The following is a 57671-nucleotide window of genomic DNA, read 5'->3' on the forward strand; positions in this document are numbered from 1 at the left end:
ACTGCGAATTATGATTCGCCACGGCAACGCTTTAATTGTAAACTAAAAAAGACCAAGAGAAATGTTTCCTCTTGATCTTCAAAAATTCTAAGATTTCTCTTCACCAACATTAGTTGACAAAGAGCCGAAATAACTGCTTTTTGTTCCAAGCGTCAAGATTTTTTTCAGTTTTATTCTGCCAGTTCAAACTGACATGAAATCCTTTAATCATTTCCAGTAAAATCAACAGCTATTTTTCCATTCGTTGTTTTTACTGCTAATTCTTTTTCACCAGAATTTCGATTGTTTAGGCTATTTTTTCCATTTGTAGTGCTTGAAGTAATCTTAAAGTCAGCTTCATTTCCGATGATCGAGCCCTTCACTGCTCCATTCGTTGTTCCCAGCTCCAACTTTCTAGAAACAGAAAAATCATCAAAATTAATCTTTCCATTGGTAGTGGTAAAAACTGCTTCTTTTCCTGTTAAATCATTTAAGTCAATTTTCCCATTTGTTGTCTGTCCATGAATTTTTCCTGACACAGCAATACTATCCAACTCAATTTTTCCGTTTGTTGTTTCAAAATCAGCACTCTTAAGATTTAAATCTTCCGCATCTATTTTGGCATTGGTTGTTTTGACTTTTACTTGATCAATTTGGTCTTTCGGAACCTCGACAACAACGTCCAGCTTATGAAAATTAAAATTAATGTAGGAGAATAAATTAAGTCCTCTTGATTTTTCTTTTTTCTCCATCACTAATTTGTTGCCTTTTTGCTCAATATCGTAAGTAGAATAATTGTTTTCATAGTAATTGATGGTTAAAGGTTGATTTTCTTCAACACCGACAACACTTACTGTCATGTTTTTATCAGTCAACTCGATTGTTCGAATTGAATCATCCCCTGTGTACTCTTTTTCATGGTAAGAGGTTTGGCCCCCTAATGCTTGACATCCGCTTAATAAAAAGCAGCTCGAAATCCCCAAAATCGTTAAACTTAACTTTTTCATATGATTGCTCTCCTTCGTGTACTCTTTTTCATAAGTTTATTATAACGAACTAACGAAGAGAATTCATAAGTCCAGCGATGTATCTTTCGTCATACAAATGACTGATATTCTGTCATTATTTCCGAAATTGTGTGTACAGCCTGTTGATGAAGCAGCAGCTGCTGATCGTGATAGGTGATGATAGCTTTCCACAAGGCCCAGCCCATCGCGCGTAAGCGAGTCCCCTCATCACAGGGCAATGTTTTCAGGAAAAGTTCTCTTGAAGGCTGGTCAAAGAAGCTCCAAGACATTGCATAGTCACAGGCAGGATCTCCTGTACCCAGAATACCAAAATCAATAACAGCCGTTAAATGTCCGGTATTCACAAGTAAATTTCCTGGGGCAATGTCTCCATGGACCCACACCGGCGAATGCTGCCATTGTGTACGTAATGCTGCTTCCCATAAAGCTGTCAGCTTATCTGGATCATACACCTCAGATAAGTACTGAATCCCTTCTATTACTTCGTTGTTGTAAATCTGCAATTCTCCTCCCCGGTAAAAATTATGCTGGCCCGCTGCTGGTCCAGAAGAAGCGTCAATTTCTTTCAGTTCATTTAAAAAGTTCCCCAGCTCCAGTGCTAAAACCTCTGAATCTACGTTTTCTTTAGTCAATATATCGCCTTCCAACCATTGATTCACTGACCAAGGATAGGGAAAGAGTGAATCCCGCTGACCCAAAGCTACTTGAGAGGTAATTGATAAAGACAATTCTTTGCCTAGATACGGCAGCCAAGCTGCTTCTTTCTCTATTTGTGGTGCGTAGGCCTCTCCACTGGGCAAGCGAACCGTTAACTAATCGCCTAAGTGAAAGGTTCGATTATCGTGGCCGCTAAAACGGACAGGTTTGACTGCAAGATTTTTCCACTTGGGAAATTGTTTTTCAATAAGTTTTTTTACTAAAGAAACATCTATATTTAATTGTTCCATGTTATCCTCCATCTAACTAGTACCAAGTATAGACAGTGTAACATATCTAGATTAGTCAATACCAAATCATAAAATCAGTACCTGTACTTCATTATTTTAACTCCCAAAAATCGCATCACTATTCGCCAGCTTTTTTTATTAAAAAGGAATTCCAGCAGCAAGCTGCAAGTCCTTTCCTGCTTAAATCCAACGGTCGTTTTTATTTTGCTGAGCAGATGATGTTATTTCACTTTATTTTAGATATAATAAAAGAAATCATCTCAATAGGAGGAAATCGATATGGTAATCTGTATTGCGAAGCTCCATGCAAAGTCTTTGGAACACACTGCATGGAGTAAATAAAATCTGTATAAATCTTGTAGAAGATTCTATATTCGGGAGACAGTCCTATCCTGTAGGATAGACAGAAAAAGTTGAAAGACTGTCGCTTCATTCTTTTACAAAATTTATCTAGTTGTTCCAACTGACTTTGCATTCCTTTGAAAATTACAATTATTAAGGAGCAAAGTCATGTTAAATCAACAAGTACAAGAATTAAAACAACTAAAAGCTTTTATCATTTTATGGGTCACACAAGCGTTATCTTCTTTAGGGAGTTCAATGACAAGCTTTGCATTGATTATATGGATTTATCAGCAGCAAGGTTCCGCATTGACAATGGGACTGCTCACGGTTTGTTCTTATGCGCCCTATGTTCTATTAAGCATGTTTGCTGGTGCGTTAAGCGATAAATGGGATAAAAAAAAGACTATCCTGTTTTGTGATAGTATAGCCGTTGTTGGGACGCTGACTGCTTCCTGGCTGCTAAAAACAAATCAGCTGGAAATCTGGCATCTGTATTTGATCAATATTATTAATGGTCTGATGGGTGCCTTTCAGTCACCGGCTTCAGATGTGGCGATTACATTGCTAACACCCCAAAAGTATTATCAGAAAACCAGCGGTCTGCGATCATTTTCCAACTCTTTAGTCACTATTCTGACTCCGGTTTTTGCTACAATGCTGCTTTCATTTTTTAACATTGAATTTGTTCTGATTTTCGATGGAATAACCTTTTCGGCAGCGTTTATCAGCTTATTATTTTTTATCCATTTACCTCTTCTAGATGCACTCAAAAAAGATGAAGAACAGACCTCTGTTTTCCAACTGCTTAAAGAAGGTATTTCCTTTTTAAAAGAGCATTTAGGAATTCTCCAGCTAATCTTATTCTTATCTGGAATCAACCTGATTGCTTCGATGTCGGACACAGCTCTGCCTGCATTAGTTCTAACCAAATACAAGGAGCAGGAAACGGTTCTAGGCATGTTTAATGCTTTTACAGGCATTGCAAGTCTTCTTGGCAGTATTATTGTGTCTTTTCAGCCTGCCCCGAAAAAGAGAATTCGAATAATCTGCATCGCTCTTTTTATTTCGATGAGTACAGAAAATTTTATTCTTGCTTTGACTGAATCAATTCCCTTCTGGTACGTAGGAGCTGTACTCGGTTGGCTTCCAATCCCTTTTATGAGCGCCAATATGGACGTGCTGCTGAGGGAAAGAATCCCTATTGAAATGCAGGGACGTGTTTTTTCTGTCCGCAACTCACTACAGTTTTTTACTATTCCTTTAGGCCACTTGCTGGCTGGAATACTAATTGATGATGTATTTGAACCGCTCATGCGCACCAATTCGCAGCGCTTTCCAATCTTTGGAACAGGTGCCGGAGCAGGCTCAGCCTTTTTGTTATTTTTGCTAGGAATTGCCGGAATGTTGATTTGTTTTTATTTTAGTTCATTGAAGTCTATGAGAGCGCTGGATCAGCCCCTGCTTTCAGAAACCTCTTTGGCTGATCCTTCATAAATAGTTACTAGATAGGACTGGGCATGCGTCAAGCTGACGATGCTCCAGTCCATTTTACCAGTCCATTTTAAAAGTACGTATCTTTCTTTTTTACACCCATTCATCATAAAATTCCTCTAAAAAAGACAGTAGAAAATCATGGCGTTTTTGTCCAAGCTTCTTACCATGAGCCGTATGCAGCCCTTCATTTATTTTCAATAATTTTTCGTAAAAATGGTTAATGACTGTACTTCCTTTGCGGTATTCTTCTTTAGAAATGAAAGACTGAACTGGAAGTTCAGGATCATGTATCTTGTGTCCTACTGTAGCACCATAGTAGGCCGTTCGCAAAATACCTATAGCTCCTAAGGCATCCAGTCGGTCGGCATCCTGAACAATCTTCGCCTCTAAGGATAGATTCGGATTCTTTCCGTTCAATTTTTCTTTGCTGTAAGATACATTTGCGAGTACATGGAAAATGTGTTGACGTTCTTCTTCAGAAACACAGATATCTTTAAGAAAAAAAGCCAGCTTCTCGTAGGCTTCTTGCTCATCATGAACCAGCTTGTCATCAACTACATCATGAAGATAGGCTCCTGCAATAACAATAAAATCGTTACAGTCTTCCCTCTCTGCAATTTGACCTGCAAGATGTACCACTCGTTGGATATGATCCATTCCATGCCCTGTTTGATCCTCAGCCAAAACGGCAGCTGTATACCTTTCGATTCTCTGGAGCTGTTCTATTTGTCTAGTGAGCAGCATTCCTTTTCCTCCTCGTCTTTTGTTATTTATAAGTAAGCAAAAGAATTTTATCACTTGATTCATTATGATAACATACTAATCTATTTATCTCCTCTGCTTTCATTGAAGTCACATTTTTTTCTAAAAAAACGCAAGTTATTTTTTTGTGAATGTGCTATACTATTTAGAAGAATCATTTGGAAAAAGGGGAGTTATTTATGGAAGAAAATCATACAAGCAGATCATCAAGAAGGAACAGCGAATCACCTGTGCTGCTTATCTTCTTGCTTATTTTAGTATTTATTAATTCTTTAGGACTTGGTTATCTTGTTTACCGCACGTATCAATCCGATACAGGTACATCAAACGTAGGAGAGAAAATTACGAAGCTTGAAGACCAGGTAAATAAGCTTAACTCCAGTTTATCTACCGGCTCAATTAAAACAGCTTCTGGAACTGAAACAACTACCAGCACTCCGCCGGCTGCCTCCGAAGCGCTGCCGCAAACAGGTGGAGCTACAACTGAATCCTCTGTTGCTGCCCCTGAACCAACAGAGGCACCTGCAGTTGAACCAGCAGCCGAACAGCCGGCAGCAGAGCCAGCTGTGGAAGAGGTTCAGCCTCAGCCAACAACTTATGTCGTTCAGGCTGGTGACGCTCTTTCATTGATTGCTGAGCAGCATGGTCTATCACTGGAAGAACTTATGATAAAGAATAATCTTTCAGATACAAATGTCCTTATTGGAACGGAATTACTTGTACGATGAGAATGTTAAAGCATCAAGTATCACTTTTTTTAATAAATATCCTATTTTCGGATTATGTATAGAAGAGTGATTAAATGAGCAATTATGACTATTTTACAGATATGTATCAAGATAGCTACTTTCCTGATTTTCTAGTTGATAAGATTAAAGAAATTTTAAAAGGCGTAGTGGCTAGTTTAGAAAACGGCGAAACGGATATTACTGCTATCCAAGCTTCTCTTTATTCTGTTAAGCATTCGTTCCTACTCTATAATTTATCTCAGTAACAAGAAGGAATATCTTAAAATGACAGAAAACACGAATCAGCGATTAGCGAAAGAAACGCTTGGGCCATTAGCTATGACTCAAACGCTATCGCTTCTAATTCAATCAAAGATTTTAGACATATAATATTCATCTAAGAAGCGGCCATCTTGATAGATGGCTTTTCTTTTTGTGCCTTCAATTTCAAACCCGCTTTTTTTATATAAAGCCACCGCTCCTTCATTCACTGTTACTACTGTTAATTCCAAACGAGTAACCCCCATTTTTTCGGCCCAGCGGTCTAATTCCTCAAACAGCATAGTACCAAGACCTTTCCCTTGAATCGAAGGTAGTAAACCGATAACAATATAAGCCGAATGCTGAATTTTATTAAAAGCAGCTCTTTCTGCTTGAAGATATCCACCAATAGCCCCTGTGTCATCTATTGCAACAAAAAGAAAATCCTTAGCTGTTAATATCTGATCGATTCTTCTGACAGTATCTTCAACCGTTGCTATTCTTTCACCTGGCTCAAGCAGCATATATGAACTGCTCTTATCCAGCCCATGCTGCATATTTAAGAACTCCAAGGCATCATTTTGAGTAATTGGTCTAATATTCATATGTTCCTCCTTTTTACCGCAGAAAAACCAACTGATGTTTTAACTAAAATAAACGTTCTTGTTCTATCTGATATGGTTTTTGGTAATTCGTGATAATCTCGCTCATTTCATAGACTATGCCCAATTTAGTACACAAATTTTTAAAATTGTAGCTTAACTGCTCATAGTTTTCAGCAGGAAAAAAATAAGTATTTTTATAGTTCTTTTCGTATTGATCGGCAATCGGTTTTGATATTTTTTGCAGGGCATTAAAGTAATGCTCCTTTTGCCGATCTCTTAAGGTCATGCCGAACATGGGATAAATATAGTCAGCCTGTACTTCGTGTGCTTTCATAATTAAATCAGCCATCAGCTTCCAGCTGTCAGTTATATATGGAAGTACCGGCATCAAAAGAATACCGCAGTACAGTCCGTTGTCTTTACATGCTTCGATTGCTTGGAAGCGTTCGCTTGGCAAGGAAACATGTCGTTCAATTTTAGCTGCTACACGATCAATAGAAGTACTAAAGGAAAAGCCAAGATTTACTGGAGAATGTACTTGTATTTGTTTGTACTCTGCAATATCCCGTGTGAGTATCGCACTTTTCGTTGCCAGAGATATACCGAAGCCATGCTGATCAAGAAGAGTTAGAACTTTCTTGGTCAAGCCTATTTTTTTATCTAAATGATTATAGGCATCAGATGCTGCACCGAATCCGACGATTCCTTTTTTACGCTTGGACTGAAGCTCTTGATTTAAAAGAACCAATCCGTTTTCCTTATAAACCACACTATCAAAATTTTCGATTTGATAGCATTCACTTCGTGAATCACAATAAATACAGCCATGATCACAGCCACGGTACATGTTCATTGTATATTCTGTACCAAACCAGTCTGTTGTTTTTGTTTTAATCAGCATTTGCCGAGCTTCAACTGTTTTTGAGTTCATCTCTTTCTCCTCTCCCACCTATATTATCTCTATTATACAGTCTGACCTAAGGAGAGAGTCCAGCTGCTAGTCAAAAAATAGTAGAAAACGCTGATTCCAGATAGTTTCATGATACTGAATAATCTCTTCTGCAGTCCAGTTATCATTATCAAGAGTCGTAGCTGTTCCTTTCTGCATAAAAATTTTATAGCCTAATCCGTGTGCAAAGCGAATCGTTGTATCTACACAAAACTCTGTCTGAGCACCACAGATTTCCAGTGTATCAACGGATAAACCCTCTAAAAGTTTAGACAACTCTGTGTGAAAAAAAGAATTAGCATGTTTTTTTGAGACATAATAGTCTTCTTTTTTTGCCTCAAGCTCTGGGAAAAGCTGCCAGCTGTCCGTACCATAAAGCAGCTCTTCATCCTCATGTTGGATAAAAATGATTGGCATATCCCTCTCTCTGTAGCTCTTTATCCGCAGATTCACTTTTTTAAGAACCTGCTGCAGCTGAAAAAGTTTTTTAGTTTTTGTTTCTAGGCCAACCTGCAAATCAATAATAACTAGTGCTTTTTCTGTCATAAAACAACCTGCTTTCTATTCTAAACATGATTTCAACTAAAGATTCCCTTGCCATTCGATTCCCTGTGTTGTGTAGCAAGCACACCTCTATCACAAACATTCAACTAGTTATAAGGAAAGAAATATTTCATAATACCCTTTTAGTTTACATAATATAATTATCGTTAATTAAATGCTCCATATTATTTTTTATCAATTATACACATAAATCTTTTGCTACACACTAAAAAAAGTGCGGGATTTTCTTCATCCACGCACTTATGCTTTTTAACTAAGTTCCCTTTTACTCCATATATTCCAGTATTCGCTGCAGACTGAAACCTCTCCCAAACACTTCGCTGGCATTCATGGAAATAATAAAGGCATTTTCGTCAATCTGCAAGAGAGATTCTTTCAGTTTAGGGAAATCTTTTTCTTTTATTACCGTCATTAAAAGCATTCCCTGTTTCTCATGATACCCGCCTTCAATCGGAATCATCGTTACACCCTTATCTAAAATCTTTAAGAGCTCTTGCTTCATTTCTGCATATTTTGGTGAAACAACAAAAACATTCTTTGATCGAACCACACCAACCTGAATAATATCAATGACTCGTCCAATTAAAAATAAACTCATTAATGAGTATAGAATTCGATCCACATCAAAAGCCAACAATCCTGAAAAAATAATAAAACCGTCGACAATCGAAACTGAAAGTCCTAAAGGTACTTTAAAATATTTATGAATAATTTGAGCTGGAATAGCCGTTCCACCTGTAGAAGCATTCCCTCTAAAAACTAATCCCAGGCCAATTCCTGTTGCAATACCGCCATAGACAGCAGCAAGTAGTAAATTGTCAGTTAGAGTAGGTATATTAGAAGTAATCGCCACAAAAAATGGAAAAATCAGGCTGCCGTATATTGTTTTTAAACCATTTTCTTTTCCTAAAAAAATAAAGCATAAAATTAATAAAGGAATATTGATTGCATATAAAACCAGTGCAGGGTCTAAGTTGAATAAATGATTCAGCACAATACTCAGACCAGTTACACCGCCGGAGACAATCGACATCGGCAGCATAATGCTATTAATCGCTGCAGCCAATAAAAAAGACCCCACGGTCACATATAACGTATCCTTAATTGAATTTTTTAAAATAATACTTTTCATCTATAAACCCCTTTCTGAAATGTCCTTCGCTATACTACCATGTATTTAACATTTTTGTGCTGAAAATGAGAAAATTTTTAATCAAAATTATGGCTTTTTCAAAGGGACAGAACAAAAAAACATCAAATGATAATGGAAAAAGCTATAGTCAGCTTTATTCCAGTCATTCGATGTTTTTTTAGAATGAAAATTCACATTCATTTTATTCTTGATTTACGTACTCATTTACCAGCTTTTCAGCAGCTTTATAATTTGGATCCTCAGAAAGCTTTGAAAAAGTATTCAGTTGTTCCTGCAAAAAGAGCTTTCTACTCTGCTGCACTTCGTGAATATTTGCTGAAAGCTCAATTTCTGAAAAGAGATAATGATTATGCCAGTCGGTCGGCTGCAGGATAGTTGCCTGAACAGCTTGGAGCAGCAACTTTCCTGCTTCTGCGCTGTTTCCCTTATCTACCTGTTCTTGAACACTTCTATACTTGGCTAAAGATGGTGCGATCGGCTGAAAAAGCTGCTCCAGCTGCCTGGACAAATCAAGATAGGTTTTGGCTAATTTTTCGTTGCCTAACCGTTCGTTCAGCCTAATTAGGATAGCTGCTAAAGAAATCACTTCATTTACTCGTTCAAATAATCTTCGAACCGTCAATGCTTCAGCTTGTGGATACTTTTTCTTATGCTCTAAAACGCGAAGTTTCATATAGAAAGTGTCATAAGACATTTGAGGAATTTCTTGAAGTTTTTCTTCCAGCTCATCATAGCGATCCAAGGCCATAAGGATAGTTGCTCCAACATAAAGCGCACTTAAGCGTAGCTGTTCATTTTCAGAAGTGAATAGTGGACGAAAGCGTTCATATGCTTGCTGTAGACGTTTGTCAACCTCTTCTTCACTTTCAAAGGGCGTTAAAAAGCTGTATGTCCAGATTAGTTTTGCTAATTGAAAGTTTAGAGCTTCTGAGTGTGGAAACTCACGACAATAATACTGAATTCGTTCAAGTCCGGCTTGAAATGTCTGTTTTTGAAAGAGTAATGCAACTTCGTCTATGATTTTTTTGATTTCAGCTTCTGACAAGCTTAACTGATAGTCAAATAACTCATCCAGACTAACATGAAGTTGTCTGGCAAGCGGTACTAACAATTCAGTATCTGGAAGACTGCTGTTCGTTTCCCATTTACTTACAGCTCCTGCGGAAACACCCAACGCTGCGGCCAGCTTCTCTTGTGTTAGCTCCTGTTTTCTCCTATATTTACGAATCATTTCACCTAGGTTCATCATAATCCCTCCTTCATCTAAACCTTATCATAGGATTATTTTTGAAACAATGGAGAGTAAAGACAAACACCGGAGAAAAACTTAACTGTCAGTTAAGTTTTTCTCCGGCTTCCGTCGTTTATTCCATTGATGAATCTATTATGAAAAATAATCATTCTGACATTAGTTTGGACTGTAGAGAAACACATGAGTATTCCATTATTTTTTAGAAGCTATCGATTAAGCTGCCCTTAGTTTGTTTGTTTTTTCACCTGAGCTTCAATGAGGGGTTCACTTACCTTTTTATTCCAGAATTCAATCAAAGGACCAGTAAAAAATGCATTGATGACTGTTCCTACACCAACGGGTCCCCCAAAAATAAACGCAAGAATCACAAAGAAAACATCCTGGCTCACCCGAATCAGTCGATAGCTTAGATTAGTCCTGTCAACAATAATCGGAGCGATTGCATCATAAGGAGCATTTCCCAGCTTTGCAGACATGTAGAAAGATGCGCCAAATGTAAAAATGACCACACCAATTATTAAAAGGGCTGCCTGAGTAATCAAATTTAGCTCAATCGAAAATAGATTTGTATACATCCATGTAAAGAAATCAATAAAAAAACCTGTTAATACCATATTAATCACTGTACCAATACCAATGTACTTTCTGCCGAAAATAAAGACTAAAATTAGTATAACTATATTAATGATTAACTGATAAACACCTAACGAAAGACCTAATGTCTCGCCAATCCCTATATTGGCAGCTGTGTAAGGGTCTAAACCTACTTGTCCTATTCTCAGTGTTGCAGCACCAAAAGCAAGTATAGCTACGCCCAACAGAGCAAATAGTGAACGGATAATTGTTTCCTTTATATTCATTTTCATCTTTTCACCTCAAATTTTCTATACTAAGCATCTCAAAATTTTCTGCAAAAGGCAAAACATATACCCTAAATAAAAACAAATACGGGACTTAAAAAAACAGTTCCATACCTGTTTTCTTATTATTAAAATGATATTTTTTTGTTGGCAGAATTACATTAAGAAAAATCTGCCAACACTTTTTAAGTACTCAAACACAACAAGGTAATAGCTGAGGGACAAACCGCTTTGAAGTGATTTAGAAGGTATATGATTTAAACTGCATTGCATCGAGTAATCGAATTGGCGGTTTTTACCAAATCGTTTCCGCTAGGCTGTTCAGGTCGTTACGTCAAGTTCTCTGATCCATATAAAAGGACTTGAAACAAACCAGAAATTTTCTGGTTGATATTCCAAGTCCACAATTTTATTCAGTTTCCGGCATTTAATTCAAAAAATGTTTACTTCCCATTGATATCTGCCAAGGCAGCTTGAGCCAGCAGATTCAGGTAGTTCCAAGGTCTATCAAAATGAGGCTGGAAGAAGAAATCTGAAAGAGCCAAGTCTTCAACAGTCATTTTATTTTGAACAGCTAGAGATAAGGTGTTTGCAGACTGTGTAATGTCATATTTAGACATTAATTGTCCTCCGACGATCCGGTTTGTATCCTTCTCATAGACCAGTTCCATCATAACATTTTCTGTGGTCGGCATGAATTCAGGACGATAATTATCCTCCATATAAGTTGCTTCAACTTCCAGTCCGTTCAATGCAGCACTTTCCATTGTTACACCTGTTGAACCAATTTTCCAGCCGAACAAATACAAACCAGAAGTACCTTGGGTTCCACGATAAGCTAGTCTGTTTTCAGTCAAATTATAGCCAACCAGCATCCCTTGGCGAACAGCATTCGTCGCTAAAGGAATGTAGTTTTTTGTATCACTAGGATTATAGTGTACTACTGCACTATCTCCTGCGGCAAAAATATCAGGATTGCTTGTGTGCATATATTCATCAACAACTAGTGCACCGTTTGGCAGCATCTCTACTTTACCATCTAGTAAAGAGGTATTAGGTTTGAAACCAACACACATAATCACCATATCCGCATCAAATTCTTGACTTGGTGTGATGACTTTTTCTACTTTACCATCAGCACCTGTTTTAAATTCCTGAACATTTTCTCCTAAAGCCAACTGAACACCACGGTCAACTAACTCTTGCTCTAAAACATCGGTAAAACGCTTGTCCAAGTATTTATTCAAAATACGGTCTAAACCATCAATCAATGTTACCTGCTTGCCGGACTCGACAAAGGCTTCTACCAATTCGATTCCGATATAACCGCCGCCGACAACTACGACTTTCTGCGCATCTTTTGCTTTCTCTATAATCACATTTGCCTGATTATAGTTTTTACATAATAGAATATTCTCAGAGTCAATTCCTGGAATTGGCGGTATAATCGGCCAAGAACCTGTTGTCATAACTAATTTATCATAAGAAATTGTTTCCACGCTGCCAGTTTTCAAATCCTTAGCAACGACTTCTTTTTTATCAACATCAATTGATTCCACTTCATGCTCCATGTTCACTTTAGCACCAAGTGAAGCCAGCTCCTCTGGATTGGAATAAAATAGTCCTGAAGCATCCTTCACAACGCCTCCAACATACAAAGCAATCCCGCATGATAAAAACGATACATTATCATTGCGTTCATAAACAGTTACTTCAGCCTCCGGATGATTTGCCAGAATGTTTTTTACTGCTGCGGTACCTGCGTGAGTACAGCCGACAACTACAACTTTCATTAAAAATTCCCCTTCTCTCAACAGTTTAGTTTTCTTGCAACCTATTAAAGGTTTACATTAAAACTATAGCAAACTGATAATTATTATTCGATATATGTGCTTGTGAATTCAAAATTATTTTTTCACAAACTAACAAAAAATTGTTCCTATTTTCATGTGATAAAGATTCACGATTTTTATAATAATGATTAAATCAACAAAAAAAGCTTAGAGAATCATTTCTCTAAGCTTGTGAAAGTCACGCCTAATCAGCAACTGCAGCGATAACTTCAATCTCAATTAGCACATCTTTTGGCAATCTAGCTACTTCAACAGCTGAACGTGCAGGTAATTTCGTTGAGAATGCCGCCGCATACACTTCATTAAATGCAGCAAAGTCATTCATATCTTTTAGAAAACAAGTCGTTTTCACGACCTGGTCAAAAGAACTGCCTGCTTCATCAAGAATTGCCTGAATATTTTTTATTACCTGTTTTGTCTGCGCTTCAATCGTTTCCCCTACGATTTCCCCTGTTGCAGGATCCAGCGGTACTTGACCGGAAGCAAACAACAAGCCGTTAACAATATTTCCCTGAACATAGGGTCCAATAGCTTTCGGAGCATTTTCGGTATGTATTTTTATAATCATCGCTTCTTTCTTACTCCTCTTCCTTTAGTTTTTGACAGTCTGGGCAGAGCCCATAGAGCTCTAAGCGGTGCTCGTTGATCTCAAAACCTGTTAAACGGCTTGCAGCCATCTCAACATCTTCTAGTCCGGGATAATGAAAATCTACGATTTTACCACAGTTTTGACAGATTGCATGATAATGTTTTTTTGAACCAAAGTCAAAACGGCTGGAAGCATCTCCATAGCTCATCTCCTGTACAAAACCAATTTCTGTAAAGAGTCTCAAATTATTATATACAGTAGCAACACTCATGTTGGGAAAACGACTTTCTAATGATCGGTAGATTTCGTCAGCAGTTGGATGCGTGTGATTTTCAATAAGATATTCCAAAATAGCATAGCGCTGTGGAGTGATACGAATATTGGCTTCTTTGAGTTCAGCCATTGCATTTTTAACTAAAATATTATCCATTGATAAACCCCTCCTTTTATTAAATAATACTATTTATAATCTAGCTTGACAAGAAATTATGCCGAAAATAGCGGAAAACCGCTAATAATTCATCGATTTCTTAGTAATCAAAAAATATATGTAATAAATAAAATACTAAATAGATAAAAAAACAAAGGTTAACCTTTTAATTTAGAAAGCGATATCAGTAATTTAGAAAAACTTTCTTTTCATCTCACTTCTTTTTACGTAATAACATAGGAATCAGGAAAAACTAAAATAAGCCGACAACGAAATAGCTGTCGGCCATATATTGTTTGTAAATCATTTAAAATAGTTTTTGCTGTTAATTATCTTTAGTATATAAAGCAGTTGAAAGATAGCGCTCGCCGTTATCTGGAATAACTGTCAACACTTTCTTGCCTTTTCCTAGTTTTTTAGCCGTTTCAATTGCTGCTTTAATGGCTGCTCCAGCTGAAATCCCTACAAGCAGCCCTTCTTTTTCAGCTGCTTGTCTAGCAGTTTCCATTGCATCATCACTGCTGATTGCCAAGATATCATCATAAACAGCTACATCAAGAACTTCAGGAATAAAGCCAGCGCCAATCCCTTGAATTTTGTGAGGTCCAGGAGCTCCCCCTTCTAAAACGGGTGATTCTGTTGGCTCAACAGCAATCACTTTAATATCTGAATAAATCTGTTTCAGTTCATGACCAACACCAGTAATCGTACCGCCTGTGCCAATTCCTGCCACAAAAGCATCCAGACCAATATCTGCGAAAGCATCACTTATTTCTTTACCAGTCGTTTTCTCATGAATTGCTGGATTGGCCGGATTCTCAAACTGCAAAGGCATAAAGTAGCCATTTTGTTCAGCAAGCTCTGTTGCTTTTGCAATAGCACCCTTCATCCCTTCTGCTCCAGGTGTTAGAATCAGTTCAGCACCATATGCCTGAATCAGCTGACGGCGTTCCACACTCATTGTATCTGGCATAACAATGATTACCTTATAACCTTTAGCAGCACCAACCATTGCTAATCCAACGCCGGTATTTCCACTTGTAGGCTCAACGATTGTTCCGCCTTCTGATAGCTTCCCATCTTTTTCGGCTTGTTCAATCATGCTCAAAGCAATCCGGTCTTTTACACTGCCGCCGGGATTAAAGAATTCCAGCTTTACATAAACCTCAGCAGCCTCTTCAGGTACAATTCTTTGAAGCTGAACAATTGGTGTTTTACCTATCAATTCAGTAACAGATTTAGCAATTTTTGTCATACGTACTTCCCCCATCTAAAATAGTAGCTTTAATCAATAATAGCCCATTTTTTGAAATCACGCCATTAGTTTGCTATAGTTAAGCAGATATACTTGAACTTTATTTATTTTTAATAATTATAGTGTATAGTTGAAAAAACAGCTGAAAAAAATGAACAAGGAGTAAATCTATGGAGATTGTAAATATTAGTCCCCGCGGCTACTGTTATGGTGTTGTGGATGCAATGGTAATTGCCAGAAACGTTTCATTAGATGAAACACTGCCACGCCCCATCTATATATTAGGAATGATTGTCCACAACCAGCATGTTACTGAGGCCTTTGAAAGCGTCGGCATTCAGACCTTGGACGGGCAAAACCGGGAAGAAATATTAGCTCAGGTTGACTCAGGCACGATTATTTTAACTGCACATGGTGTCTCACCAAAGATTAAGGAACTTGCTCAGGCAAAAGGACTTACCGTCATTGATGCGACTTGTCCGGATGTAACCATCACCCATGAACTGATTGAACAAAAAACTTCAGCAGGCTATGATGTGCTCTATATAGGGAAAAAAAATCATCCTGAGCCAGAAGGCGCGGTTGGTGTTGCTCCTGATCAGGTACATCTGATTGCAGCTGCGGAAGACATTACTGCATTAGACTTTCCTAAAGATAAAAAACTATTTTTGACGAATCAGACTACTATGAGTCAATGGGATGTATTGGATTTAATCGAGCTGGTTAAAGAAAAGTTTCCTTGGATAGAAATCCATCAGGATATCTGTAAAGCTACTCAAGTACGCCAAGAAGCTGTTGTTGAACAAGCACAAGGTTGTGATTTAACGATTGTTGTTGGAGACCCCAAAAGCAACAATAGCAACCGGCTAGCTCAAGTTTCTGAACAACAGGCGAATGTCAAAGCATACAGAGTATCTGATGTTACAGAGATTCAGCCTGAATGGCTTAAAAAGGTCAATAAGGTGGCTGTGACAGCTGGCGCTTCTACACCCACACCGATTGTTCGTGAAGTTCTTGATTACCTAACCCATTTTGATTTTGACGACGTTACTACTCATCGAAGAGAGAGTACAGTGACCGAAGCCGCCATCCTCCCTCGTCCGCGAAGGAAAGATATTACTAAAAACAGAGAGCGGCGCTTAGAAGAATTACGAAGCGGCAGCCGCTAAGCAAAAAGACAGAAAGTCCTTTGAACGCTTCATGAAATTTAGCGTTTAGTCTAAGTTTCATGAACAGTTACTTGGCTTTCTGTCTTTTTTTTCTTTTGTTAACGAACTTCAAGAACCTGTCCTACAGTAATCATATCACTTGATAAGCCATTTAAAGCCATCAACTGATCCACCGTTAACCCATAGCTCTCTGCAATTCCCCACAGGGTATCGCCGGAATTTACTGTATAATTGGAAATGCCTGATTCTGCGTAAATCACTGCCTGATTTTCAGCAGCAGTTGAATAATAGCTATAACCCGCCGTTCCTGTATCAAACCTTGTTAAAGCATATGCTTCAATCAGCCAATTTAACTTTTGCGCATAATCAGGATCTGTTGCATAAGTACCGGTCAATGCAGCAGTTGCATCCATATAGCTGCTTGTATTACTTTTCCATACACCTGCATAGTGATAATCCCCATAGCCTGAAACAGCCGACAAAATCACATTGGCATGATCCTGAAAGGATTCATAATAAGAAGAATAAACTCTAAAAGGTTCAGCGGCGATTAACCATTCATCATTAAGGTATTCTGAAGTGGTCATATAAACAGTTTGTCCCATGTAGCTTCCCTTCACACCAAAAAGATTGTAATTTGGTGCTGCTGCCAATTGAGAATTGCCATAGCTGCTTTCGAGCAATGCTTGAGCAATCATTACTGAAGCGTACAAATCATTGGCACTAGCCACAGATGAAGCAGAATAACCGATTGATTCAATGAAGCTTTCTGGAGAAACGGAAGATATTTGTTCATATTCAGTTGCTTCAACTTCTTCAGAACCAGCAAATACTCCGCCAATTAATGGAACAGATAATAAAGCAACTCCCATGCCGGAAGTAAAGCGGTGACGGTTCTTTTTCTTTTGAATCGTTCTTTTCACATGCCTGCTGCTTCGTGTTTCACATTTTTCCATTCACTTTTTTCCTCCTCAAACTGATAACGTAGTATTAGTTTAAAATGATTTGAAAAAAGAAACAACGATATAGAATCAGAAAAGAATAATTTAAAGGAATAGAAATTTTTTTGTAATATTTTTGTTTTCATATAAATAAATTCATTTTTTTATTTGAGTATTATATAGACGATGTTTTTACGAGTTTAAAATAAGCAAATAAAAATAATAACTAATGTTACTATTTCAATAAGATTACAAGTAAAACAAAGTCGAAAATCTCTACTTAAAACCAGTTGGCAGATATTTGGAGATTCAAATAAAAAAACCTGAAACAAAATCAGAGATTTTCTGCATTTTGTTCCAGGTTCTTGTGTTCTATTCTGTTTTTACGCTTACCATGACCATAGGGCTAAAATTAGTCATTCGTCTATTAGTTAATTTTAGAATTATAATGCTGTGTATTTTTCAACAACATTTTCAACAGTAAAGCCGAATTCTTTCAGTACAATGTCGCCTGGTGCTGACGCACCGAAATGGTCAATAGCGATTATCGCTCCATTACCAACATAACGCTCCCAGCCAAATGGCGAAGCAGCTTCGATAGCGACACGCTTTGTCACTTCTTTTGGTAAAACAGCTTCTTTGTATTCAGCTGATTGTTGTTCAAACAAATCAAAGCTTGGCATGGAGACAACAGAAACATCTTTTCCTTGTTCAGCTAAAGCTTTTTGTGCTTCAACAGCTAAATTCACTTCAGAGCCTGTAGCGATGAGAATACCTTCCGGCTTCGCTCCTTTTTGAGGAGAAATAACATAGGCACCCTTAGCAACTGTTTCAACTGCATTTTCCTTTGTTCCTTCAATCACCGGCAAATTTTGACGGCTCAATACAAGGATTGTTGGTTTGTCGGTTGTTGTCATCGCAATTTTCCAGGCCGCAACTGTTTCATTGCCGTCTGCTGGACGAATTACTTGGACACCTGGCATACAACGAACACTTGCCAGCTGTTCAATTGGTTCATGTGTTGGACCATCTTCCCCAACGGCAACTGAATCATGAGTTAGAACATAAGTTACTGGTGTGTGTTGAATTGCAGCAAGTCTGATAGCTGGACGCAGATAATCGGTAAATACAAAGAATGTACCACCGTAGACTTTTGTTCCGCCATGAAGCTGAATGCCGTTCATCGCAGCTGCCATCGCAAATTCACGAACACCAAACCAAATATTACGACCTTCGTATTGTCCAGGTTCAAAGTCTTTTTCTCCTGCAACCATCGTATTATTCGATGCTGAAAGATCGGCTGATCCACCCCAGAAGCTTGGTACAGCTTTAGAAATCGCATGAATTGTCTCTTTACTTGTCACTCGGCTTGCAGCACTGCTGCCTACTTCGTATATTGGTAACTCTTTATCCCAATTTTCAGGCAGCTTCCCAGAAAACGCTTCTTCATATTGTTTAGCAAGCTCCGGATGAGCATTACGATAGTTTTTAAACATTTCGTTCCATTTTGCTTCTGCCTTTTCTCCTTCAGCAATCATTGCTTCTTTAAAGCGTTCCGCAACTTCCTCTGGAACAGAAAAATCAGGAGCCTCCCAGCCATAGACAACTTTCGCTGCATCAATTCCTTCTTGACCAAGTGGAGCGCCGTGAACAGCCGATGTGCCTTCTTTAGGAGAGCCGTAGCCGATAACTGTCTTCACTTCAATCAATGTTGGTTTATCGGTTTCTGCCTTCGCTTCCTCAATTGCTTTCGAAATTGCTTCCAGATCATTACCGTCTTTTACTAGAATATGCTGCCAGTTATAAGCTTCAAAACGAGCGCCTACATTCTCAGTAAATGCTTTTGAAGTAGGGCCGTCTAGAGAGATATCATTCGAATCATACAACACAATTAACTTGCCCAGTTTCATATGACCAGCCATCGATGCAGCTTCTTGAGAAACGCCTTCCATCAAATCGCCGTCCCCGCATAATGCATAGGTGAAATGGTCTACAACCGGGAAACTGTCTCGGTTATAAACTGCTGACAAATGTGCTTCCGACATTGCCATCCCAACAGCCATAGCAATTCCTTGTCCAAGAGGACCAGTTGTCGCTTCCACGCCGTCTGTATGTCCGACCTCCGGATGTCCAGGTGTCTTGCTGTCCCATTGGCGGAACTGCTTCAAATCATCAATCGTAACCTGATAGCCAGATAAATGAAGCAAGCTGTATAACAATGCAGAGCCATGACCAGCTGATAACACAAATCTGTCGCGGTCAGACCAGTTTGTTGAGGTCTTTGGATTTACTTTTAGATGCTTCGTCCATAATGCGTACGCCATTGGCGCAGCTCCCATTGGTAGACCCGGATGTCCGGAATTCGCCTTTTGGATTGATTCGATGCTAAGCATACGCACCGTATTAACACCAAGTTGATCAGTTTTGTCGAACAAAAAAATCATCTCCTATTTAGGTTTTTTTTACCTTTATTAAATCCATTGTACCTTAAGTTATTTATGAAAGCAATTACTTTTGGTAAAAAGAACTATAATTAATCGCGATTATGCAGTCCTTTTTCCTTTTGAATTTGTTTCAGTTTTTCAGGAGTCACGTCGTTTCCTTTCGGATCAACAACTTTCATTCCCTCTATATGATGGCGCATTCCTTTACGAAAGGTCTGCAGGTATTCTTCTCTAAGCTGCTTTTGCTCCTTTATTTCCGCAGAGGTTAGTTCCCTCTCTTTCTTCTTACGGGCCAGCTCATTGATTCGAGCTAGTTTTTCTTTTGACAGCATGCTACGTTCCTCCTTTATCAATCATTCTTATCTTATAAGAAGCCGGCAAAAAAAACAACTATCTTTCTCTCTAAAAAAGACGAACGCTTGTTTGATTTAAAAAGACAAGTATGTTAGACTGTAACTATAAATTGGAAAGAAGGTGTGGATATTGGCTAAACGTACCGAAACAAGACAAGTCGAAGTATTAAAATATATATATGAACAAGTTGAACTCAAAGGATATCCTCCAACCGTTCGCGAGATTGGAAAAGCGGTGGATCTTTCCTCTACCTCCACTGTTCACGGTCATCTGGCAAGATTGGAAAAGAAAGGTCTAATTCTCAGAGACCCTACAAAACCGCGGGCTATTGAATTAACTGCAGAAGGTCTGGAAAAAATCGGCGTACAACCGACAACAATCCCAATGCTCGGTGTAGTTACTGCCGGCGAACCTATCCTCGCAGTTGAAGAAGCGTCAGATTTCTTCCCATTGCCGCCTGATTTAAAAACAGAACAGAATGCATTATTCATGCTGACTATTAGAGGAGAAAGTATGATTAACGCAGGAATTCTTGACGGTGATCAAGTAATCGTCCGTAAGCAGCAGGCTGCTACAAACGGGGATATTGTAATTGCCATGACTGATGAGGATGAAGCCACCTGTAAACGATTCTTTAAGGAATCTGATCATATCCGGCTACAACCTGAAAATGATCTGCTTGAGCCTATCCGTCTAAACAATGTTACCATTCTTGGTAAGGTTGTCGGCTTGTATAGAAATCATATGTAAAGTCGTTCATAAAAAAGAGCGTGGGAAAATTTTCCTACGCTCTTTTTTTATTCTTGTGTTGGTGGAATAGCTGTCAGCACTTTTTAAAGATTTGGATACCTTGAACCCTTTATCTTAAACGTTCATTAGCCAGTTTTTGACTGTTTGATTGAACATAGCAGGTTGTTCGATTTGAAGATTATGCCCTGCAGTATCTAAAATAACAAATATTGAGCGGGTAAAACCATCAATCAAACGATAAGCATCCTGATAGCCTACACAGTCATCCTGTCTGCCAGTTAAGAAAACACTTGGCTTATCAAAATGAATCTCCTCAAAGCGCTCTTCAAACGACAGTGCGTAGCCTGTTTGCTGGTAGCTTTCTACAAACTCCTCATTTGCCCTTGCTAAACCTGGATAGATTTCATTTTTGTATCTCTGCCAGGTTTCATCAGTAGCGACAACAGCCATCTCCATAAAATCAGAAAATAGTGTTTGTTCACCATTATCGAGTAGTATTTGTTTTTTTATTAGAACCTCACGCGGCGGCAGCTTTCGTTTCGAGCGCTCAGCGATTGTACATGGACAAAGAAAAAAAACGCCGTCAATCCTGTCAGCTGCTAAAAAGGTTAAGCCAAGAGATAAGTAGCCTCCATAAGACTGACTCACAAGAAGATAGGATTGTTCACCAAGAACTTTTTTAGTGAAGCTCTGAATTATTTCAATCATTTTATCTGCGTTGCTGACTAGTCCGTTCCCATTTGATTTTCCTAGACCAGGAAGATCAATGTAAATTCTTTGATAACCCTGCATCTCTGCAAATATTGGTTCCAGGCAGCCAACCATGACCTCATGATCCTCTGGAAATCCATGAAGGCATAAAACCGGCTTGCCTTCTCCAAAAATTTCATAGTGAATCAGGCAGCCTTTAATCATGATTTCCATTTTTATACTCACCTTTCACATCTATGAAGATTTACGCTGATAGGTTTCAAACTCATGAGCATAGACATTTCCTTCATCCAGCTCGCCTTCACTCGTATTAATCATCGTCCATTCATCCCAGTCAACAGAAGGAAAATAAGTATCTCCTTCAAATGCTCCATGAATAACTGTTCGGTAAAGAATATCACAATACGGAAGAAAATCCTGATAAATTTTGGCGCCGCCTGCAATAAAGGTAATTCCTGAGAATTCTTCAGCATAGCTTAGAACCTCTTGAATATTGTTCATGATCATCACATTTGCTGCCTGATAAGAAGTATCTCTTGTCAATACGATTGTTTTACGGTTAGGAAGAGCTTTTCCACCCATCCCCTCAAAGGTGGTTCTTCCCATTACAATTGTATTGTTTTCAGTCATTTTCTTGAAGAACTTTAAGTCGTTTGGCAAATGCCAAGGCAACACATTCTCCTTTCCAATAATCCCCTGCTCATCCTGAGCCCAGATAGCTGCTAACATATTTTTAACTCCTTTCAGACCTATACCGCAATTGGTGCTTTGATAGCCGGATGCGGGTCATACCCTTCCAGTTTAATATCTTCCATTTCAAAGTCAAAAACCGATTGTTTTTCTGTATTTAAAATCAGTTGAGGAGCTGAACGGACTTCCCTAGTCAGCTGTTCCTCCATCTGCTCAAAATGATTTACATACAAATGAGCGTCCCCTAATGTATGAACAAACTCCCCTACTTCCAAGCCTGTTTCATGGGCAATCAAATGTGTTAAAAGTGCGTAGCTGGCAATATTAAACGGTACGCCTAAGAACACATCTGCACTACGCTGATACAGCTGACAGCTCAATTTTCCGTCATTTACGTAAAACTGGAACATTGTATGACAAGGTGGAAGCGCCATAGAAGGAACATCTTCAGGATTCCACGCAGAGACAAGCAAGCGGCGGGAATCAGGATTTGTTTTTATCATACGAATAACATCTTGAAGCTGATCAATAAATTCGCCATTCTTTGTTTCCCAATGCCGCCATTGAGCGCCGTAAATATTACCCAATTCTCCATGCTTTGCTGCAAAATCAGAATCATTTAAAATGTTTTCACAGAATAAAGCATGCTGTTTTTCATACTCTTGTTTGAACCCTTCATCAGTTAAGACACGATGACCAAAACCGGTCATATCTGGTCCAGTATAGTCTGAACTATTAATATAGCGTTCAAATGCCCATTCATCCCAGATATGATTGTTATGCTGTAGAAGATATCGGATATTCGTATCCCCTTTAATAAACCAAAGCAGCTCACTTTTAATCAAACCAAATGGAACTCGTTTTGTTGTCAATAAAGGAAAACCTTTTGATAAATCAAAACGCATTTGATGGCCAAAAAGACTTTTTGTTCCTGTTCCAGTACGGTCGCCTTTCAAATGTCCTTCATCTAGTATTTTTCTACCTAAGTCAAGATACGCATTTTCCATATGATCTCCTCCTGCTATTCGTCAGCAAACTGGCTTAAATAATCCCAGCGCTCGATTTTTTCTTCCAGCTGTTCTTCGATTTGGTCCATTTCTTTCTGCAGCTCCTGAAGACGGGCAAAATCATTTCCCTGATGGTTCATGTCTTCTGAAACCTGTTCTTGTCTTTTTTCAAGGACAGCAATTTCGTCTTCAATTGTTTCCCATTCCTTTTGTTCCATATAAGTCAGCTTTGATTTTTCTTTTTTAACTTTTACTTCCACCGCTGAATTCTTCACTTTTTTTGTATCCTGCTGTTCTTCTGCTGTCTGTTGCGCTAAATAAGCGCTCATTGTACCGTAGTAGGATGAAATCTCAGCATTTCCTTTAAAAAGCAGAAGCTTATCCATCGTTTTATCAAGAAAATAGCGATCATGTGAAACAGCGATTACTGTTCCGCTGAACTGATGGATATAGTCTTCCAGTACAGTCAGCGTATCGATATCCAAGTCATTCGTTGGCTCATCCAGTAAAAGCACATTTGGTTGACTAATTAATAGCTTCAGAAGATACAATCTTCGTTTTTCACCGCCGGAAAGCTTTCCAACCATCGTTCCATGCATAAAGCGGGGAAATAAGAAACGTTCCAGCAGCTCTGCCACGCCAACTGTTTCGCCGTCCACTGTTTTAGCTTCCTCTGCAGCCTCCTGCAGGTAGGCAATCATCCGTTTCTCAGGATCTATTTCTTCGTTCTCCTGTGTATAATAAGCCAGACGAACTGTTTCACCGATTTCGTACAGACCGCTTTCAAGAGGAACTCTTCCTGCGAGAATATTTAGCAATGTCGATTTCCCGGCACCATTTTTACCAGTTATCCCTATTCTATCTTTTGCTTGTATTAGCAATGAAAAATCATTGAGAAGCTGTTTTTCTTCAATTTTGTAATAACCATGCTGAATCTCCAACACTTTTTTCCCTAAGCGCTGGGAAGATAGATTGAGATCAACGGTCTCTTTTGCATTCACCTGATGAAGATTTTCTTTTAAGTCATGAAAACGTTCCTGACGAGCCTGCTGCTTCGTTCCTCGTGCCTGCACGCCAGCACGCATCCATTCCAGCTCCTGTTTGAACAGCTGCTTTCTTTTATTTTCCTGTTCAAGCTCTACCCGTTCTCGCTCAGCCTTCGCAGCAATATACGCTTCGTAATTTCCTTTATACTCATAAAGCTTCCCAAAAGAAAGTTCAAAAATTCGATTAGTCACCCGATCAAGAAAATAACGGTCATGGGTAACCATAAGCAGTGCTCCTGAATAGCTTTTCAGGTATTTTTCCAACCAGCTGATTGCTTCATAATCCAAATGGTTCGTTGGTTCATCCAGCAGCAGCAGGTCTGGTGCTTCAATCAGAGTCTGTGCCAGACTAACCCGTTTCTTCTGTCCCCCGGAAAGCTCGCCGACTTTTTTATTTAGTGTATCAATACCTAGCTTCTGCAGGATAATCTTGGCACTGGTATCTGCGGACCAGGCATCTTCTTTATTCATTTTTTCTTCCGCCCGCGTATATTGCTTTTGAACAGCCTCATTCATTCCATCCTGATCTAAAGCGATTAACGCCTGTTCATACTCTTTTACAGCCTGAATAATCGGTGTATTTCCTTGAAAGACAGCATCAATTACACTTAACTCATCGTCCAGCTCATGGGTTTGAGAGAGATAACCAATGCGGTAATCCTTTGCCTGTTTTACAGGAGAGATATCGCCATCTGCAGCATCCAGCCCTGCCAGAATATTTAGTAAACTTGTTTTACCTGTACCGTTAATACCAATCAGACCAATCCGATCTTTCTCATGTATCATAAAAGACAGGTTATCAAATAAAGTCTTCTCCCCAAATGTTTTGGTTAACTGCTCAACTCTTAGTTCTTTCACAAGCTCACTTCCTTTTCATCTTGACTATTGTAACAAAAAAAGCAAAAAAAAAGAAGCTGGTTTTCTTTTTCATAGATAAACGAGCTATTGAATTATTTTTTTACCAAAGTATGAACAATAAAAAAGTAAATTTCTATTGTATTCCCTGAGATAATTCTTTGTCGCAACAGTACACTATTCTGAAAACCAATGCGACTCTTCATTTGTCTTACAGTATCATTATTTTTTCAAATATTGGCAAAAATAAAGAGTGGAACATATAGAATCCCACTCTCTTGTCTAATCTTCAATTATAATATCGATATCCAAGTCCTTTGCCACCCGATCTGATAAAAAAGCCAGCATCGTTTCCAGAGGCATTTTGAAAATGAGCAGCGGACCTCGCCGGCCATTTCTAAAATAGTTCATTCGGATTTCCTGATTCTTAACAGAAAGAACAACTTTTTCCAGCTCAGAATAATACACACCACGATTGTCAAAGGAATTATTAATAATTTTTCCATCTGCTAATCCCCGACAGTCCAGCATGAAACTAAAAAGCAGACAAGATGTCATAATATCCTGCAGTTTGTCATTCAATGTTTGCGGTGCTGTCAGTCCAAAAAATAAGAAGACTGCTCCAAGACAAAGCCCGATAGCACTTGGTATTATCGAACGTTTAGCAAAAACAACAATACTTCTGCGAACCATAATTAAATAGATATATAACACAATGACAAACAACGTTAATACGATAGTGAACAAATCAATAATCAGAAAGACCTCCTTATTTTTGTAACAGCCCTCAAAGGCTATTCTTTAGATGCACTTTTTTGCTGATCAATTTCTGTCAGCTGCTGGTTTATTTTTTTTATCTTATCTTTACATACCAGTATATCCCGAATCATCTGATCGCGTTTATCCCCTTTAGGCAAACGATTGACCACTTGATAATAAGCAGCAAGTAGTTGGACATTCTTCATTTTTTCTTTCTGCAATCTATCTTCTTTTAATTTCATCGACATGTCTCCTTCAATGAACAATTCCCCTAAAATTCAATATACTGTACTAGTTTAACATACATCAGTCAGTCTGTTGAAATATTTCTTTTTATGGAAGATAACGGTTTGTTCTGAGTGAAATAAAACCAGGGAAAGCCTGCAACTGCTTGCCCCGGTCAATAATGTTAAATAAATGCTCAATTATTATTGTGCAGAAAGTGCAATCCCAATCGCTTTTTCACCAAGGTGGGTGCCAATAACCGGACCAAAATGTCCGATTTCAATCTCAGCCTCCGGATATTGTTCCTGCAGTTTTTTCTTCTCTTCCTCTGCAACTGCAAGATTATTGGCATGAATAACATAAAGCTTTACAGGATATTGTATTTCCTGATTTCTCTCACCGATAATTTGCTCCGCGCGTGTAAATGCCCGTTTAGTTGAACGGATTTTTTCAAATAAGACGATTTTCCCATCTTCAAACGTAAGAATCGGCTTGATTTTCAATAAACCGGCAATCAGTGCCGCACCATTCGTTAAACGTCCGCCCCGCACAAGATTATTCAGGTCTTCCACAATTAGATAGGCATACGTATTGTCTCTAATAATATCCATCTTTGCGAGAATAGCTTCAATGTTTTCGCCATTGTCTGAAGCAGCCAGCGCTGCCTCTACCATATGCCCCATTGGCATACTGGTAATTTTCGAATCATAGGGGTGTAAATCAATTCCTTCGATTGTTCCTTTCAAGGAGAACAGCGTGCCGACAAAGCCTGAAATTCCTGCTGACAAATGGATACTCAAAATTGTATCATATCCTTTTGCTGCAATAGATTCATAGAGCTCGATGACTTCTCCTAAAGCAGGCTGAGAAGTTGTTGGAAATTCTGAACTGCTGTTTAGCAATGCATAATACTCATCCGCCTCAATATCAATTCCTTCATTATAAATTTTGCCGTCTAAAATGACTGGTATAGGAATAATAAACAAGTCATTATGTTTTTTTATTCTGTCTGGTAAATAAGCTGTACTATCTGTTACCACAGCAAGTTTCATATTAAAAACCCTCGTTTCATATTTCTAAACTTAAATAAATATAACATACTCTGAATTAGATGAAAACTGTCTTTTTCATGCTAATTGGCTAAAAAACTCTGAACCGCCTGCTGATTCATCGGTAAATCTATTTCAAGAACACTACCGGCATAGTCATAGTAGCCGCTTGCCCAGGAATCTTCAACAGGAACTGTTAGGCGGTCAATCCCGCCAGCCCCCTTCAATGCTAGAGAAGGACCGTTTTTCAATAAGAAGGTTAAAGGAATATCATTTGCCATATATCCAACCAGTTTACCTGCTGATTCTGGTGTTCGCAGCAATACCATCGGTGATTTCAGTTGCGAAATGACGGCAGACATCACTTGCTGCTGTCTTCTTACCCGACCAAAATCCCCTTCTTCATCCATCCGGAATCGTGCATATTGGAGCAGAACATGCCCATCCATCTTTTGATTTCCCTGGTTAATGTCAACACCATCTAAATTCAGCGTTTTTTCTGCATCGATTTCTACACCCGAAGGGAATAAAGAATCGATTACTTTTTCGAAGCTTTGGAAATCAACCTTTGCATAGTATTTACAATCAATACCAAAGTTATTGGCTAATGTTTGACGAACTAGTTCTGCTCCGCCATATGCATAGGCTGAATTGATTTTATTTGCACCCACCTCAGGAATATCAACAAATGTATCCCGCATAAAGGAAATTAGTTTAGGCTTGCCGGAAGGTCCATCCAGTTGAAGAACCATGATGGTATCCGCACGTCCAGCATCTTCTCCTCTAGTATCACTACCCAATAAGAGAATATTGTTGGCACCGTCTGCACTGGTGACGCCATTAAATACTTCTGTTTCTTCTTTGGGAAGGGAGTCGTCATTTTCAGCCGCGTGCTTTCCCTTAAAGAAAAATACAACCGGCAGCACAATTAATAAAACCAGTACCAACAGAGCCCACTTAATCCATCTACGCTTGCCTTTCTTTTTTAGCTTTTTCGGCTTTTCAGGTTTATATTTTTTTGAACTTCTTGGTGGTTCCACAGGTATTTGCTCTTGTTGACGGCTATATGACTGGTTTTCCTGAGAATATTGTTCATCAGGCTGAACTTGTTTTTCGTACCGTTCATCCCTGTCTTTTTCTTTTCTAGGATTAAAGCTGCTTCTTTTTTCCGCAGCATCTGATTTTTTATGTATATCTTTATATCGGTCCATACGACTCATTGTTTGTACACCTCTTTTTCACTCTTATGGATAAGGATAACCCATTTTACAAAAAAAGTCTTTTCAGATTGTGCATTTTAAAAAAAATAAAAGGAATTTTTTTCCAGTATGTATCCGCTAGCCTTTCCAGCTATGTTATTCTATGTTTAATAAACACTTTTTTACTTTATTTAAGGAGGAACACTATTATGGCTTTTTTTGATATTGATTATTATTCGGCTGTACTTGGAATGAACACGAAGGTTTCCTGTATTTTGCCCAATAATGGAAGAACAAATATTCCTGTACTTTATCTGCTTCACGGAGTCGGGGGTGATTACACCTCCTGGTCACGCTTTACAGCTCTTGAGTCTTATGTAGATAAAATGAACCTTGCTGTGATTATGCCGCAAACATCTGCAGGTGCTTATACGAACACTACCTACCATATGAACTACTGGACGTATCTTTCGGACGAGCTGCCCAAAACAGTGCAAAATTTTTTCCCTCAGCTATCAAAGGAAAAAGAAAAAAACTATGCCGGAGGACAGTCTTTGGGCGGCTACGGTGCATTTAAACTGGGATTTGGCACAGATAATTATGGAGCAATTATCAGTTTGTCTGGAGCAGTTCATTCTATGGATCAGCTTGGTGAAGAAATCTTTCAGTTTGCACCAAAGGCATTCTGGACAGGGATTTTTGGAAATCTTGATGAGCTGCCAGGCTCGGAGAATGATATTTATGCTTTAGCTGAAAAGAAACTCACAGCTGGATTCGACTTTCCTGATATCTATTTGGCTTGCGGAACGGAGGATCCATTTTTCCCTGCAAATCAAAAAGCCGTAGAGCTTTTGAAACCCTACGGCATAAATGTACAATTACGCGCGACCAGCGGCGGTCATGACTGGCTTTATTGGAATCAGGAAATCAAACAAGCACTAGCTTGGCTCTCAGAAAGATAACCGGAGTAGTTTTGCTTACGCTAGTTTGCTGTCTCTCCCGTTTAGACACCGTGAATAGGATGGACAGCATAATTTCCAAAAACCTTAACTTCCCCGCCCATTAAACGGAGTTCCTCTAAGGCAAAATCTATCAATTCCTGAGGTTTATCCAAATGAATATCAATCAAAAAGAAATACTCTCCCAGAGTAGTTTTTAATGGCCGAGATTCAATTTTACTCAGTCCTATTTCCCGCCAGCTGAAAACAGAAAGTGCTTTGTGGAGTGCCCCCGGCATATTATTCGGCATAGTTACAGCCAAAGTCAGCTTTCGATTTTCAACTGGTATTTCTTCTAAATCAATCTTTTCTGAGCCGAGAACCCAGAATCTCGTACGATTGATGGCCACGTCCTGAATGTCTTCTTTTACAATAGTCAGACCATATTTTTCGGCCGATAACTTTGGTGCAATCGCCGCAATAGTCAGCTCTGGATGGGCAGCTACGAAATTCGCTGCATAGGCGGTGGATGGTGTCGCCTCCAAAACAGCATTAGGAAAATAGCGGCTTATGAACTCCTGTGACTGTGCCAGCGCCTGAGGATGAGAGAGAATTCGGGTAACCTGGTGCCAATTATTCTGATGATTTGTATTCACCATCAACTGCTGAAAAATCGGCAGTACTAGCTCTGCGCCTACAGGAATTTGTCCCTTTCCTTGATGAAATAGATAATCCACTGTTGTGTTGACTGATCCTTCAAGAGTATTCTCAATAGGCACCACACCTAAATCTACTTCATGAAATTCAACTCCCTTAATACATGCCGGTATTGAATGAAACGGTATTAACTCGGCATTGGGAAATGCCGTCTTAGTCGCTGTATGTGTGAAAGAGCTTTCCGGCCCTAAATAACCAACCTTCATTTATTTCACCTACCCTATACTATCGAGGATTTCAGCTGTAATCTCTTCCGGCGTACGCTGATCTGTATCCACAATCATGCTTGATGCTTCTTCATAAAACAAAATACGCGGTTCAAAAACCTGCTTTATTTCTTCCGGAGACTTTGAAACCACTAACGGACGAACTGTTGTATGGTCATTTTTTAACCGGGGAATAAAAACCTCTGGTGTTGTCTGTAAATAAATAACTGGTGCCATCTTTTTTAACAGCTCACGATTTTCCGGACGCATCACAATCCCGCCTCCAGTTGAAATCACATAATCGTGGTCTATATATTTTTTCAGTACAGCTGTTTCCTTTTCCCGAAAAGCAGCTTCTCCATATAAATCAAAGTATTCCTGAATGCTCATGCCGATTTCTTCAATGATTTTATCGTCAAAATCTATATGCTTCATTCCCGTCTTCTGAGAAAGCAGCTTTCCAACTGTTGTCTTACCAGCCCCCATGAAGCCGATTAACGTGATTCCCTGCATCTGTTTCCCTCCTAGTTGTATAGTCTTTGTAAATCATTAAAAAAATCTGGATAAGAAACAGCTATCGCTTCAGGACGTTCAAGAACCACAGTTCCTTTTTTCACCAGCAAAGCAGCAATCTGTAGCATCATGCCAATTCGGTGGTCTCCATAGCTAGTCACGTTTCCGCCATTAAGGACTGTTCCGCCAGTAATAATCATTCCGTCCTCAGTTGGTGTGATATCTGCGCCCAGCTTGTTCAGCTCATTTGCTACTGCATCAATTCGATTCGTTTCCTTAACCTTGAGTTCCTCCGCATCACGAATCACAGTTGTTCCTTTTGCCTGAGTGGCCATCAAAGCAATAATCGGCAGCTCATCAATCAGTCTTGGGATAATTTCTCCTGAAATGTCAATCCCATGCAGCTCACTTGTTTCTACAGTTATTGTTCCAGATTTATTGCTTTCACTCTTATTTTCTTCAATCGTGAGTTTTCCGCCCATTTGTTGAATAACATCAATAATTCCTGTTCGTGTTGGATTTAAGCCGACATTCTCCAATGTTATCTTACTATCTGGAATAATCAGTCCTGCAGCAAGAAAGAAAGCTGCTGAAGAAATATCTCCAGGCACTACAACCGTTTGCCCAGTCAGCTTTTGAGGTCCTGTTAAATGGATTTCTTTATCGTCCACTTCGATTTCCCCGCCAAATTGTACAATCATATCTTCTGTGTGATCTCTAGTCTTTTCTTTTTCAACAACAATCGTTTTGCCTTTCGCCTGCAAACCGGCAAATAAAATTGCTGATTTGACCTGAGCACTTGCTACAGGCATTTCATAGTGAAGCGGCTGCAAAGAAGATGTTCCTCTGATTGTAATCGGAGGATACTCTGTTCCGTCGTGTCCTGTACAGGAGGCGCCCATTTGGTTCAACGGAGACAATACACGAGCCATTGGTCGCTTAGCAATTGAGGCATCCCCATAGAGCTCTGTTGAAAAATCACTGCCAGCCAAGATACCGCTAATTAAGCGAATCGTCGTGCCTGAGTTGCCGATATCAATTGCCGAAACAGATGGGCTAAGACCTTCAAAGCCTTGACCATGAATAATAATTGTTTCACCATCATCTTCAATTTTGACGCCTAATTTCTTAAAAGCTTTTATTGTACTGAGACAATCTTCTCCTCTTAAAAAGTTTTTTACTGTTGTTTTCCCATGAGCTATCGAGCCAAACATGATGCTGCGATGAGAAATTGATTTATCACTAGGAACTTGTATCGTCCCCACAAGTCTTTTTTTATTGATTGCTAACTCCAAATGATCATCCCTCCTTACTTTTCATACCATAAATAATCTGTTTCTTTCTCAATACACTCTTTGGCACGTTCCAAATCTTCTTTTCTTTTAAAGGTCAGTTGAAGAATACCAAAAATATCTTCTCGTGTTTCCAATATTTTCAAATTTATTAATGACAGATTTGCTTTGCCGATAATCCCTGTCACCTCTGCAATAACTCCAGGAACATCCGGTACATCTATAAATAAATCATGAAAGGCTGGAATAACTCCTTCTTTATGAATGGGCATCTGATTACGGGTTTCTTTTGCTTCGTAAAAAAATTGGAAAATTGCTTCCCTGTTTTCTGCAGCAATCCATTCTGAAACCTGATCCATCTCACCACGCCAGTTATCTAAAAGTCCTAACAGGGTTTCTTTATTGCTTAATAAAATATCTGTCCACATCACAGGATCAGAAGAAGCAATTCTGGTAATGTCCCGGAATCCGCCGGCAGCCAGTCTCCCAGCACCTGGATGTTCTTTATTAAAAGCTTTGCTTTGATTCACTAGTCCAGCAGCAATTACGTGAGGAAGATGACTTAACAGACCAGTAATTTTATCATGCTCTTCTGTAGACATAACAACAAATTTTGCCTGTGTACCAGCTAGTAAGCTCTGAAGCGCTTTGATTCTTTTTTGATCTTTTGGTTTGCCTGGTGTAAAAATGTAGTATGCATTTTCAAATAACCGTTCATCTCCTGCTGTTACACCGGATTTATGAGAACCGGCCATTGGATGACCACCAATGAAGTTCTCTAAGCCTAACGTCTCTGCCAAGTCGACGATTTCACTTTTAGTGCTCCCGGCATCTGACAGAATAACACTCTCTTTCAGAGGAATCCTGCTGATTATCTGCAGCTGTTTCTTTACCGCCTCAACAGGGGAGCAGAGTAAAATCACATCAGCTTCTGGAGCTGCCAGATCCAAACTTTCAGCTATTTCATCAATCATCCCGCGTTTTAGAGCAAATGCCTCAGACTCTTTTTGCACATCCAATCCAATAATTCGTGTATTAGGATGTTCTTTTTTTATCGCCAGTGCTAAAGAAGCACCGATTAATCCCAATCCTACAATTAATACTTGTTTTTCCTTCATCTTCTACACTCCATTCATCTGATTTTAGAATTGTTGAGTATAGCGACGATAGGCTGTAACCTCTTCTTTCATCTGCTCAAAGGAATCACTGTCAAATTTTTCTAAGAGCGCTTGTGCCACCTCTGTAGCGACGACAGCTTCGCAGACCACACTTGCAGCTGGAACTGCTGTACTATCCGAGCGTTCAACACTTGCCTTATAAGGCTCTTTTGTATCGATATTTACGCTTTGCAGCGGCTTATATAAAGTAGGAATAGGCTTCATCACGCCCCGAACAACAATCGGCATTCCGTTGGTCATGCCGCCTTCAAAACCGCCAAGGTTATTGGAGGTTCGCGTATAGCCGGTTTGTTCATTCCAAACAATTTCATCCATAACTTGACTGCCGGGCCTGTTGCCCATTTCAAAGCCTATCCCAAACTCAACACCCTTGAATGCATTGATACTCATAACAGCTTGTGCGATTTTCCCGTCCAGTTTTCGATCCCATTGAACATAACTTCCTAAACCAACGGGTACTCCACCGACGAGAACTTCAACAACACCGCCGATTGTATCGCCATTTTTCTTTGTTTCATCAATGAGTGTCTTTATTTTTTCTTCCACCGATGAATCGACTACTCGAACCTCAGAGCTTTCTGATTTTTCTTTTATTTCTTGTACAGTCATGTTTTCCGGGATAGAGGCCTTGATCCCTCCTAAAAGAACCACATGGCCGGCAACTTCAATGGACAGTTCACTTAACAGCTTTTTAGCCACAGCACCAATTGCAACTCTCATTGTTGTCTCTCTAGCTGAAGAACGCTCCAACACATTTCTCAAGTCTTCATGCTTGTATTTTATTCCACCAACCAAATCGGCATGTCCCGGCCGGGGTTTGTTGACCCGACGAATATTTTTTTCTTTTTCCGGCACCTCTGCAGCCGACATGACCGACTGCCAGTTTTTCCAGTCTTTATTTTCCACAACCAGAGTCACCGGCGACCCTAATGTTTTCCCATGACGAATGCCTGAAGTAATTCGGACGGCATCCTTTTCAATTTTCATTCTTCCCCCTCGTCCGTAGCCTGTCTGACGGCGGGCAAGTTCCAAATTAATATCTTCAGCGGTAAGCGGCAAACCAGCCGGCAAACCCTCAATAATTGCTGTTAGTTCTGGTCCATGTGATTCTCCAGCTGTAATAAAACGCATAAGGCTCAACTCCTTCGTATATACTCTTTCATTTCTTCAATGCTTATTGGAACAATTTTTGCCTGCCCAATAGCTGCCAGTAAGATAATCTTGATTGAGCTTCCTCTGGTCTTTTTGTCATGTGTCAAGGCTTGATAGAGACGGTCTTCATCCCAGTCATCATAAGCAACCGGCAGACCGAATTTTTTCAGCATATTGATTAGCTGTATTGTCGTACCATGGGGTGTTTCACCTTTTTCTTCTGCAATCTGATTTATTTGAACCATTCCAATTGCTACAGCCTCACCATGGCTGACTACGCCATAACCTGCTGTGTTCTCAATCGCATGCCCAATCGTATGTCCAAAATTAAGAATCAGCCGAATCCCATTATCCAGTTCATCTTCTTCAACAACTTTCCTCTTCACCTCAAGACAGGAAATAATAATTTCCGGTGCCTGCTTCAGCAGATCTTGTTCATCCTCTAGCTGCTCCAGCAGCTGCCACAATTTCTTATCTGCAATGGCTGCTGATTTAACAATTTCAGCGATTCCTTCCCGCAGTCTTCTCGGCTCCAAAGTCTCTAAAGTCAACGGATCAATCAGCACACCATCTGGCTGCCAGAATGCACCAACAATATTTTTGGCATTTTTTGTATTTACGCCTGTTTTTCCGCCGATGCTGCTGTCTACCTGAGCAAGCAAGGTTGTTGGGACTTGTAAAAAGTGAATCCCCCTCATATAAGTTGCTGCCACAAATCCTGCTAAATCACCAATAACACCGCCGCCCAGTGCTAATAACCCATCACTACGGGTAAACTGATTTTGTGCGAGATGTTCAAAAATATTCTCTGCATTGGCTAGAGATTTACTTGTTTCACCTGCCGGAACTACGAACTTACTTACTTCGAATCCCTGCTCCAAAAGCTGCTTTATCACGGATTCACTGTACAGCTTATCCACCGTTGAATCAGTGATAACAGCTACTTTTTGCAGTTTCCACAGTTGGCTAGCCCATTTCCCCACTTGGGAAAGACTTCCTTTTTCAATAATAATCTGATATTCATGGTCTGGTAAACGAACTGTCAGCATTTATTCAACCTCTTTTCTTAAAAAGATACTATCCATATTTGGCTGAATCGACTCTATCTGCCCAGTGGGCTTATAACCCAGGCTGAGGTAGAAATGTACCAGCTTCTCTTCCTGTTTTATCGTATCAAGCAGCCAAACCTTGACCGATGTTAGCTCCTGTTCAATTAGAAACATGCTTTGCTTACCAATTCCCTGATTTTGAAATTCTGGTAAAATCCCTATGGGTCCGATTTTGACCTTCTTGCCTTGGCGAACTATCCGCATGCTTCCGATAATCTTATTATCTAAGAGAATAAAATACAACTTATTGGATGGATCACAAGCTATGTCCTGTAGTCGCTCCATTGTTACATTAGCTGGATTCGTCTCTTGGTCTCCATATTTGCTCAGCAATTCCTGAAAAGCGCTATTGAATAGCTGCTGAACACTTTCCAACTCATCATAGTGGACACTTCTTAAAGATACCCCATGTCATTTACCTTCTAATGCCTTGATTTCTTTCATTGCTTTTTCCATTACTTGAACTTCCCGCATCATTTTCAGGTATGTTTTTTCATTTAATGACTGCGGTCCGTCTGACCAAGCATTTGCAGGATCCGGATGGATTTCTACAATCATGCCGTCTGCGCCTGCAGCTACTCCAGCACGAGCCATTGGGGGAACTAAATCCCAGATTCCTGTTCCGTGACTTGGGTCAACAATGATTGGAAAATGGCTCAGCTTTTTAATCAGCGGAACTGCACTTAAATCGAAGGTATTCCGTGTAGCTGTTTCGTAGGTCCGAATTCCCCGTTCAATAAAGATAACGTTGTTGTTGTTTTGAACAGCAATGTATTCGGCTGCATTAAGCCATTCATCAATCGTTCCGGAAATTCCCCGCTTCAACCCAATTGGTTTTCCTGTTTTACCAACTGAGGCCAGCAATTTAAAGTTCTGCATGTTTCTAGCACCAATTTGAAGAATATCGCTGTATTCTGCCACCATATCGATGTGTCCTTCATCCATAACTTCAGTGATAACCTTCATGCCGAATTCATCAGCAGCCTGACGAATAAATTTCAACCCTTCTTCTTCCAACCCTTGGAAGGCGTATGGAGAAGTCCGCGGCTTAAATGCTCCTCCTCGAAGAATCGTTGCGCCCCCTTCTTTTGCTATACGAGCACATTCTCTGATTTGATCAAGACCTTCAATAGAACAAGGACCTGCCATTGTAACAAAATTACCGTCTCCAATTTTAACACCATCAACATCAACGACTGTATCTTGCGGATGAAATTCTCTTGATGTTAATTTGTAGGTATTTGAAATACGAACTGTATTTTCTACCCCTTCGTAGCTATTGAAAGCAACGTCCTGCATTTTTCTTGTATCCCCCAGCAGGCCAATCACAACATGATCCTTCCCCTGGTTTATTTGTACATCCAAGCCTTCTTTTTTCACTCGTTTAATCACTGAATCCACTTGTTCCTTCGTTGCGCTTGCTTTCATAATAACGATCATAATAATTTCCCCCTGAGTAGTTTATTCTTAACTATTTTCTATAATTGGTTTTACTTTGTTAATTGGCATTTCTTTACCTGTCCAGAGCTCAAAAGCTGCAGCTCCTTGATATAGCAGCATACCTAAGCCGTTTGCTGTTTTGGCGCCTCGAGCTTTTGCTTCTCTTAAAAAGCGGGTTTCTCTTGGTGTATAAATAACATCAAAAACTGCTAAATCCGGACGAATAATAGAGAAATCCTGAATGGGTGTTGCCTCTACATCCGGTTTCATGCCAACTCCAGTTGCATTTATTAGGAGTTGGCTGTTCTTTACATCCTCTGACAAAAGTTCTTCGTCTCCCAAGTCATGTAAGGTGATGCTGCATTGAGTGTTGGCTGCGACGTAAGCCAGCTTTTCCTTTACCCGTTCATAAAACTCATCTTTGCGGTTATAGACTGCAATTTCTTTTACACCATCTAACGCCGCCTGAACGATAATCGCAGTTGCTGCGCCACCTGCACCAATAATGGTCATTTTCCCATTGATAATTTCCACGCCCTGATCCTTTAGGCTTCGCATAAAACCCGTACCGTCCGTAATATGACCAGTCAAATGACCATTCTGATTAACGATTGTATTGATTGCTCCTACTAATTTTGCTGCTTCGCTTAAATCATCCATTAGCGGAACAGCCGCCATTTTGTTTGGCATGGATAAATTGGCTCCCAGCATTTCCAGATTACGGATAGACTCAATTGCCTGCGGCAGTCGATCTGTTCCCAGTTCAAATGCCAGATACACTGCGTCAATCCCGAGTTCTTCAAACGCAGCATTTTGGATCATTGGAGACACACTGTGACGAATTGGCTCTGCAAACAATCCAACCAACCGAGTGTGACCTGTAATCTTCTTTTCCATTCTTCAACCTCCATCATTTTGTAAAATAAAAACAAGGTATTCGCAGTAAATTAAAACAATCTACAGCGAATACCTTGAAAAAAGATAAAATAAAAAGCCACTATAGATTTTCATCTATGCGGCTTGAAAGTCATGTTGAAATCCCTTAGCCATCATAGATACAAACTTGCGTTATGCACTGTTTGCACCCATGAATCTCATGAATACAAACTCATCTAAAATAGCTAAAGTAATACTTATTCAGTTGTGAATGTTTCTGATTTGTCTTGTTCATGTCAATCACTCCACTACTGTTTTTAAGATTGACATAAGTATATACGTCTCAAAAAAGCTTGTCAACACTTTTATCAGAAATAGTAAAAATAATTTCAGAAAATTAAAGAAAATAACAGTATCTATTGATAACTGACCATCGTTTTTTGTAAGTTATTTGTCGTTCTCAAGATCCCCTTCTCTCGATTGTTCCTCACTAGCTGGTTGATTCAGTTGTTCAGAATCGACTTGCTTGAAAACAGCTCTAAAAATAACAGCCAGAGTTAATACTAGCAGCAATAGAAAAACGAGTATGGTCAGCATATTTCCTAACTGATAGTCTGAAATCACTTGTTTTAGTCCGCCTAAGTTTGAGATATCCCCAAGTATTTTCTTCAGTGCTGCTCTAGACAAAAACATGGCGGCAAGACCTGCCGCTGCCATAACATAGAATGCCTCAGCAACAAAGGTCAAACTAATGACTGACGTCTGCTCGCCAAGCATCCTCTCGATGTAGAACGCCTCTTTTTCAATAAGTGCAATTTGTCTATAAAGATTCTTTGTATAGAAAAGTCCTGCTAGAAAAAAAGCATTGGATAAAATAATCGTCCCGATTCTAAAGCTTTTCAACAGCATCAGCAAAGGCTGAGCTGCTTGAGCGGTGTAAATATCCTGACTTTTTTCTATAAGCTCTGTTTCCCAATGAATCCAAAAGGTGAAGAAGTTGCTCCAATAGATAGAAAAAAATAAGAGAAAATATAACATCCCAACTAAACAGAAAGAGAAAAAATAACCTTTTCTTCTCATCAGTGCGTTTAAGCTTCTAATTAACAGATATCCGGCTTTTTGTAGATGTTTAGTAAACGTCATAAGATCCCTCCATAACTACTAAGTATATGGGTTGCTTGTAACAGTTAAATGTAAAAAATATAACGATATGCTGACAGATTATTACGATAGTGTTGTCCCTTTGAATGAAAAAGCTTGAAAACCCTCCGCACTTGTCAAATTGACGAATGCAGAGGGTTTTCAGATGAATGTATCCAGCTCCGTGATAATCGATTTAAAGCCGCAAGCATAGCTGTTAGGTACTTGAGGGAGTGCCCTCATACTATTAGAAAAGCTTGAAACAAAATCAGAACTCCTCTGATTTTCATTTCAAGCTTTGTGATTTCATTCAGTTTTTGTTCAACTAAGGTAGAACTGAATACTTAGTTTAAAATTCTGAAGCGTATACATCATCAACTGTTTGTGTAGGATCAATAACAATGTATAAGCTGTTTGTTTTTTCACTGACTTTTGTTGACTGATATTGATTATCCAAACCTTCATCAGATTTGTCTTTATATGGGAAGTACACTAAATCTGGCGTACCGCTTTTGTATAGTATTTCCATTCGTTCAATATCTTCATATTTCAATGCACGGGCAAACATGCCTGATTCCAGACCGCCCATATTGATATCATGTGTTTGTACATGATCTCCCTCTTGAAAAATTTCAATTTTAAAGCCGGCACATGGATGAATCTCTACAAATTCACTACCGTTAATGCGTCCAAAGCTTGTTGTAATTTGTTTAATCCACAAATCACCGATATAACGGCGTCCGATTGTCCAAGTTTCGCCATTTCTGAAATAAAATTTTAACCCAGTCATTTCTCTTGCCATAATATTTTCTCCTTATAATAAATTCTTAACACCATATTTAGTTTAGCATATTTATGCAAAAGTGACTAAACATCTGCTTATCCAAGTCTACTCAAAAATAATTCTGTTAAAACAACCGCACGCTCATGCCTGCCTTTACCTACAAGCACGCCATTATCATACACTTCAAAGGAGTAGCCCCTTCTTCTTTTTTCCTGAAAATCACAAATCACTTCAACAGATAGCTCGGCTCCAATTTTTGAAGCCTTCAGATGATCGATTTCTATTCTAGTGCCTACACTCGTTTCTTCATCTGTCAGCTCGATTTTTAAATAGTCTTTTGCCGTATTCTCTACCATAGCTACCATAACGGGCGTTGCCAATACATCTAAATCACCAGAACCCGCTTTTTTTGCAGTATCTTGTTCACTAACAATAAATTTCTTAGCGTACTTGCTCACTATTTTCCCTCCTTGTTCAGCTGATTTTTGGCATACACTAGCAAAGCTTCTTGCTCATTGACTAGTTCACCAGTTACGACCTTTTTCTCTAATTCATCAATCAGTTGGCCCAGCCATTTTCCTGGCTTCTGATTTATAACCGTCAATAAATCATTTCCAGTAACCGCTAGTTCTTTCCGGCTCTTAATCGGCAGTTGTTCATACTTATTTGCTGTTTCTTTTAGCTTAACCTCTTGATTATAATAAAACAACAGTTCTTCAACAGATAATACCAGGTCCAAGCCCAATCGAAATAAGTCTGTTGCCAGCCATTCTCCCTGAAGCCGCTGTGTCAGACCATAGGAAAGCTCTGTTACGTCATGAATCATTTGATTGGACAGCTTCCACTCTTTCAAGAAGGGACAAATCTCTTCTGGCTGAATGACTAGCTCTTTCACGAGAAGAGTCCAAGCTTGCCGTTCTTCCTCAATTTGGCGATTCGGCAATTCTGAAAAGCAAAATAATTCCCGTCCTTTTCCTTCCAATCCAGGGCAGCTTTGATAGCAGCCTGTTTCAATGAATGGGGACAAACCTTTTAGCCGATCCTTTCCAAGAAGCAGTTTTGAAAATTCAACTGCAATCCGTTCAACTGATATTTTTGAAAGCAGCGAATGATAGGTGTAAATCGCATTCAAGGTTTCCTGTTCAATAGCAAAATCAAGCTGACTGGCGAAACGCACGGCTCGCATCATTCGCAACGCGTCTTCATGAAAACGCTCCTTTGCATTTCCCACGGCTCGAATCATACCGTCTGCCAAGTCCGTCAAACCATTAAATAAGTCGATAATTTGACCATTTTTTTCCATAGCTAGCGCATTGATTGTGAAATCTCGACGCTTTAAATCTTCTTCTAAGGATCGGACAAAAGTCACACTATCGGGTCTACGATAATCCTGATAGGTGGATTCTGTTCGAAAGGTAGTGATTTCGTAGCTCTCTTCACCATGTAGAACAAGCACTGTCCCATGTTCAATGCCCACATCAACCGTCCGCTTAAATATTTGCTTTATTTCCTCTGGATAGGCACTAGTAGCAATATCTACATCATGACTGGTTTTTCCTAAAAGGGTGTCGCGGACACTCCCTCCGACAAAATAAGCTTCAAAATCATGCTGTTGAATTTCATCAATTACACTGGCAGCTTTGATGAATTCTTCCGGCAGCTCCTCTAATTTCATAGCAGATTTTCCAATCCGTACACTAACTCTTTAAGCCCTACAACTTTTTGACAGCCCAACGCTACACCAGTCATAAATGAGCTGCGGTCATACGAGTCGTGGCGAATCAGCAACCCTTCTCCAGTTCCGCCAAATTGAACCTGCTGATGAGCAATCAGTCCCGGAAGACGAACGCTGTGAATCTTCATTCCTTCAAAATCAGCACCTCTAGCTCCTGGGATCAGTTCTTGCTCTTCAGGATGTCCCTGCTGTTTTGTCTTGCGGGTTTCAGCCATCATTTCAGCTGTTTTGATGGCTGTGCCGCTTGGCGCATCCAGTTTGTTGTCATGATGAAGCTCAATAATCTCCACATCAGGAAAATAGGCGGCAGCTTTTTGGGCAAACTGCATCATCAAAACAGCTCCGACCGCAAAATTAGGCGCAATCAAGCCACCAGTTTTCTTTGCAACAGAAAGAAGCTTCAGTTCATTGATTTGTTCCTCAGTGAATCCTGTTGTACCAACAACGGGAGCAATTTGATTGTCTAAAGCAAAATACGTATTCTCATAAGCAACTGTTGGTATAGTAAAATCAATCCAAACATCTGGTTTGGTTTGAAGAACGTCTTCTTTCGTTTTGAAAACTGGTACATCTGTTCCGTTATATTCCGGCAGTTCATTTATGTTTTTTTCCTCAGAAAAAGGATCTACTACGCTGACTAACGCAAGTTCAGGATGGTCAAGAACCATTTTTACGGCAGTACTACCCATTTTTCCTTTAAATCCGGCGATTGTTACTTTAATCATGTGTTTTTCCATCCTTTCTTTCAAAGCGGTATTTATCTCTTTGGTTAAACTTTTCCATATTTCTATTAAACACTTCTGTTAAGTCAATATCAAGAGAATTAGCCATAATCATTGTGACAAAGAGAACATCTCCCAGCTCTTCTTCTACTGTTTTTGGCTGTTCATCTATCTTTTTAGGCTTTTCTCCGTAATAATGATTGATTTCACGTGCCAGCTCCCCAACTTCTTCTGTCAAACGGGCGAGTTGGCTCAATGGAGAAAAATAGCCTGTTTTAAACTGCTGGATATAGCTATCCACTTCCTGCTGCATTTGTTCCAGCGTTTTTTCATTTTGCATCATATCGTCTCCAACCTTCTTTCTTTCTCATCTTATCAAAAACTCCTGATATTGAAAAGATTCTTCTTGTCGTTTTTGTTTTAGAATGATAAAGTGATGAAGGAAAAGGATGTGAGTAAATGGAAGAAAAAAATTTTTATGTAAAAGACATCGCAGTCATTCTACTTGGTACTGCTCTTTATGCGTTTGGTTTGGTTAATATTAATATTGCAAATAATCTTGCAGAAGGCGGCGTAACTGGGATTACCCTCATTCTACTTGCTTTATTCAAAATAGATCCTGCCTATTCTACTCTGATAATCAATATCCCTTTAATTCTAATAGGCGGTAAAATTCTTGGGAAACGTACCTTTTATTATACAATTATCGGAACACTATCCCTATCTGCTTTCTTATGGATCTGGCAAAGATTCCCAGTTGAAATTAATTTGGATCACGATCTCCTGATCGCCTCTCTTCTTGCCGGCTTAGCTGGTGGTGTCGGCAGCGGACTTATTTACCGCGTAGGTGGAACGACCGGCGGCAGCGATGTAATTGCCCGTATTCTTGAAAAGAAAAACGGGGTTAGCATGGGACGCTCTCTGTTGCTCTTTGATGTCTTAGTTTTAACGCTTTCCTTGTCCTATTTGGATGTTAAACGCATGATGTATACGTTAATTGTTTCATTTGTGTTCAGTAAAATTGTTGACTCAGTCTTGGATGGTGCTTATTCTGCAAAAGGCATGCTGGTGATTTCCAATCATTCAGAAGATATTGGCGAAGTAGTCATGATGCTTTTAGAAAGAGGCGTTACTTATTTATCTGGCGAGGGCGGCTATTCTCAGATAGATAAAAAGATTTTATATGTAGTCGTTAGTCCCAGTGAAATTATTGAGGTAAAACGTATAGTCCATGAGTTGGACCCGAAAGCCTTCATCTCCGTCATTAATGTGCATGAAGCAATCGGCGAAGGCTTTACTTATGCGAAACCAACAAAAAAACTCTTTAAAAAGAAAGTAACAAACTAGCAAGTAAATCAATAATAAAGCATCCCCTGACAAGCTGTTTATCCGTTTGTCAGGGGATGCTTTTTATTTTTGCGTTTTCGGTCCATTTAGCTGTGTTCTCATGCGATTAAACTCATCAGATAATTCTAAAAACGCCTCATAGTTGCCATCTTCCAGAGCCTGATCAATTTGAGTGCGCAGCAGTTCTAAACGTGCCTGCTGCTCTTCCCGTTCAAAATAATGATCAATTTTTTGTACAGTCTCTTCACTAATATTCTCTTTCCATGGAGAAAATGGGTTGTCCTCCAAAATAGAAAGATAATCTGAATTTTGAAAGGCGCTGTCAAAGACGCATTCTAAATAAAGAGGATTTTTCCAGTTCATACGAATTTCGTGGAAAATCTGATCTGTATCTGTAAACGACTTGCCCTTTAAAAATAGTGTGATGGGCTCCTGTTCCATTTCTGCTGCAGTAATTCGAATTCCTCGATCTGCTTTATGTGCATACTCTACAAAGGTAACATTATTTAAAATCGTTTCATGGTTCACCAGATAATTTAATATCCAGATAATCTCTCTTTTACTAAAGGAAACATTGTTAATCAGCCAAACGAGAAAACTCTTTTTTTCAGCTACGTTGATATTCATTAATAAACCACCTAGCTTTCCTCTAAATCGTCAAGCAGAGAAGCCACCTCATTATCTCCAGGCTCATGAGCCAAATAATGCTGGAGCAGCTCTTTGGCCTGCGTCAATTGTCCTTCTTCTCTTAAAAAAATACCGTATTCTTTTAAAAACTCAGGTTCATGTGCCAGGTCCTGATAGGCCTGTTGATAATGGACATTTGCCTGACTAAACTCTTCTAGTTCATTATACGCATTAGCAAGGTTCCATTCTGCATAGGGATGTCCCTTTTCGTCCATTTGCTCTAATACAGCGATGACTTCTTCAAAACGCTCTTCTGTGCGGTAGAGGTTGCTCAGCGTCAACAATGATTCATCTGTTTTCTCGCCTAGCTCGATTGCTGCTTTCAACAATCGTTCTGCTTCTGCTACATCATGAAGCCGATAAGCATTTTCAGAGGCAAGCTGATAAAGCTCCACTTGAAAAGGATTTTCTTTTATTCCCTCTGCTAGAACTTCTTGAGCTTCCTCAAGTAATTCCTCTTCTTGTAAAGCTTCTCCCAGATATAGATAGACTGATGAATAATTTGGATTCAAAGCCCGCAGCTGCTGGAATAAAATGATTGCTTTTTGATTTTCATGCATTTGGACATAAGTAAAGCCTAATTGAAACAATCGGTCATCAGACTGTCCTTCTTTTAAGCTGTTTTCCAAAAATGGTACTGCTTCTTCAAACTGTCCCAGCATGCTGTAGCTCGTTCCTAAGCGTTCATTGATTGAGACACCGGAAATATCTACTTCTCCTGCAGCAGACAACTCCGTATACTCTTCAATTGCTTCAGCAAACTGGCCTGTTACAAAATACAGTTCACCCAAAGCAAAACGAATCAGCAGTTCATCAGGAAGCAGCTGTTGAGCCTCCTTCAACTTTGTCTCACTTACCTCTGGGATTCCCATTACTTGATACATATCTGCTTGTACCAGCAAGCTTTGCGGATAATTGGGACTTTCAGTACTTATTTTGCCTAAAAGCTCCAGCGCTCCATCAAAATCATCATTTTCAATCGCAATTTCGGCTAGCGGTAAATTTAAACCATCTGCATCCGGATGTTTTTCCAATAACTGTTCAAATATCTGCTTCGCTTCTTCTAAAAATCCTAATGAAAGAAGTTCTTCGCCGAGCTCGCTAAGTGTATCTTCATCATCTTTTCTCAATGCTTCTTCAAACATCAGCTGTGCCTCTGCCAGCTCTTCTCCATGAAGTGCCTGAAGCATTTTTTCACTATATGACATTTCTTCACAATCCTTTTTTTATATTTTCAACGATACGCTTATACTCTTCCAGTGCTTCAAGTAGCTCTTCCGGTTCAACACGTTCTCTCACACCGGCTTTTCCGATATCGGTTAGAATCATAATCTCTCCCAGCTCATCCATACAATTCAAGATTTCCTGAACATAGTCACTGATGAATATCTGTTCTGGGAACTCAAGCGGATAGCCTAAGCGAGTCAACCAAATCAGAAAATTTTTATAATGAAATGAAAATTCTTTTTTTTGCTGGGATAATAATAGCTGTAACAATGTCCCTAATAATGATTTCATGTAGCCAGATAGCAAATGTCCGCCATCTACCGTATAAAATGCTCGTTCAAACAGCAGCCCAAAGCTCTGCAGCTCTGTTCCTTTGTCTCTATTGAATTGGAGCAACGCCTCCAGTAACCCAGTAAACGATTGCTGTTTCAACCGCTGCTGATCACTAAAATTCTTATACAGCTCTCTTAGAAATTCATGGCTGCACACTAAACCGCAACGAATAAAAATCATGAAATCAACGAGTTGGCTATCTCCTTCCCGCCGAATCATTGTCTGATCATAAATTATCTGTTTTGCCAAGGCGGGTACTGACAACATTTCTTTGTGTCCCATAACTACTGTCCCATTTCCAGACAAAGAAGCACTCAGCGATTGAATTGACAAAGGTAAATGCCATATCTCTGTACTAAGCAGAGTCGTCTGGGCAGCGAAGCCGGAAAGCTCCATGACCCCTTCATTTCCCAAACCAATCAACAAGTATTCCTTTGATGCGGAAAAAGGCTTCAGAAAGGTCAATAAGGCTTCAAGTTCAGTGAAGTTATTACAGTGTACATCATTTTTACAAATGTACCAATCCAAATCCTCTGGATTGTTGAATAGCTTAATCAGCTTATCTGAAAACAAATCATAATATTTTTGATTTGTCATCAACAAGATATGCTTATTAGCAAAAGATTTATTTTTCACCAGTGAAGCAGTCGTCTCCCCATAAATAACAAGACTTTCCTGTTTGTTTTTCTGATAGACAAGTTCCATAGGACACCTCCTTGCTTCATTTTACCATGTTTTTATAACTGAATATAACGATAAGGTTTTTACGAGTTGCAGAGAACTGTTTCTTTAGATTTTACCATAAAAGTAAGATGCTATGTTCTTATGACTGCTCTTTACCAGCAACTACTATGGGATTTTAACAGCTTTTAGCTGTAAGCAGCAAAAAAACGAACTACTTTCATTTGAAAGTAGTTCGTTTTGCTTTTATCTATCATTTTCTTTAAAGTAATTAAGGATTAATTATTTGGTGTAATCTCAATCAGATACTTACCGCTGGTATATAAATCGCTGCTTGAGTTCAAAAAGTACTTTTGTCCTTCAATAAGCTCAACTTCAATTTTTTCTTCAATATAACCACTTGAATTATCATAGCCCCAAATAAGCTGGTCTCCAAGAATTTCACCTTCTATATTCGCTACGTAAATATTGCATACTTTGATATTTCTATCTCTTGATTCAAAACTAATTGTATAAGCTCCTGTTCTTGTTGCAGTGAAGCTGAAGTCATCCATCTCATGGCCATAATAAAACTCGCCGGCAATACTGCTGTTATCGGTAATTTCAAATTCATTACCATCTCTTGCTCGACCGTAGTCGTCAACACTAACTATCTTGCGCATGTATTTTCCATTCGTTGTTGCTGTCACAAATGTTTTTCCGTATTTTTTAGCTATTGCTCGATTTCCATCTATTGAAATAACGTCAGGGTTTTCACTTGTCCAGTTGCCTTCTTCAATATAAGTTGATTGACCAATTTCAAGAACCATCTCATAATAACTAGCAGAATAGTATGAATTTTCTTTTAAAGAAATATCAAATGAATAGCGTCCGCTAGAATATAAATCACTAGAAAGATTTAATGTGTAGTTCATTCCTGCAAGTAAATCAACTTCAATATAGCCTTCATTTGTTGTATAGTCATCTTCAAAAGGAACAATTAGTGATAGTGATTCAGAGGTTTCGCCATCTTCACTATAAAGACTGGCATTGTAATTTTTCAAATTTTTGTCTCTTGTCGTAAAGAAAAGAACATAAGTACCTGTTTGTTGTGCTGTAAAGGTAAAGTCATCCTGATCATGTCCATGATAAAACTCACCTTCAACCATGCTGTTATCTGTAATATCAAAAGCTTCTCCATCACGACTGCGCCCATAGTCATCCACCTCGGCAATCGAACGGCTGTATTTACCATCCGTCACAGCATCAATAAATGTTTGGCCATATTTATGTGCAACAAAACGATTGTTATTAGTTAAACTTATCACTTCAGGATTTAAGCTTTCAAAGACTCCACTGCTATAACTTGGGAGGTTTTCAGTAAAAGTAATCTGACGGTTAATTGTTTCTGCAGATACCTGGCTTCCTCCCAACACCGTCATAGATAGTCCGATACCCAACATGAACATTTTTGTTTTTTTCATTTCCAATCTCCTTTTTACAAAATAATGAGTTTCTATTTTACTCATTATTCTACTTATTTTTTAGGCAAGAATAAATCTAATCATAATATTCTTATAATCAAATTGTTCTTCCTTAGTTATAGTATACATAAAGATAAAATAATATTAAAGTTTTTTTTATTCTTTTATCATAAATTTATTTTACTATTTTGATATATTTTTAGAAATAATATTTTTTTACTTTTCAGTTTCTTCTAATGGTAGCTATAAAAATTTTCCCAATTAATTTAGCATTCTGCTATTAATATCTTGGCATTGTTCCTGTATACTTAATATATAAATTCTACTAAACAAAAAAGGCGCTTTTTCATTTGTTCTATCTGCAGGTTTGAAGTCACCCATTGGATAAATAGAAAGTTTCCACTGTTCTATAGCAGCTATTCATCTCTGGGTATGTCTCTTATTCTGCTGAAGGCAGGCTGCCTATTTCATGGAATGTTTAATAGAATCTATTTAGAAATGAAACAGATTGCACTGCTCACACTTTATTTTAATCAGAGCTGTTGACTATCAAATTGTTCTTCTTCGAATTTTAGTCAATTGTTTATCTTCTGATGACAGATGAAACAACTATTGAAATATAGTAAGGAGGCTTGTACATGTCTATACTTTTTTCGCTATTGTATGCAGGATTGGGACTAGCTGCATTATATGTTGTTATCCGCCTTGCTGTTCGGGATGGCATCAATGATACCAAGCAGTGACGCGTGATAAAAAATTGTTTAGATTACAGACAAGCCAATTGCAATACTGAATCGTTTTGCCAAAAAAAATAGAAATAATTATGATGATGGAAATGAGGAAAGAAAATGAAAAAAGGGGTTTATTTGTTAGGAATAGTTGTTCTATTTGTGCTTTCAGCATGTAGCTCAGGCGTTTCAGAAAAAGATTTGATGAAAAATGATTGGAAGGTTGCCGTAGGTGATGAAACACCTAGTATGGTTCTGGCTTTTACCGAAAAAACGATGACCTTCACTCCCTATATGGATGAAGATGAGGACTATGGTGAGTTCGGCGATGAATTAATCAGCTCGATTCAAATTACTATGGATTACAAACTTAGCGGCAATACACTTCACGTAACAAACGAGGATATGGCTATTGACAATAAAATAAAGCTAACCAAAAAAGGCGACGGTTATAAATTAGTTAATACTTCAAAAGACAGCAGCAAAGAGTTTGAAACATTAAATGATGCAGTTCTTACGCCTTATGACAAGAAATCTGATGATTCATCCTCAGAAAAAGCAGCTGATTCTTCTACCGAAGAGAGCACTAAAGAGAAGACAAAGCAAACGACAGAAACATCTGAATCTTCTGAAGCTGAAAATGCGCCAGCTGATTCTGTTGCAAAAGCTACAATTGAAGATGATACAGTAAAGCTGACAATTACAAAAGTTGATTTCTTCCAAAATATGCCCTCTTATACGAAGGACAAAGGTTTGGTTGTCGTCTACTACACCATTGAAAATACCGGAACAGAAAATTTTGAACCGTTAATGAAAGTTCTTGATTATCTTTACGTAACAGAAGAAGATGATGTATCTAAGGATTCTTTAGCCTTCGGCGGTCACCTGTTCTCGTACAAATTATTTGATAAATTGGATGCTAATAGCCGCTTAAATATCAAACCAGGAGCAAAAATTGATGGTGTTGTTGATTTCGCCATCACTGGTGATGATAAGGACATTACTGTGAGCGTAGGCGATGAGCTTTTGTTCAGCGTAAGCGGAGAAAACAGCATTGCTTCTGAGACCTTTACTTCAGCAGATGTTGCGAAAGCCTTTAAGAAAAATGCGAACACTAAACCAAAATAAAACTTAATTAATAAAAAAACCATAGAACCGGATTGAATTGCCTCTACAGCTTTTGCAGGTATTAGACTTTATTATCCGTTCTATGGTTTTTTAGCGTTAACAGCTTTAGCATATTTTTAAACAAATTTTTATTCTCAGCTCTATGATCTTATTTAGTTTTTTGTTCTATCAACACGATTTGATTTATAACTTGTTATGTTTTCTTTGGAAAAAAGACAAAAATTCCTTTTAGATAGACATGTATAAAGAAAAAAACCCTTGAAAAAAATCAAGGGTTCCTCAGATCGCTCTATTTAACAGCATCTTTCAACGCTTTACCTGGTTTGAACGCAGGCACTTTGCTTGCAGCGATTTGGATCTCTTTACCAGTTTGTGGGTTGCGTCCTTTACGTGCAGCACGTTCGCGGACTTCAAAATTACCAAAACCGATTAATTGAACTTTTTCACCTTTAGCAAGTGTTTCTTGAATTGTTGAAAATACAGCATCTACTGCTGCAGTTGCGTCTTTTTTAGTTAAACCAGTTGAAGATGCAACGCTTTCGATTAATTCTGCTTTGTTTGCCATGGATTATTTCACCTCCTCCATAAGGATAGGATGTCTAAAATAGACACCAAATGTATTCCGCTTTTGAGTGGTCCAAAAACAAAATATAAATATTGAACGAATCAATATTCTGTTAACACGATATCATAGGAAGCTAGTAATAGCAAGGTTTTTGACGTTTTTTAGTGAGTTTTTTTCAAAAAGATGTGTTTTCTCTAAATATGTTTGTACAATTTCAAAAAGTATGGTAGAATGCACTATTTTCTTCTTCTAGGAATAACTCGAATCGGTGTTCCTTCAAACGTAAAGGCTTGTCTGATCTGATTTTCCAAAAAACGGGCATAAGAGAAATGCATCAGCTCTTCCTCATTTACAAAAATGACAAAGGTCGGCGGTTTTACAGCTACTTGCGTCGCGTAAAAGATTTTCAAACGTTTCCCTTTATCAGTTGGTGTTGGATTAATAGCCACAGCATCCATAATAACATCGTTTAATACAGCAGACGGAATTCTAAGACTCTGATTCATGCTGACACTTTCAATCAGCTCAGGCAGCTTATTAAGACGTTGTTTGGTTACAGCTGAAACAAAGATAATCGGCGCATAATCAAGATATTGAAACTCATCTCTGATTTCTTCTTCAAATTCACGCATTGTATTGGTTTCTTTTTTGACTGTATCCCACTTATTCACAACGATTACGATTCCTCGCCCAGCTTCATGAGCAAATCCGGCAACCTTTTTGTCCTGCTCTCGAATTCCTTCTTCGGCGTTTAGAACCATTAAAACAATATCGGAGCGTTCGATCGCACGCATCGCACGCATGACACTGTATTTTTCAGTGGTTTCATATACCTTGCCCCGCTTACGCATACCAGCTGTATCAATCATCAAGAAGCGCTGGCCATTTTCGGATTCGAAATAAGTATCAATCGCATCCCTGGTTGTTCCTTCAATTTCGGAAACAATGACCCGTTCTTCTCCTAAAATCGCATTGATTAAAGAGGATTTCCCTACATTTGGACGACCAATCAGACTGAACTTAATCAGCCCTTCTTCTTCTTCCTCAGGCTCAGTTGAAAAGTGCTTAACTGCTTCATCAAGTACATCGCCAATGCCCAGACCATGACTTCCTGATACCGGAAAGGGTTCTCCCAGTCCAAGAGAATAAAATTCATAGATTTCTGCCCGCATTTCAGGATTATCTACTTTATTAACTGCTAAAATAACTGGTTTCTTACTTCGGTAAAGAATTTTCGCAACCATTTCATCTGCATCGGTTACTCCTTCACGTCCGCTTGCTACTAAAATAATTACATCCGCTTCATCAATCGCAATCTCAGCCTGATGCTTGATTTGATCCATAAAGGGCTCGTCGCCTAAATCAATCCCTCCAGTATCAATGATGCTAAACTCACGTCCCAGCCATTCACCTTTTGCGTAAATTCGATCTCTGGTAACTCCCGGCGTATCTTCAACAATTGAAATACGTTCCCCGGCTATACGATTAAAAATTGTCGATTTTCCTACATTTGGACGACCGACAATTGCTAGTGTTGGATTTGCCATATAAAACTACCTCCTTGACAGTTTTCAATCCTGTCTAGTTTACCTTATAATTCAGTGATTATGCAAGGGAAATTCAAGAAATCCCTCATACTCATTCAAATTCAAGCACCATCTGCTTATCAGGAAGCTGACTCTCTTTGAATCCCAGTCTTTGATAAACAGGAAAGCCGGATTCTGTCGCCAGTAATTCAATTTTATCCAGACCACTTTCTCGTCCCTCAGTGATTAGAGCTGCTACCAGCTGTTGAGCAATTCCCTGCCTGCGGAAGGCTTTATCTGTGTAGACATTTAAAAGAGTTCCAATCTTTCCATTAGGACGTGCTGGATGAGGAAGTCGCTCGGCAATTTCCAAAAAGGCCGTTGCGATGACTCTTTCCCGGCTTTCTGCTTGCCAAATAATTAAATCATTATCCAAATGCTGGTCAAGATAGGCAATTGTTTTTTGCTCTAGCATTATTTTTTTATCTTTATCCAAAACATTTTCTTCCTCAAAAAAACAAACTCTTAGTTTAGCCAGTTCTGCTATATCTTCTCGTATACTCCTGCGAATCCTTATCATTTATTCCCCTCTTCCAAGATAGCCATAAAGTAGTTTCTAAGCTTCTCTTCATACAACACCTTCATCTGTTCGTAAACGGAAAAGACTTCTTCCTGTGGTAAAGCTGGGACTAATGTAATTGACGGCAGGGTCTCATCAACTTGCTGAAATAATTTTGATGGATAAATAAGTAAATCAATCGCTTGGCACTCTGCTGCCTGATAGGGAACTAGCTCTACAAAACTCAAATCAGTTAGTAAACTGGTTACACGATTAATATAAACATAGTTATCTACTGACAAAATTGAGACATTCAGCTTGATACTTTTTTGATGCTCTCTCAATGTTGGTAAAATCAGTTGGGTCAAGATAAGAGTCATGTCTTTAATGCAATTTTTAATCCATGACCCTCTCTCGGATAGCAGTGTTAAAAATTCGTTGATTCTTTGGTAAATAATTGGAAAAATTACTTGGTCATTTTGGAAAGCTTCATGCTGAAAAAAACTAAAAAAAGGAATCGGTTGTTTAAAAATCAGATAGTTGAAAAAAATATTAGAAAGATTCGCTTCAAGCAGCACCACACGCTTAGGATTAGGATAGTTTTTCAGCAAAGGATGAAGAATTTTCTGATTGAAATACGTAAAAAAAGCAAAAATATCTTCCGAGCGCTGCTCCAATTCTCCTCGGGGAACATCAAACAGCGGATCATTCTCAAACGAATAGGTCGGTCCATAAAATGCTAGAAAGGCTAAAAATCTGGCTTCAGTATCGGCCATTTCGGCAGAGGTCCCTAAAATTTCCTGGAGCAGCTGATAACAGCCAGTGTAATTTTCTGCAATCAATGCATCATAACCTTTATCATCTTTTAAAAAGTGCCCTCGATTAAATCGAATATAGAGAATTTTACCATGAAGCTGTCTCAATCTCTGGTTGTAGCCAAAAGAATAATTTGCTTTAGGCGGCAGCTTCAATATTGGATCAAAGGCATGCATCATTTTTTCAACCAAATGCGGCGGCATGATTAACTCTTCTCCAAACGAAGAATTCCAAATCAAAAAGGTAAAAAGAATTCGAATCAAACGTTCATCTCCTGAGATTTTTAGAGTAGAAATCGTCACATGCACCTTAAACCTGTTTAGATAAGTAATCAGCTTCTTGATATTCCTCCGTAAATAGGACTCACTCACCTGATACTTGGAACAAAACTGCTCACTTGTCCCTTCCTCAAGTAAAAGTGCCAATAAAAATTTATGCGTAATGCTTTCTTTCAAAACAAACGTCATATATTTTTCTAACTCCAGCATGTCTGAAGCTACAGTAACTTTTCCATTATAAAGAAGAGTCTTCCGTCCAGAAGATAAATGCTGCAGGTCTTTATCTATTTCATCTAAAACGGCACACAATCGATTATAGGAAAAAGAAAATTCATCCATCAGTCCATTTTTACTGTAGGAGTTTTCCGGGAGCGAAGCTAACAATCGATAGACGGCAACCTTTTCCTGCTCACTTTTATTAAGCATTAATTTCACAATCATTTTTTACCAACTTTCAAAAATATATTTCGTTAATTTGATTTGTTTTCATTTATATTTTATCAAAAGGTTAAGAAAAAGGCATTCTCTCTTAGTTTTTAAAAAAAGTGAATTTTTTCCCTTTATTTGATAATTTCTAAGTTATTCCTTATAATTTAAGCTATAAAAAGTTAATTAAGGAGGAAATCACTATGTATTCCATGAAAGATAACTCATTTTTACCTACAGGTCCACTTTCGCTAGGAATAGAATTGGTATATTACTCTCCTGATATTGAAAAAACCTTAGCATGGTTTGATGATATTCTCGGCTGGCTGACTCAAGTCGATCGAAGAGATGACAACAATCAAGCTGTTCATGGGATAGCGTATACTGTTCCGCTTCAATATTTTTCAAATAAATTTAGCAGCAACATCAAAATTCATATTTTTTCAGGCGAACCAGCAAAAGGTGTTATTTCATTTATTCCCACAACAAAATTAGAAAAGCTTGTTGCTTTTGCAAACCGAAAAAAAGACTGCGGATGTCACTGTGCTGTAAATCAATCAGAAGACGGTACCCTTTACACTCACCTTAAAACGATTGACGGTTCTGTCCTCACATTTTATCAGGAGAACGATTTGGGATAAAAAAATTGCAGTAAACCCTTTAGCGGCTTTACTGCAATTTTTATTTTTTGAATCTAAATTATTCTTCTGAGTCAGAATCTTGTGCTCTCAGTTGATCTCCGAGAATATCTCCCATAGTAAAGCCGGTATTTTCTTCCGGCAGCTCATAGCTTTCTACTTCTTTGGGTTCTTCCTGAGATTCAGGTTTAGCTTCCAAGGCTTTGATACTCAATGCAATACGATGTTCCGCTTCATTTACTTCTAAAACCTTCACCTTGATTTCATCACCCTCATGCAGGACTTCATGCGGTGTTGCAATATGCTTGTGAGAAATTTGGGAAATATGAACGAGTCCTTCTACTCCTGGGAATACTTCCACAAACGCTCCAAAGCTTGTCAGACGTTTGACAGTTCCATCAAGAACCGAACCAGCCGCAGCTTTTTCAGCGATGTCTGTCCAAGGTCCAGGCAATGTTTCTTTGATGGATAATGAAATTCGTTCTTCTTCAGGGTTGATTGAAAGAATTTTAACCTTTACATCCTCTCCTACGTTTAGGACATCTCCTGGTTTATCGACATGCTGATGCGCAATTTCAGAAACGTGAACTAGTCCGTCAATTCCGCCTAAATCAATGAATGCACCGAAGTCAGTCAAGCGTGCAACTTTTCCTTCAACAACATCTCCATCATGCAGATCTGCCAAAATTTCCTTCTTACGTGCTTCTTTTTCCGTTTCAACAACAGCTTTATGAGATAAAATCAAACGATTTTCAGATGGTTCGATTTCAATAATCTTGAATGTCATTGTTTTGCCTTTGTATTCAGAAAAATCATCAACAAAATGATCTTCTACCATTGAAGCCGGAACAAATCCGCGAACACCGACATCAACAACCAAGCCGCCTTTCACAACATTTGTAACAGGTGCTTCAAGGATTTTGCCAGCCTGGAAGTCCTGTTCAATTTCTTCCCAGACTTTCTTAGCATCCAAACGACGCTTAGATAGCAGGTAACTGCCGTTCTCTTTGTCTTTTCCGATCGAAGTAATAACTACCAGATCAAGAACATCATGAACTTTCACTAACTCATTGATATCTTCTACCTGTGTAGTAGACAATTCTTTCGCTGGTACAACACCTTCAACTCCAGTTCCTTCGATTCCGACAATGACCTGCTTGTCTTCAACCGCAAGAACCTCCCCCCTAACAATGTCGCCCACGTTCACTTCCTGAACGCTGTTCATCGCGTCTTCCATTGTTTCGTTGCTGTTTTCTACTAGTTTCTCTTCTGTCATGACTACATATCCTCCTATACCAACAAAAATTCGTTAAAAAAGACTCGTTTCTTTAATATTAAGGGATTTCAGAGAAAAAATAAAGCGATTTCTCTTAAAAACTTATATTTTATTTAATCTATTCGTAATTTCTGATGAATTATCTCTTCAATCTGCTCAACAACCTGAGAAATCGCCATTCCAGTAGTATCTATCTTTACTGCATCCGCTGCCTGAACTAAAGGAGAAATCTTTCGAGTTGAGTCAATATAATCTCTACGTTCAATTTCTTTTTTTAATACTTCAAAATCAGTGGAAATGCCTTTTTCAAGATTTTCTTTGTATCGTCTCTCTGCCCGCTCTTCAACGCTTGCTACTAGAAAAATTTTTACTTCCGCTTCTGGCAAAACGGTCGTGCCGATATCACGGCCGTCCATCACGATTCCTCCCTGCCGGCCAATCTCCTGCTGGAGCTTAACCATTTCAGCTCTCACTTCTTTATGAGCAGCGACAATCGAAACCGCATTCGTTACATCTGTCTGCCGAATAGCTTCAGTTACATTTTCCAAATTAATAAAAACCTGCTGACCTTTTCCGTCCTGTTCAAAAGAAATCTGATGCGTTTCAAGAAGCGCACACAGCTCCGTTTCGTTTGCTAGATCTAGATTCTTCTGTATCGCAAGATAAGTCAACGAACGATACATCGCTCCTGTATCACAGTAAATATAATTCATTTTCTTTGCTAATATCTTAGCAACCGTGCTCTTTCCTGATGATGCTGGTCCATCAATAGCAATACTAATCTTCTTCATTGTTCGCCCCGCTCTTTTCATTTTCATCTCTGACCGCTTTTATAAAAAAACGGCTGATTCTCAAAAAAACCGAGACACCATTACTCTGCCCCAGTCAATTATTTTCTTATTTAACGCGTAATGTATCTCCCGGATGAATAATTGAATCTGCACCCAATCCATTCAATTCCATAATTTGTTCAATCGTTACACCATATCTTTCAGCCACTTGCTTGAAGCCTTCGCCTTCATAAACTTCTCCATATACTGGTTCTGTATCAGCAGGATCCTCTGAAGGTTGTCCTTCTGCAGGTGTGCTTGAATCTGTCCCTTCAGCTGTTGAAGAAGACTGTATCGTACTTGAGGAAGCGGTACTGCTTTCCTTTGTTGAAGACGATGTGATCGATGAAGAAGGAGTAGAATTGCCTCCTTTATTTTCATTCGGCTTATCTCTTGATACCCACCAGAAAGTACCGATTGGCAAAGCAATGATCAATAATAACAAAATTACCAAAATAGTTAAAAAGACAGTGTTTCCCTTTTTATATTGACGTTTTTCAAGCCTTGAATGTCCGGTATCCTCTTTTGTATCATAGATAGATTGTTCCCACGGCTCACGTGCCTCTGTTGGCTTATTCTTATCTTTTTTGCTCACTATATTTCCTCCTAAAATCGTATCGTTTGCTATTATAACACAGCAGCATTATCTGTGCAGATATAAACATTGATTGTCAGTCATCTTTAAATAATCTTATCAATATTTCCTGCCATGAAAGATTGGCTTCCAGTCGTACCGTATTCTTAGTAATACCAAGTTTAGTGGACCAATTTTCTTCCAAGCCGCAATTGTCGCAGCACCATGTTTCAGTCTCTTTCTCCTGTTTTTCAGAAAAATAGTTTAGGATGACCTTTCGACGACAATCAGACGTCTGGATAAAGGCCAGCATTTGCTGCAGCTGAGCGTAGCGCTCGTTATTTTTTTTATGAAGCCGTTCAGACAGCTGCTCTAGAGAGTAGGAACCTTCGAGATACCCAGCCAGCCATTTCTGCTGAATCTCACTTAACTGCTCCTGCTGTGCTGCTGAGTCAGCTTTTCCGTTCTTCAACATCATTTCCAGACCTTGAAGCTCTGTCCTTACTTCACCTTGAAAGTATTGATGAATATATT

At 38.9% G+C, this 57671-nt stretch carries 61 protein-coding genes (1 of these 61 running past the window's edge); 9 read left to right on the forward strand and 52 right to left on the reverse strand.

Annotated elements, in window-relative coordinates; translation table 11 throughout:
- Positions 1 to 203: 203 nt before the first annotated feature.
- From ACPWSO_RS13640 to ACPWSO_RS13650, 3 genes are all read right to left on the reverse strand, one after another.
- Entirely contained in the window at positions 204 to 986 is a 783-nt protein-coding gene (locus ACPWSO_RS13640) for a DUF4097 family beta strand repeat-containing protein (protein WP_426084129.1), read from the reverse strand.
- 89 nt (positions 987 to 1075) lie between these two features.
- Entirely contained in the window at positions 1076 to 1807 is a 732-nt protein-coding gene (locus ACPWSO_RS13645; RefSeq protein ID WP_426084130.1) for an aminoglycoside phosphotransferase family protein, read from the reverse strand.
- 12 nt (positions 1808 to 1819) lie between these two features.
- The gene (locus ACPWSO_RS13650) at positions 1820 to 1954 is read right to left on the reverse strand and encodes a hypothetical protein (protein WP_426084131.1); all 135 of its coding nucleotides are present in this window, start codon (positions 1952 to 1954) and stop codon (positions 1820 to 1822) included.
- Between the two features lie 510 nt (positions 1955 to 2464).
- Between ACPWSO_RS13650 and ACPWSO_RS13655 the strand changes: the two genes are divergently transcribed.
- Positions 2465 to 3793 (forward strand): MFS transporter, encoded by a 1329-nt coding sequence (locus ACPWSO_RS13655; RefSeq protein ID WP_426084132.1) that lies wholly within the window; start codon positions 2465 to 2467, stop codon positions 3791 to 3793.
- Positions 3794 to 3883: 90 nt separating this feature from the next.
- On the opposite strand, the gene ACPWSO_RS13660 is transcribed toward ACPWSO_RS13655, so the two are convergent.
- Positions 3884 to 4519, reverse strand: a complete 636-nt coding sequence (locus ACPWSO_RS13660; RefSeq protein ID WP_426084226.1) for an HD domain-containing protein — start codon at positions 4517 to 4519, stop codon at positions 3884 to 3886.
- 215 nt (positions 4520 to 4734) lie between these two features.
- Here ACPWSO_RS13660 and ACPWSO_RS13665 point away from each other — a divergent pair, with 215 nt between their 5' ends.
- Both ACPWSO_RS13665 and ACPWSO_RS13670 read left to right on the forward strand, forming a co-directional pair.
- Positions 4735 to 5283, forward strand: coding sequence for a LysM peptidoglycan-binding domain-containing protein (locus tag ACPWSO_RS13665; RefSeq protein ID WP_426084133.1), 549 nt, complete (start codon positions 4735 to 4737; stop codon positions 5281 to 5283).
- A 74-nt stretch (positions 5284 to 5357) separates the two neighbouring features.
- Positions 5358 to 5549 (forward strand): DUF5713 family protein, encoded by a 192-nt coding sequence (locus ACPWSO_RS13670; RefSeq protein ID WP_426084134.1) that lies wholly within the window; start codon positions 5358 to 5360, stop codon positions 5547 to 5549.
- A 99-nt stretch (positions 5550 to 5648) separates the two neighbouring features.
- On the opposite strand, the gene ACPWSO_RS13675 is transcribed toward ACPWSO_RS13670, so the two are convergent.
- The 10 genes from ACPWSO_RS13675 to cysK form a co-directional block, all read right to left on the reverse strand.
- Positions 5649 to 6149 (reverse strand): GNAT family N-acetyltransferase, encoded by a 501-nt coding sequence (locus ACPWSO_RS13675; protein WP_426084135.1) that lies wholly within the window; start codon positions 6147 to 6149, stop codon positions 5649 to 5651.
- A gap of 43 nt (positions 6150 to 6192) precedes the next feature.
- Entirely contained in the window at positions 6193 to 7080 is an 888-nt protein-coding gene (locus ACPWSO_RS13680) for an SPL family radical SAM protein (RefSeq protein ID WP_426084136.1), read from the reverse strand.
- A gap of 66 nt (positions 7081 to 7146) precedes the next feature.
- Positions 7147 to 7644 (reverse strand): cysteine hydrolase family protein, encoded by a 498-nt coding sequence (locus ACPWSO_RS13685; RefSeq protein WP_426084137.1) that lies wholly within the window; start codon positions 7642 to 7644, stop codon positions 7147 to 7149.
- Between the two features lie 283 nt (positions 7645 to 7927).
- Complete coding sequence (locus ACPWSO_RS13690; RefSeq protein WP_426084138.1) at positions 7928 to 8794, reverse strand: YitT family protein; 867 nt, start codon at positions 8792 to 8794, stop codon at positions 7928 to 7930.
- A 202-nt stretch (positions 8795 to 8996) separates the two neighbouring features.
- Entirely contained in the window at positions 8997 to 10061 is a 1065-nt protein-coding gene (locus ACPWSO_RS13695; RefSeq protein WP_426084139.1) for a helix-turn-helix domain-containing protein, read from the reverse strand.
- Positions 10062 to 10291: 230 nt separating this feature from the next.
- Entirely contained in the window at positions 10292 to 10927 is a 636-nt protein-coding gene (locus ACPWSO_RS13700; RefSeq protein ID WP_426084227.1) for a YczE/YyaS/YitT family protein, read from the reverse strand.
- A gap of 443 nt (positions 10928 to 11370) precedes the next feature.
- Complete coding sequence (locus tag ACPWSO_RS13705) at positions 11371 to 12720, reverse strand: NADH oxidase (protein WP_426084140.1); 1350 nt, start codon at positions 12718 to 12720, stop codon at positions 11371 to 11373.
- 244 nt (positions 12721 to 12964) lie between these two features.
- Entirely contained in the window at positions 12965 to 13348 is a 384-nt protein-coding gene (locus tag ACPWSO_RS13710) for a RidA family protein (protein ID WP_426084141.1), read from the reverse strand.
- Between the two features lie 10 nt (positions 13349 to 13358).
- Positions 13359 to 13799 (reverse strand): peroxide-responsive transcriptional repressor PerR, encoded by a 441-nt coding sequence (gene perR / locus ACPWSO_RS13715; protein ID WP_426084142.1) that lies wholly within the window; start codon positions 13797 to 13799, stop codon positions 13359 to 13361.
- Positions 13800 to 14124: 325 nt separating this feature from the next.
- On the reverse strand, positions 14125 to 15054 hold the full coding sequence (gene cysK / locus ACPWSO_RS13720) for a cysteine synthase A (RefSeq protein WP_426084143.1): 930 nt from the start codon (positions 15052 to 15054) through the stop codon (positions 14125 to 14127).
- Positions 15055 to 15224: 170 nt separating this feature from the next.
- On the opposite strand from cysK, the gene ACPWSO_RS13725 reads away from it, so the two are divergent.
- The gene (locus ACPWSO_RS13725; RefSeq protein WP_426084144.1) at positions 15225 to 16223 is read left to right on the forward strand and encodes a 4-hydroxy-3-methylbut-2-enyl diphosphate reductase; all 999 of its coding nucleotides are present in this window, start codon (positions 15225 to 15227) and stop codon (positions 16221 to 16223) included.
- A gap of 98 nt (positions 16224 to 16321) precedes the next feature.
- Here the strand turns inward: ACPWSO_RS13725 and ACPWSO_RS13730 are convergent, their stop codons facing one another.
- The 3 genes from ACPWSO_RS13730 to ACPWSO_RS13740 all read right to left on the reverse strand — a co-directional run bounded on the left by ACPWSO_RS13730 (position 16322) and on the right by ACPWSO_RS13740 (position 19940).
- Positions 16322 to 17179, reverse strand: coding sequence for a glucosaminidase domain-containing protein (locus ACPWSO_RS13730; RefSeq protein ID WP_426084145.1), 858 nt, complete (start codon positions 17177 to 17179; stop codon positions 16322 to 16324).
- Between the two features lie 428 nt (positions 17180 to 17607).
- Entirely contained in the window at positions 17608 to 19599 is a 1992-nt protein-coding gene (tkt, locus tag ACPWSO_RS13735) for a transketolase (protein ID WP_426084146.1), read from the reverse strand.
- Between the two features lie 98 nt (positions 19600 to 19697).
- Positions 19698 to 19940, reverse strand: a complete 243-nt coding sequence (locus tag ACPWSO_RS13740; RefSeq protein ID WP_426084147.1) for a DUF896 family protein — start codon at positions 19938 to 19940, stop codon at positions 19698 to 19700.
- Positions 19941 to 20091: 151 nt separating this feature from the next.
- Here ACPWSO_RS13740 and lexA point away from each other — a divergent pair, with 151 nt between their 5' ends.
- The gene (lexA, locus tag ACPWSO_RS13745) at positions 20092 to 20712 is read left to right on the forward strand and encodes a transcriptional repressor LexA (protein WP_426084148.1); all 621 of its coding nucleotides are present in this window, start codon (positions 20092 to 20094) and stop codon (positions 20710 to 20712) included.
- Between the two features lie 114 nt (positions 20713 to 20826).
- Here the strand turns inward: lexA and ACPWSO_RS13750 are convergent, their stop codons facing one another.
- The 8 genes from ACPWSO_RS13750 to ACPWSO_RS13785 all read right to left on the reverse strand — a co-directional run bounded on the left by ACPWSO_RS13750 (position 20827) and on the right by ACPWSO_RS13785 (position 28274).
- Complete coding sequence (locus ACPWSO_RS13750) at positions 20827 to 21636, reverse strand: alpha/beta fold hydrolase (protein ID WP_426084149.1); 810 nt, start codon at positions 21634 to 21636, stop codon at positions 20827 to 20829.
- Between the two features lie 21 nt (positions 21637 to 21657).
- Positions 21658 to 22152, reverse strand: a complete 495-nt coding sequence (locus tag ACPWSO_RS13755; RefSeq protein ID WP_426084150.1) for a dihydrofolate reductase — start codon at positions 22150 to 22152, stop codon at positions 21658 to 21660.
- A gap of 20 nt (positions 22153 to 22172) precedes the next feature.
- Positions 22173 to 23120, reverse strand: a complete 948-nt coding sequence (locus tag ACPWSO_RS13760) for a thymidylate synthase (protein ID WP_426084151.1) — start codon at positions 23118 to 23120, stop codon at positions 22173 to 22175.
- A 14-nt stretch (positions 23121 to 23134) separates the two neighbouring features.
- Positions 23135 to 25024 carry an ABC-F family ATP-binding cassette domain-containing protein gene (locus ACPWSO_RS13765; RefSeq protein WP_426084152.1) on the reverse strand — a complete coding sequence of 630 codons (1890 nt, stop codon included), beginning with the start codon at positions 25022 to 25024 and terminating at the stop codon, positions 23135 to 23137.
- A gap of 279 nt (positions 25025 to 25303) precedes the next feature.
- Positions 25304 to 25768, reverse strand: a complete 465-nt coding sequence (locus tag ACPWSO_RS13770; protein WP_426084153.1) for a hypothetical protein — start codon at positions 25766 to 25768, stop codon at positions 25304 to 25306.
- Between the two features lie 47 nt (positions 25769 to 25815).
- Positions 25816 to 26022, reverse strand: a complete 207-nt coding sequence (locus ACPWSO_RS13775; protein ID WP_426084154.1) for a hypothetical protein — start codon at positions 26020 to 26022, stop codon at positions 25816 to 25818.
- Positions 26023 to 26208: 186 nt separating this feature from the next.
- Positions 26209 to 27057 carry a DegV family protein gene (locus tag ACPWSO_RS13780; RefSeq protein WP_426084155.1) on the reverse strand — a complete coding sequence of 283 codons (849 nt, stop codon included), beginning with the start codon at positions 27055 to 27057 and terminating at the stop codon, positions 26209 to 26211.
- Between the two features lie 80 nt (positions 27058 to 27137).
- A complete protein-coding gene (locus ACPWSO_RS13785) occupies positions 27138 to 28274 on the reverse strand; it encodes an LCP family protein (RefSeq protein ID WP_426084156.1) in 1137 nt (378 codons plus the stop codon).
- Positions 28275 to 28462: 188 nt separating this feature from the next.
- Between ACPWSO_RS13785 and ACPWSO_RS13790 the strand changes: the two genes are divergently transcribed.
- Positions 28463 to 29215: an alpha/beta hydrolase gene (locus tag ACPWSO_RS13790; protein ID WP_426084157.1), complete on the forward strand. Its 753-nt coding sequence runs from the start codon at positions 28463 to 28465 to the stop codon at positions 29213 to 29215.
- 41 nt (positions 29216 to 29256) lie between these two features.
- Here ACPWSO_RS13790 and pheA read toward each other — a convergent pair whose 3' ends face one another.
- From pheA to ACPWSO_RS13865, 15 genes are all read right to left on the reverse strand, one after another.
- The gene (gene pheA / locus ACPWSO_RS13795; RefSeq protein WP_426084158.1) at positions 29257 to 30114 is read right to left on the reverse strand and encodes a prephenate dehydratase; all 858 of its coding nucleotides are present in this window, start codon (positions 30112 to 30114) and stop codon (positions 29257 to 29259) included.
- A 9-nt stretch (positions 30115 to 30123) separates the two neighbouring features.
- A complete protein-coding gene (locus ACPWSO_RS13800) occupies positions 30124 to 30627 on the reverse strand; it encodes a shikimate kinase (protein ID WP_426084159.1) in 504 nt (167 codons plus the stop codon).
- An 11-nt stretch (positions 30628 to 30638) separates the two neighbouring features.
- Entirely contained in the window at positions 30639 to 31922 is a 1284-nt protein-coding gene (gene aroA / locus ACPWSO_RS13805) for a 3-phosphoshikimate 1-carboxyvinyltransferase (RefSeq protein WP_426084160.1), read from the reverse strand.
- Between the two features lie 14 nt (positions 31923 to 31936).
- The gene (locus tag ACPWSO_RS13810) at positions 31937 to 33037 is read right to left on the reverse strand and encodes a prephenate dehydrogenase (protein ID WP_426084161.1); all 1101 of its coding nucleotides are present in this window, start codon (positions 33035 to 33037) and stop codon (positions 31937 to 31939) included.
- Positions 33038 to 33061: 24 nt separating this feature from the next.
- Positions 33062 to 34228: a chorismate synthase gene (gene aroC / locus ACPWSO_RS13815; RefSeq protein ID WP_426084162.1), complete on the reverse strand. Its 1167-nt coding sequence runs from the start codon at positions 34226 to 34228 to the stop codon at positions 33062 to 33064.
- A gap of 5 nt (positions 34229 to 34233) precedes the next feature.
- The gene (gene aroB / locus ACPWSO_RS13820; RefSeq protein ID WP_426084163.1) at positions 34234 to 35298 is read right to left on the reverse strand and encodes a 3-dehydroquinate synthase; all 1065 of its coding nucleotides are present in this window, start codon (positions 35296 to 35298) and stop codon (positions 34234 to 34236) included.
- Positions 35299 to 35733 carry a GNAT family N-acetyltransferase gene (locus ACPWSO_RS13825; RefSeq protein WP_426084164.1) on the reverse strand — a complete coding sequence of 145 codons (435 nt, stop codon included), beginning with the start codon at positions 35731 to 35733 and terminating at the stop codon, positions 35299 to 35301.
- Between the two features lie 36 nt (positions 35734 to 35769).
- Positions 35770 to 36798, reverse strand: coding sequence for a 3-deoxy-7-phosphoheptulonate synthase (aroF, locus tag ACPWSO_RS13830; RefSeq protein ID WP_426084165.1), 1029 nt, complete (start codon positions 36796 to 36798; stop codon positions 35770 to 35772).
- A gap of 27 nt (positions 36799 to 36825) precedes the next feature.
- A complete protein-coding gene (aroE, locus tag ACPWSO_RS13835) occupies positions 36826 to 37695 on the reverse strand; it encodes a shikimate dehydrogenase (RefSeq protein WP_426084166.1) in 870 nt (289 codons plus the stop codon).
- A 426-nt stretch (positions 37696 to 38121) separates the two neighbouring features.
- Positions 38122 to 38817 (reverse strand): hypothetical protein, encoded by a 696-nt coding sequence (locus ACPWSO_RS13840; RefSeq protein ID WP_426084167.1) that lies wholly within the window; start codon positions 38815 to 38817, stop codon positions 38122 to 38124.
- A 346-nt stretch (positions 38818 to 39163) separates the two neighbouring features.
- Entirely contained in the window at positions 39164 to 39616 is a 453-nt protein-coding gene (locus ACPWSO_RS13845; protein ID WP_426084168.1) for a hypothetical protein, read from the reverse strand.
- Between the two features lie 77 nt (positions 39617 to 39693).
- On the reverse strand, positions 39694 to 40056 hold the full coding sequence (locus ACPWSO_RS13850; RefSeq protein ID WP_426084169.1) for a thioesterase family protein: 363 nt from the start codon (positions 40054 to 40056) through the stop codon (positions 39694 to 39696).
- Positions 40056 to 41273: a CCA tRNA nucleotidyltransferase gene (locus ACPWSO_RS13855; RefSeq protein ID WP_426084170.1), complete on the reverse strand. Its 1218-nt coding sequence runs from the start codon at positions 41271 to 41273 to the stop codon at positions 40056 to 40058. Before ACPWSO_RS13855 ends, ACPWSO_RS13850 begins: the two co-directional genes overlap by 1 nt.
- On the reverse strand, positions 41270 to 42058 hold the full coding sequence (gene dapB, locus ACPWSO_RS13860) for a 4-hydroxy-tetrahydrodipicolinate reductase (protein ID WP_426084171.1): 789 nt from the start codon (positions 42056 to 42058) through the stop codon (positions 41270 to 41272). Before dapB ends, ACPWSO_RS13855 begins: the two co-directional genes overlap by 4 nt.
- On the reverse strand, positions 42051 to 42395 hold the full coding sequence (locus tag ACPWSO_RS13865) for a nucleotide pyrophosphohydrolase (protein ID WP_426084172.1): 345 nt from the start codon (positions 42393 to 42395) through the stop codon (positions 42051 to 42053). Before ACPWSO_RS13865 ends, dapB begins: the two co-directional genes overlap by 8 nt.
- 119 nt (positions 42396 to 42514) lie before the next feature.
- Between ACPWSO_RS13865 and ACPWSO_RS13870 the strand changes: the two genes are divergently transcribed.
- Complete coding sequence (locus ACPWSO_RS13870; RefSeq protein WP_426084173.1) at positions 42515 to 43402, forward strand: YitT family protein; 888 nt, start codon at positions 42515 to 42517, stop codon at positions 43400 to 43402.
- A 63-nt stretch (positions 43403 to 43465) separates the two neighbouring features.
- Here ACPWSO_RS13870 and ACPWSO_RS13875 read toward each other — a convergent pair whose 3' ends face one another.
- From ACPWSO_RS13875 to ACPWSO_RS13890, 4 genes are all read right to left on the reverse strand, one after another.
- Positions 43466 to 44029: a ReoY family proteolytic degradation factor gene (locus ACPWSO_RS13875; protein ID WP_426084174.1), complete on the reverse strand. Its 564-nt coding sequence runs from the start codon at positions 44027 to 44029 to the stop codon at positions 43466 to 43468.
- An 11-nt stretch (positions 44030 to 44040) separates the two neighbouring features.
- Entirely contained in the window at positions 44041 to 45297 is a 1257-nt protein-coding gene (locus ACPWSO_RS13880; protein ID WP_426084175.1) for a tetratricopeptide repeat protein, read from the reverse strand.
- Positions 45298 to 45301: 4 nt separating this feature from the next.
- On the reverse strand, positions 45302 to 46354 hold the full coding sequence (locus ACPWSO_RS13885; protein WP_426084176.1) for a hypothetical protein: 1053 nt from the start codon (positions 46352 to 46354) through the stop codon (positions 45302 to 45304).
- Between the two features lie 254 nt (positions 46355 to 46608).
- On the reverse strand, positions 46609 to 47793 hold the full coding sequence (locus ACPWSO_RS13890) for a hypothetical protein (RefSeq protein ID WP_426084177.1): 1185 nt from the start codon (positions 47791 to 47793) through the stop codon (positions 46609 to 46611).
- Positions 47794 to 48641: 848 nt separating this feature from the next.
- On the opposite strand from ACPWSO_RS13890, the gene ACPWSO_RS13895 reads away from it, so the two are divergent.
- Complete coding sequence (locus tag ACPWSO_RS13895; protein ID WP_426084178.1) at positions 48642 to 49649, forward strand: DUF5067 domain-containing protein; 1008 nt, start codon at positions 48642 to 48644, stop codon at positions 49647 to 49649.
- A 289-nt stretch (positions 49650 to 49938) separates the two neighbouring features.
- Here the strand turns inward: ACPWSO_RS13895 and ACPWSO_RS13900 are convergent, their stop codons facing one another.
- The 4 genes from ACPWSO_RS13900 to ACPWSO_RS13915 form a co-directional block, all read right to left on the reverse strand.
- Complete coding sequence (locus ACPWSO_RS13900) at positions 49939 to 50214, reverse strand: HU family DNA-binding protein (RefSeq protein WP_202057569.1); 276 nt, start codon at positions 50212 to 50214, stop codon at positions 49939 to 49941.
- Positions 50215 to 50450: 236 nt separating this feature from the next.
- Positions 50451 to 51761, reverse strand: a complete 1311-nt coding sequence (gene der, locus ACPWSO_RS13905; RefSeq protein ID WP_426084179.1) for a ribosome biogenesis GTPase Der — start codon at positions 51759 to 51761, stop codon at positions 50451 to 50453.
- Positions 51762 to 51852: 91 nt separating this feature from the next.
- On the reverse strand, positions 51853 to 52320 hold the full coding sequence (locus tag ACPWSO_RS13910; protein WP_426084180.1) for a GNAT family N-acetyltransferase: 468 nt from the start codon (positions 52318 to 52320) through the stop codon (positions 51853 to 51855).
- Entirely contained in the window at positions 52317 to 53834 is a 1518-nt protein-coding gene (locus tag ACPWSO_RS13915) for a helix-turn-helix domain-containing protein (RefSeq protein ID WP_426084181.1), read from the reverse strand. Before ACPWSO_RS13915 ends, ACPWSO_RS13910 begins: the two co-directional genes overlap by 4 nt.
- A gap of 188 nt (positions 53835 to 54022) precedes the next feature.
- Between ACPWSO_RS13915 and ACPWSO_RS13920 the strand changes: the two genes are divergently transcribed.
- Complete coding sequence (locus ACPWSO_RS13920; RefSeq protein WP_426084182.1) at positions 54023 to 54460, forward strand: hypothetical protein; 438 nt, start codon at positions 54023 to 54025, stop codon at positions 54458 to 54460.
- A 58-nt stretch (positions 54461 to 54518) separates the two neighbouring features.
- Here ACPWSO_RS13920 and rpsA read toward each other — a convergent pair whose 3' ends face one another.
- The 4 genes from rpsA to ACPWSO_RS13940 form a co-directional block, all read right to left on the reverse strand.
- Positions 54519 to 55733 (reverse strand): 30S ribosomal protein S1, encoded by a 1215-nt coding sequence (gene rpsA / locus ACPWSO_RS13925; RefSeq protein WP_426084183.1) that lies wholly within the window; start codon positions 55731 to 55733, stop codon positions 54519 to 54521.
- Between the two features lie 113 nt (positions 55734 to 55846).
- Positions 55847 to 56524, reverse strand: coding sequence for a (d)CMP kinase (gene cmk / locus ACPWSO_RS13930; RefSeq protein ID WP_426084184.1), 678 nt, complete (start codon positions 56522 to 56524; stop codon positions 55847 to 55849).
- A 106-nt stretch (positions 56525 to 56630) separates the two neighbouring features.
- Positions 56631 to 57158: an SAG1386/EF1546 family surface-associated protein gene (locus ACPWSO_RS13935; RefSeq protein ID WP_426084185.1), complete on the reverse strand. Its 528-nt coding sequence runs from the start codon at positions 57156 to 57158 to the stop codon at positions 56631 to 56633.
- Between the two features lie 76 nt (positions 57159 to 57234).
- Positions 57235 to 57671, reverse strand: the 3' end of a protein-coding gene (locus ACPWSO_RS13940) for a RecQ family ATP-dependent DNA helicase (protein ID WP_426084186.1). The gene runs 1006 nt beyond the window's last position; the window shows 437 of its 1443 coding nt (coding positions 1007-1443); the start codon falls outside the window, past its right edge; the stop codon is at positions 57235 to 57237.

Origin of the sequence: Enterococcus sp. LJL51 (assembly GCF_049894025.1) — a bacterium.
In the GTDB taxonomy this organism is placed as follows: domain Bacteria; phylum Bacillota; class Bacilli; order Lactobacillales; family Enterococcaceae; genus Enterococcus_L.

Bases quoted from the DNA above. Each gene is read 5' to 3' on its own strand.
- ACPWSO_RS13665 (WP_426084133.1), top strand. From the start codon at position 4,735: ATGGAAGAAAATCATACAAGCAGATCATCAAGAAGGAACAGCGAATCA.
- ACPWSO_RS13670 (WP_426084134.1), top strand. From the start codon at position 5,358: ATGAGCAATTATGACTATTTTACAGATATGTATCAAGATAGCTACTTT.
- ACPWSO_RS13700 (WP_426084227.1), bottom strand. From the start codon at position 10,927: ATGAATATAAAGGAAACAATTATCCGTTCACTATTTGCTCTGTTGGGC.
- perR (WP_426084142.1), bottom strand. From the start codon at position 13,799: ATGGATAATATTTTAGTTAAAAATGCAATGGCTGAACTCAAAGAAGCC.
- ACPWSO_RS13910 (WP_426084180.1), bottom strand. From the start codon at position 52,320: ATGATAAGGATTCGCAGGAGTATACGAGAAGATATAGCAGAACTGGCT.
- ACPWSO_RS13695 (WP_426084139.1), bottom strand. From the start codon at position 10,061: ATGAACCTAGGTGAAATGATTCGTAAATATAGGAGAAAACAGGAGCTA.
- ACPWSO_RS13685 (WP_426084137.1), bottom strand. From the start codon at position 7,644: ATGACAGAAAAAGCACTAGTTATTATTGATTTGCAGGTTGGCCTAGAA.
- ACPWSO_RS13840 (WP_426084167.1), bottom strand. From the start codon at position 38,817: ATGACGTTTACTAAACATCTACAAAAAGCCGGATATCTGTTAATTAGA.
- ACPWSO_RS13690 (WP_426084138.1), bottom strand. From the start codon at position 8,794: ATGAAAAGTATTATTTTAAAAAATTCAATTAAGGATACGTTATATGTG.
- pheA (WP_426084158.1), bottom strand. From the start codon at position 30,114: ATGAAGGTTGGTTATTTAGGGCCGGAAAGCTCTTTCACACATACAGCG.
- ACPWSO_RS13760 (WP_426084151.1), bottom strand. From the start codon at position 23,120: ATGGAAAATGCGTATCTTGACTTAGGTAGAAAAATACTAGATGAAGGA.
- ACPWSO_RS13675 (WP_426084135.1), bottom strand. From the start codon at position 6,149: ATGAATATTAGACCAATTACTCAAAATGATGCCTTGGAGTTCTTAAAT.
- ACPWSO_RS13855 (WP_426084170.1), bottom strand. From the start codon at position 41,273: ATGAAATTAGAGGAGCTGCCGGAAGAATTCATCAAAGCTGCCAGTGTA.
- aroC (WP_426084162.1), bottom strand. From the start codon at position 34,228: ATGCGTTTTATTACAGCTGGAGAATCACATGGACCAGAACTAACAGCA.
- rpsA (WP_426084183.1), bottom strand. From the start codon at position 55,733: ATGACAGAAGAGAAACTAGTAGAAAACAGCAACGAAACAATGGAAGAC.
- ACPWSO_RS13785 (WP_426084156.1), bottom strand. From the start codon at position 28,274: ATGAGTCGTATGGACCGATATAAAGATATACATAAAAAATCAGATGCT.
- ACPWSO_RS13710 (WP_426084141.1), bottom strand. From the start codon at position 13,348: ATGATTATAAAAATACATACCGAAAATGCTCCGAAAGCTATTGGACCC.
- aroB (WP_426084163.1), bottom strand. From the start codon at position 35,298: ATGCTGACAGTTCGTTTACCAGACCATGAATATCAGATTATTATTGAA.
- ACPWSO_RS13800 (WP_426084159.1), bottom strand. From the start codon at position 30,627: ATGCAGGGAATCACGTTAATCGGCTTCATGGGGGCTGGTAAGACAACA.
- aroF (WP_426084165.1), bottom strand. From the start codon at position 36,798: ATGATCGTTATTATGAAAGCAAGCGCAACGAAGGAACAAGTGGATTCA.
- der (WP_426084179.1), bottom strand. From the start codon at position 51,761: ATGGCAAATCCAACACTAGCAATTGTCGGTCGTCCAAATGTAGGAAAA.
- ACPWSO_RS13655 (WP_426084132.1), top strand. From the start codon at position 2,465: ATGTTAAATCAACAAGTACAAGAATTAAAACAACTAAAAGCTTTTATC.
- ACPWSO_RS13870 (WP_426084173.1), top strand. From the start codon at position 42,515: ATGGAAGAAAAAAATTTTTATGTAAAAGACATCGCAGTCATTCTACTT.
- ACPWSO_RS13880 (WP_426084175.1), bottom strand. From the start codon at position 45,297: ATGTCATATAGTGAAAAAATGCTTCAGGCACTTCATGGAGAAGAGCTG.
- ACPWSO_RS13755 (WP_426084150.1), bottom strand. From the start codon at position 22,152: ATGTTAGCAGCTATCTGGGCTCAGGATGAGCAGGGGATTATTGGAAAG.
- ACPWSO_RS13780 (WP_426084155.1), bottom strand. From the start codon at position 27,057: ATGAAACTTGCTGTGGTAACAGATAGTACAGCTTATTTACCAGACAGA.
- ACPWSO_RS13790 (WP_426084157.1), top strand. From the start codon at position 28,463: ATGGCTTTTTTTGATATTGATTATTATTCGGCTGTACTTGGAATGAAC.
- ACPWSO_RS13875 (WP_426084174.1), bottom strand. From the start codon at position 44,029: ATGAATATCAACGTAGCTGAAAAAAAGAGTTTTCTCGTTTGGCTGATT.
- ACPWSO_RS13915 (WP_426084181.1), bottom strand. From the start codon at position 53,834: ATGATTGTGAAATTAATGCTTAATAAAAGTGAGCAGGAAAAGGTTGCC.
- ACPWSO_RS13845 (WP_426084168.1), bottom strand. From the start codon at position 39,616: ATGGCAAGAGAAATGACTGGGTTAAAATTTTATTTCAGAAATGGCGAA.
- ACPWSO_RS13900 (WP_202057569.1), bottom strand. From the start codon at position 50,214: ATGGCAAACAAAGCAGAATTAATCGAAAGCGTTGCATCTTCAACTGGT.
- dapB (WP_426084171.1), bottom strand. From the start codon at position 42,058: ATGATTAAAGTAACAATCGCCGGATTTAAAGGAAAAATGGGTAGTACT.
- ACPWSO_RS13750 (WP_426084149.1), bottom strand. From the start codon at position 21,636: ATGGAAATCATGATTAAAGGCTGCCTGATTCACTATGAAATTTTTGGA.
- ACPWSO_RS13895 (WP_426084178.1), top strand. From the start codon at position 48,642: ATGAAAAAAGGGGTTTATTTGTTAGGAATAGTTGTTCTATTTGTGCTT.
- ACPWSO_RS13885 (WP_426084176.1), bottom strand. From the start codon at position 46,354: ATGGAACTTGTCTATCAGAAAAACAAACAGGAAAGTCTTGTTATTTAT.
- ACPWSO_RS13740 (WP_426084147.1), bottom strand. From the start codon at position 19,940: ATGCTGTCAAAAGAAAAACTAGCTCGAATCAATGAGCTGGCCCGTAAG.
- ACPWSO_RS13920 (WP_426084182.1), top strand. From the start codon at position 54,023: ATGTATTCCATGAAAGATAACTCATTTTTACCTACAGGTCCACTTTCG.
- ACPWSO_RS13705 (WP_426084140.1), bottom strand. From the start codon at position 12,720: ATGAAAGTTGTAGTTGTCGGCTGTACTCACGCAGGTACCGCAGCAGTA.
- ACPWSO_RS13640 (WP_426084129.1), bottom strand. From the start codon at position 986: ATGAAAAAGTTAAGTTTAACGATTTTGGGGATTTCGAGCTGCTTTTTA.
- ACPWSO_RS13810 (WP_426084161.1), bottom strand. From the start codon at position 33,037: ATGAAGGAAAAACAAGTATTAATTGTAGGATTGGGATTAATCGGTGCT.
- ACPWSO_RS13725 (WP_426084144.1), top strand. From the start codon at position 15,225: ATGGAGATTGTAAATATTAGTCCCCGCGGCTACTGTTATGGTGTTGTG.
- cysK (WP_426084143.1), bottom strand. From the start codon at position 15,054: ATGACAAAAATTGCTAAATCTGTTACTGAATTGATAGGTAAAACACCA.
- ACPWSO_RS13730 (WP_426084145.1), bottom strand. From the start codon at position 17,179: ATGGAAAAATGTGAAACACGAAGCAGCAGGCATGTGAAAAGAACGATT.
- aroE (WP_426084166.1), bottom strand. From the start codon at position 37,695: ATGGAAAAGAAGATTACAGGTCACACTCGGTTGGTTGGATTGTTTGCA.
- ACPWSO_RS13775 (WP_426084154.1), bottom strand. From the start codon at position 26,022: ATGAAATTAAAAGAAGATAGATTGCAGAAAGAAAAAATGAAGAATGTC.
- ACPWSO_RS13650 (WP_426084131.1), bottom strand. From the start codon at position 1,954: ATGGAACAATTAAATATAGATGTTTCTTTAGTAAAAAAACTTATTGAA.
- ACPWSO_RS13865 (WP_426084172.1), bottom strand. From the start codon at position 42,395: ATGCAAAATGAAAAAACGCTGGAACAAATGCAGCAGGAAGTGGATAGC.
- ACPWSO_RS13890 (WP_426084177.1), bottom strand. From the start codon at position 47,793: ATGAAAAAAACAAAAATGTTCATGTTGGGTATCGGACTATCTATGACG.
- ACPWSO_RS13680 (WP_426084136.1), bottom strand. From the start codon at position 7,080: ATGAACTCAAAAACAGTTGAAGCTCGGCAAATGCTGATTAAAACAAAA.
- cmk (WP_426084184.1), bottom strand. From the start codon at position 56,524: ATGAAGAAGATTAGTATTGCTATTGATGGACCAGCATCATCAGGAAAG.